Source organism: Pedobacter sp. MC2016-05 (genome assembly GCF_026239735.1).
GTDB lineage: Bacteria > Bacteroidota > Bacteroidia > Sphingobacteriales > Sphingobacteriaceae > Pedobacter.
The window spans coordinates 1-57,671 of the sequence record NZ_JAPIVT010000006.1; the positions used below are offsets into that span (position 1 = coordinate 1).

Sequence of the window (57,671 nt, forward strand, 5' to 3'; positions counted from 1 at the left end):
CTATTTCTGACAATCCTTCCAATTGATTTTTTTTACGCCAATTCACTGAGGCCGGATAGCGTGCTTCGCAATGGTAGTGCTTAGCTATTGCCCGTTACCCACAACCCTAAGCGAGCTACCACTGCCCTACACCTTCCCCGTCATTGCGAACCCGATCCTTCATCGGGCGTGGCAATCTCCTGTACAACTTGTCATTCCGACCTGTACCGGTTTTTATCGGTGGGCGAGAGATCTCTTGCCATAAATTCCAAACGCTCAAACCTTGCCACGCTTAGCCAGCGTATGGCTTTTACCTTTCCCTTGATGGAAAGGTAACCAAAAATCAAGGCTGCACTGAATTCGCTAAAAATCAAATCTTCGGATTGGAAATAAAAGAACTCGCTTCGCTCAAACAGCTTTTATTTCTGACAATCCTTCCAATTGATTTTTTTTACGCTAATTCACTGAGGCCGGATAGCGTGCTTCGCAATGGTAGTGCTTAGCTATTGGCCGTTACCCACAACCCTAACTCATCTACCAATGCCCTACACATTTCGCTTCATTGCGAACCCGATCGTTCATCGGGTGTGGCAATCTTTTTTAGTATAGTGTTTGTACATCCAACTCACACTGAATTGGTATATGTTGACTTCATTTTAAAGGTGCGGACCTTTGATTTAAAGCAACCCATTATCTGCCACCCTACCTACTAACGTATCACCAACGTAGCACCGACGGTAGACCGACGGCAAGCCAACAGCCCAAACTGCCAATTGCGACAAATACAGACAAATAGTGCATAATAGGTACAAATGCAACGGAACCCGCCAAACGCGGCGAGCCATATTTTTTTCTACTCCATCTTTACACTACGCAAGAATACCGGTAAAACAAGATTGCAAATTTTAATTAATCACATTTTAAAAACAGCAAAAAAATGGCAAAGTCAGAAAACAACGAAGTAATGTATGGTGCCCGCGGTAAAGTGGGCAACCTATTGGTATTTAAAAATTTTGGAAGCAACCAAACGGTAATTGCCAAAAGACCAAAAAAGACGGAGAACCCCGTATATTCCGCAAAACAGCTGGAGGCAAAGCTTAAATTTAGAGAAGCGGTGGTTTACGCCAGAGGCGTGATCAACAACCCAGCTTTGTTAGCCGTCTATCAGCTATTGGCTAAACCCGGTACCTCGGCCTACAATTTAGCCTTGGCAGATTATTGCAAAGCGCCAGAGATCAGCGTAATTGATGCCGACAACTACCAAGGGCAAATCGGTGAGCAAATTAGGGTAAGGGCTATAGACAACTTTGGACTTACCGAAGTAAAAGTGAGCATTTACGATGCCGCAGACCTCTTATTAGAGAGCGGCTTGGCCACCCAAAGTGCCAACAGTGTAGATTGGTTTTACGAAACCACTACCTTAAATAGCAGTTTGGCAGGCACCAAAATTACTGCCGAAGCTAAAGATACCCCTGGCAATACCACGCTAGAAACACTCGTTATTGTTTAGCTTAAAGCCCATTCCCGAACTAAGCATCGGGATGGGCTTTAAGTCTTACCTATTGATTGCTGCAACCTCCTTCATCCGCGTAATTGCGAACCATAATCCTTCATCGGTTGTGGCAATCTCCTTCTGGCTAGTAATTTAATACTCCTCAACCCTTGCACAAGTTACAAGAGTGCACTGGCATGGGTTTAACTCATCGGATTACAAATCCGCCTTTATCATTAGTTTGAGATGCCCTGCGGAACATCTAGAACAGCTGAGCAATGGCAGAGTTTGATGTTAAGTTGAAGGAAATTAATCTTGTATAAGAAGCTATTAATTATATACATATAAATGTAAAAAACAACTTAAGTAGGTTATTTAAGATTTTAATTATATTTTAGGACAACAGCATTAAGATAACCATTAAATTAAATATTAAGTTAGCGCAAACCATATAATGTCAGAAAGAGATTTTGACACCCAACTTACTGGACAAAAGGCCTTCATAGAGGCTCAAAAAATTATTCAAAATTCAGGTCATTTCGTTCAACCAGTTGATGGAAGCATTGATAATTCGATAGATGGTTATATCCGTCTTAGAAAGAAAACAAGAATCAAAAAGAATATTAAGGGAAAAATAGTTAGGGGAGTCACGAGAGTAGAAACAGGTAACTTAATTGGTTTTCAGGTTAAAGGAGTATCAAAAATTCCCACTAAAGGATCTAATTCATATTATATTAATGTTGCCGATAAGACTAAATTTGGGATTAATTTTCAGTCGAAAGAAAAACTTGATAAGCATAAAGTTGTTTGGCAAAATTTTATAGGCCCTGTAATAATAATATTTGTAGACTTGGAATCCAATAAATGTTGGTGGGGAGATACACAAATCAAAGAGTCGTATTCAGAAAATGGCTATTCAATGATTATCAAAAAGGAAAATCACCTAAATGATGAGGCTTTTAGGGAAATTAAGAGATTAGGAGGAGAAAAATTTATTTCAAGTATGGTTCAAAAGATCGACACAAAAGATCATAATTTTGAAACGCCATCGATAGTGGATTTAAAAAACTCTGCAAAAAAAATCTACACTAAAATTAGTTTCGGTGTCGGTAACTACCCACTAATAAATAACAACATCTTGGGAGACATAAGATATTCTCAAAGTGGATGGCAGCACATAACTAGAAAAAATAGAGGTAAAATGAGAATGATTAACTCATTAATTTTACTAAGTGTTTCTTATATGATCTGTAAGGAAGTAAAGAACTTCACAAAAGTAAAAAAGGGAACACCTAGGGAAAGTAAAAGATATATTAAAAAAATTGACTACTTAACTCTTCGGGCCGAAGTTAAATTCAATTATAGGCAATCATCCATTATACAGGTAGTATTAAGAAGAATTAAAACCTTTGATAAGCAAAACACACTACATTCAATTCCTGATAAAGTATATTTCCATTCGGTATATGAGCCTTTTAGGACAGAATAAGGGGCTCTTGATTTCGAACGGCGATTCATCTGCAAGCATTCTTCGACTTTTTGAAAAGTGAGCCCCTTATTTCAAATATATGTTTAATTCTGAAATTATAAATAACTTTAAACAATGTACTCTGATCAAATCGCAATACCGCAAGGTCTCCTAAGTGATAATAATTTAGATGAAGATATAAATATTCTTATAGGCGAAAATGGAAGCGGAAAGAGCACCTTACTGAATGCTATTGCACGGCATTATATTTTCAACACGAGAAGAAAAGTTATCGCATTGGCTAATACCATCCACGATAAATTCAATTTTAAAAACCCTCGTTTTGAAATCCTGCGAGCATCAACAGGTAAAACAATAGCTAAAAAAACTCTCAAATCGGCTTTGAAGCTCCTCGTTGAAAATGATAATAAAAGACAAAGCAGCATTGCAATCGCATTGCGTTATGTAAATTTCGATCCAGTTGTAGGGATAAGAGTAAAAGGTATCAAAAGGAATTTTGAACAAATAATTGACAACGATGCACAATTAACAGAAAAGGCGAAAAGTGATATTTCATACTGTCTTTCGAGGTTCTTAAGAGAAACACCATATAGTAACGACATCCATAGGATCAACCTACATCACTCTGATTTTTACGATTTAAGGGATTCTTTTCTGATTACTATCTTAATCTATGAAAAAGAAATTAAATCACTGAAATTGATTAGTGATATAGAGGTTTTTCTATTCAGAGATCGACAAATACTTCCATTAAATAGTGCTAGTTCAGGCGAACTTACGTTAATAACTTCATTATTATACATTGTGTCCAGTATTTCCAGTCACGCAGTGATCTTAATTGATGAACCTGAGAATAGCCTTCATCCAAAATGGCAAACTGAATATGTCAAATTGCTTATTGACCACTTCTATCGATATGAACCAAAAATAATTATCGCTACGCATTCACCCTTAATAATCAATGCGGCTGAAATCACATCCTCAGGGGTTACAGTTTACAAAGGAAGTAATGGACAATTTGCAAGTCAGTTTAGCGATTCCCAAAATGTTGAAGAAATATATCAGGATTTTTTTAATGTCACGACCCCTGAGAATAGATATTTATCGCAAGAAATTGTCAAACTCATGAATTTACTTGCAGCTGGGCAAATTGATATTGTCCGATTTGAACTTGAAATAAATGATTTTAGAAGATCTTCTTATAGTGACGACCAAAAAGAGGTTTTGGATGGGATTCTTGAAATGGGTCAGAAAATAATTGAAAGTAGAACCTAATGCCAATAACTGCTGAAGACTTGGTAACAATACAAGAAGCGATTGACCAAGGAGGGAAAATTTGGGAAAATGAGATATTGGTAGATATCAAACGCCGGATAAAAGTACATTATTTAACCATAACTGATGAGCAATGTTGTTATTGTAGGAGAGATATGACAGATGAGTTTAATATGGTTATTGATATAGAACATGTTTTGCCAAAATCACTTTATGGTAACTTCATGTTCCGGCTTTTCAACCTTAGTGTCTCCTGTAAGCGTTGTAATATGAGGATAAAGGGTAATAACATTGATTTTTTGTTAGATGCAGAGGGAGTTCAATTGAATGCACAGGATCGTTTACAATATCTGATTAGCCATCCGAATCTTGATGAGTATTTTGAGAATATAGAATACTTAGTAAATACCAGGAATAATAAAAAATCTGTCAAGTATATAAAACTTTCGGAAAAGGGAATTTACACATATAATTATTTTGAGCTTGAAAAACTTGAGGTTGACACGCTTAACAAAGCTCAAGGAATTGATATTTCAGGCACAGAGCTTTCAGAAGATATTTCTCCAGAGATAGCAGTTGAGAGCAAAGAACTATTAAAACGAATATAGAATTTTTATTAAACCTAGCAAGAACCGCTAAAATACGGACGAACATTCTATTTAGCCTGAAATGCAGTTCTGATTTTCTTATAACTTTCAAAATCTGATTTCAAACCAAAAATACTCGGTGTAACGTGCACCCCATCAGGGCTACTATGGCCATCTATAGACGTACAGCACTTTTCATATAATTCATTTAGATCACCTTTTAGAGAGTCGATCTTCGTACCGTCAATTCTCAGCAATGCTGGAAAAGCGACCCCTTTTCTATAACGTATAATTGTATTTTTCAAAACATCTTCTTCTACACATACCTCTATAGCTGCTCTTAGGTGACCGTATCCTTCAGATGCTAATTTTTCTTCGCTTAAAGATTTATCCAAACATTCTAATACCTTTTTGAGCTTGTTGATATAGAACGTATGTGAATTAATCCCTTCCACGTCATCTAATATACCCGTATCCCCAAAGTTATTTTTAACTGCATAAAATGTAAAATCAATTCCCTGCTGGGCATTTGTGGGTAACTTTGATTGCTGGAGTAAGCTGTTTAGCAATAAGATACTATGCGTGAAAATTACGACCTGTCTATTTTTAGAAAGCTTAATGAGCCTTATCGCAACATCATCAATAATGTTATGATCTAGGCTATTTACTGGATCATCAAAAACAACAGGAGCTTTAGTATTATCCAAATCAAGTTCAGTCAAAAATTCAGCTAGGGCAATCGCTTTTTGTTCTCCTTCGCTTAATATATCGGTTAGGGTATATTGATTGATCTTCTGACTAATTTTGGAATTTCCCTTATCGGTACCAAAGCTTAGATCAATTTTTAAGTGTGATTTCCCAAATGCTTTAAGTTCCTTCTGAAAGGTTTCACCAAAGTTCTGGCTAATCAATTCTTCCCTAGCTTCCGTTGTTTTTCTACTTATCGAAGCTGTATTAAATTCGCTTGCCTTAGAATTTAACAAGGCTAAGTTTTTTTTATTGAGTATAACTTTCTTGATTTCTACTTCATTGTCTGCAAGCATTTTTCTATCTTTCAGTTCATTTATCTCCGTTTGAATAGCAGAGACTTGTTCAGCTATAGTTAAAAGCGCCTCATTTTTAATTTTAAGCGTTTCCGATAGAATAGATTTTTGATCCTCAAGCACCTTGATGATTGCCGAATAACTTAAATCAAAATTAATCTCTTTAGATAAGGTATTATTAACAAAGGCGTCTTTAAGACTTTGTATTTTTTTGTTAAAAGAATACAATTCAATTGGCTGAATTACATTTGATTCTGTATCAATACCAAATGAAGCCTGATTTAGTATTATATTACTTTCAACTAAATTGATTTTATTGATTAATTCTGTTCTGCTTTTATTGGAATTCCTAAGATCAGTTTCTGTAGTATCGTTCAAAAGTTTTTTATAGGCCGATAGTAATTGTTTAGCTGGTTCTTCCAAGGGTTGCTTGCAGTAAATACACTCGTCGCCTATTTTTGGATAAGGTGGTTCGAGTAGATTGATGTAGTTTTCGGCTGAAATAATAAAGTTTTTGAATTGCTGTGTTTCATAAAATTGAATATCATTAGCTTCAGCAATCTCCTTCAATCCAACTTTACTTTTTCCTTGAAGTGAAACGATTGTTTCATTTAATATAATCAGACCATCCCATACAGTTTTGCTAAAAATTGCTTGAGTACCTTTAATTTTTGATACCACGTTTGTTAGTTCCGAAATTTGGGTAGTGAGGTTTCGTATTTGCGTAGTTATCAATTCTTGGTTTAATCCTTGTAGGCTTTTCTCTTTCTGAATAATAGCATCCAAGATATTCGTTGGGAATTCAGATAATTTGGCCAATTGCTCCTCGCTTGATTTATCAGTGAGACCATTGATAAAAGTATGTTGAGCAGTACCCTCATGTAAGGTAGCAGACCAAAGAAGTGTTACAGGATATGAGCTTTTTTTAACATTCAACAAGTTACTTAGTTCGACTAGTTCACTTGTTACAATATTGAATAAATGAAAACCAATTGGAGAAACAATTAATTTACGGTCAGTTAAAGATATTTGGACACAATTATTGTTAAATACTGAAATGTTAGACAGAGAAGATTCTACATTACTCCCATTCCAATTGAAAGTACTGCTCAATCCATTTACACTAAAATCGATTGTTGCTGATTTGGGTTCGTTTACACCATATATGTTATGGTGGATGGTATTATGCACATCATAGCTAAAACCCAGTGTCTTTAATATTCTACCATAGCCTGTTTTCCCAGTACCATTTTCTCCATAAACAACTGTTAAATTGTTAGCGAAATCCATTTTTTGGTTTTTGGCTAACCGGTTTACACCAGTAACGTTAGATAAAGTAGCTAGTTTTATTGTTTTATCGGTGGATTTAAAAATAGGTTTATGAACAGTAATCGCAGCCAATTTCCTCTTGGTTCGCAACGAATCAATAAAATGATCAAAAACCTGTTCCCTTTCAGAAATAGACAAGGCAGACTCTGTTTTCACAATATTATCAATCAGGAGCTTTGCCCAATCTCCTTTTGGTTCAGCCCATTCCCATAGGAAATCGATAATCTCTTTTTTTGCAGTTGTTGTTGATGCCATACTCGATTCTATTTGATTTTAACTATGCAATCCTTCGAATAAGATTAAAAATAATTTTCAGGATAAAGGAAACTAGGCAAGTGCCTACGAATAAGGCCTGCTTGGGCTTTATAACCTCTCTTTTCTAATTCAAGTAGAAAAACAGGCCAGGGCGGTATGTTACTTTTATAAATATTTTGTGCCGAAGTTGACATTCCTCCCCCAACAGAAGAGGACAATCCACCATAGAGTGATGTTGATAATCCACCATATAATGACGTAGATAGTCCACCATACAATGACGTAGATAATCCGCCATACAATGAAGTTGATAATCCACCATATAAGGAAGTTGACATACCTCCATATAAAGAAGTAGACATACCTCCATATAAAGATGTAGACATGCCTCCATATAAAGAAGTAGACATACCACCTCCTATTGATGTGGATAATCCACCACCAATTGCCGTACTTAAGTTTCGCGGCCATGTTTTCATTTCTTCTATGAATGGTCTACTCATAATTTTGTGTTTCAGTGACTTAATACATTTGCAATGTAAATCAAATTCGGCTGATCAGCTAATAAACTTTTTAACATGTAATTAGTTCAATTAGATATTTCAGACTAAACCACAATTATATTCATTGTAATTTGACTGCAAATAGAAAAATATAATTATGAAAAGATCAGTAACTCCAGAAATGGTTATGCAAAATTTCGCAAATTATGACCGCAAAGTAGATTTAGAAACGGCTGAGAAGGTTTTAGACCTTATGTATGACCAATCTGAACTTTCTTTAAAAACAGAAATTGAAGTGAGTGATTCGGTGACTCACTTTTAAAAATCATACCAGCTAGCTGAAAATTGAACGAAGTTCACGTGCCAGCGGGATCAAAACTATGTCTATAACTACCTTTAAATCCATAAAAAATAGGCGGTTAATCTGATATTTTTTCAATTCCTAAAAATCAAATAAATCCCTTGGATCAACCTTCAGAAATTTAGCATAAATCGAAACGTGACTGATACTCGTATTCACTTGCCCGAGTTCGGTTCTAGCAATCTGACTTTGAGACACCTCAGTAAGTAATGAAAACTGTTCTTGAGATAATCCCCTATCTTCTCGTACCTGTTTCAATTTACGGCCAAATTTTTTGATAAACTCTTCGTCCTTTAAATACTTCACCTAACAAATAGACTGCAATAAAACAAAATAATTAATAGCAAATTTGCTATTAAGAATAATCCTTCTTAAATTAGCTTTATGAAGAAATAACAGAATAAAAAATAAAATTGCAGTTCAATTATCAGTAAAGGAATTGCTAACATGCCTCGCAACTAAATCTGACAGTTTATTCCCGCGAAAGTAAGTTGAGCAACCAAAACCCTATATTTGCTATAGGGTTGGTGCTCACTTATGCCTTTTGTGGGAGCCCTTCTCAACGGAAGGGGGCTTTGTCAGAGCCAAGTTACATTAGACTAAGTGAGTTGCCAGCCCTATTTTTCAAATTGGCATCCACTTGTTGAGGCTTATTTAATATTAAATTAAATGAGAACATATGGAACCCTCAAAAACAAAAGTGCTGCCAAAGCACCAACACTATTTCAGTATGTTGCTGGCAGGCAATGAAAAGGGCTTGGCGTTTTTCTATCAGCTTTTCTACCCTTCATTATATTACAGCGGCCTCAGGTACATTAAAGACGATGTAAATGCAGGTTGCATTGTAAACGAGGCTTTTCTGCGGCTTTGGCTTACCAGAAAAAACATGAGCTGCCCCAGCCAAATAGAAATCTTTTTGAGGAAACTCACTTCCGATGGTTGCAAGGCTTATTTTAAAACCTCCAGCAACAGGTTTCAGCGAAACATGCTCCGGCTAGATGAGTTAGAGAACTACCAAGAATTTATGGCAGGTTATGACCCAACACTCGAAGAGGAGGAACAATCGCTTTACCAACAGGAACCCGAAGCCGATATTAAAGAGCAATGGCAAAAGGTGGAGGCGGTACTCCCCAACCTCTCGGCTGAGCAACAAATGTTCGTCCGCCTGTGTATCAAGTATGCTTTTGATTATGGGCGTATCGCATGGCACATAGGTGGCATCTCAGATTACCAAGTGGCCAGAAAAGTAGAGCAAACGCTGGCTTGCCTAAAAGCAATTATTACCGATACCCAAAAACTAGAAGCAGTGGGGCAAGTCAGTAAATTTAAGTTCGAGGGCGATCTGAGTGAGGAGAATACGGCCATTATGCACATGCGCTACCAGTTGCAATATAGTTTTAGAGAAATCGCAGCCGCACTAAAGTTAGATCAAGGTTATATCCAACAGGCATTTGTTACGGCATCACTAAAGATTAAAAAAATTAAACTGTAGCTAAATTATGTCAGTCTTGACGTGTGCCGATTTTACATCGGTAGCGTAGTCGAAGACCGTCGTTAATAGAAGTAAAATAAAAAACAGCTGTCCTTCGACAGGCTCAGGATGACACTTATTTAATAAAAATCAAAATAAATGACGGTTTTCCGCAGGTATAAAGATATGAATCATGCATGTCCCCCTTTGGAGAGTTTACTCCGATCTGTCGGAGGGGCAGGGGGAGGAATTAAATAATTGTACTGATTTTCAGCTAGTTAAAATAACGTCAATGGTAGCGTAGTTGAAGGAATTATTTTTTGTTTTTGACTGAAATAGAAAGTCTTCGACTACCAGCCACGGCAGGCAGGCGCTCAGACTGACACAAAAAGAACAGAGTGCCAATGCCCGGCATAGCTTGTGCCGATTAATCGACAAGGGCGGGAAAGACTGTGTAGTGGGCAAATAAATTGGCTTAATGACAACTAAAAAAATTAGACATGAAAAACACAAATATGAAAATATGAAATGTCAATACGGTTAGGTCGCTAGCTTCGAGCACCGCCCTTAAACTAGCTTAAATCGGCCTTGGCCTTTGCGGCTGAGAAAACATTAGCCAAAGCAGAAACTTTAAAAGCAAAGGGCGCAGCCGACGACTTTTCCTCCATTTTGGTCGTTCAAAATGGAGTGCCAATGCCCGGCATAAGGGCAGGAAAGACTGTGTGGTGGGTGAATTGATTTTTTTACTACTTGAATATCTAAAATTAACTTATGAAAAACACAATGGTAGTCACCCGTAAAATCCAGCTGTTGATCGATTCTAAAGATCAGGAATTCATCAAACAGACCAAAGCGCAGCTTTACAACTGGCAATGGATCTGTTTCCGTTCTGCCAACATGATTATGAGCCATCAATTTATTCAAGAACAAGTAAAAGATTTCTTTTACCTCACAGAAGAGATTAAATTTAAAATTGCCGACCAAAAGAAGGAGGAAAATGGGATTTTGAAATCATCAAGGCAGAATACCACCTACAGGTTGTTGTCTAACCATTTTAAAGGTCAGGTGCCTACCAATATCCTCAGCAATTTAAATAACTCACTGCTCAGTAATTTCAACAAAGAAAAAGACGCCTATTGGAAGGGAGAAAAATCACTCCGAAACTATAAGCGCAACATCCCCCTGCCTTTTGGCGCCGAGGTGTTATGTGGGCTGAGCCATACCGCAGATAACAGGGATTTTTCTTTTAAACTTTTCCAAATTCCTTTTAAAACTTATCTGGGTAGAGACCGGTCTGATAAGAAAATGATGTTAGAAAGGATTAAGAGCGGGGCCTTAAAATTACGTGCCAGCCATTTGCAGTTAGACGGGGGCAAGGTATACCTGCTTGCAGCGATAGAAATTGAAAAAGAACAGCATGCACTTGATGCCACAATTATTGCAGAGGCTTCCCTTTCCATAGAGCATCCGGTAATTGTAAAGGTGGGTAGTTTAGAACAGGCCATTGGTAGCAAGGAAGAGTTTTTACACCGCCGGCTGGCGATACAGGCAGCCATACAAAGGGTAAAAAAAGCCGTGCCCTATAACCGTGGGGGCCATGGTAAAAAGCGCAAAATGAAGAGCCTGGAAGATTACCAACACCTTGAAAAAAGATATGTGGAGCAGAAACTGCATGTATACAGCCGGTTGTTGATCGATTTCTGTGTTAAAAACCATGCAGCTACCCTCCTTCTGGTAAACCAACTGGAGAAAGAAGAAATAGCTAAAGACGATCAGTTTTTGTTGAAGAACTGGAGTTATTATAGCTTAAAGGAAAAGATTACCTACAAGGCAGCAAAAGCTGGGATACAACTTATTTTAGAATAATTTTTTAAAGTGGCTGCCTGCGCAGCCTTAGGGTGAGGTTTAAAAAAGATCCACTAAGCTGATCTTTGGATCGGAAAACGCAGTAGTTGGGGTTAAACCTTATCGAACAGATCGACGGGTAGCCAGAGCCAATTAACATATGACAAAGTATAAAACGGAAGCAAAGTTGATGATGGAATGATTTTTACAGCGGCTGCCTGCGCAGCCTTAGGGTGAGATTTCGGTACTTACCAATTCCGATAATGGGAAACGCAGCGGCGGGCTTCATCGAAAATGAGGAATTATAAATTGCCCGTATTTTGGCAAAATTGAAGGATTTTAACATCCCAATAAGTTTGACCCCTACCTCGCCAATTTATAAATATGCAGCCAATCAAAAACTTACAACAAATCTATTGCTGGTGAGACTTGGTCAATCTATTCAGGAGAAAATACTAGTTTCGGGCAGCCAGTCTCATATGTTACTCACAAAAAAAGAAGCATTTATATTTATTCAAGAAAATTCAGCACAGAAAACTACCATGAACAAATGTAGGAGCCATTTTCAATGCGTTTCGTTATCACCATATCAAACGGGAAACTCCATTAATTATTCTGTTTCTTTTTGAAATCAGACGGACTCATTCCATATTTACTTTTGAAAAGCGTTGAAAAATATGTAGGTGAAGATATTCCTATTTTGAAAGCGATTTCCGAAATTGAAAAATCGTCGTTGGCTAACATATAACTAGCCTTTTTTAACCTTCTATTTAAAATATAGTCGGTGATGCTACAATCCAGTAATGCTTTAACCTTTCTGTAAAGCTGGATTCGTGATATACCAATCATCGCCGCAAGTTTCTCCACATTAAGTGTTTCATCACCAAGGTGATGTTCTACAAATCCAGCAAAATCATTAAGAAACTTTTTATCAAGATGGCTTAGTATTGATTTTCGCTCTGTGTCTGAACTAATATCGCTGACGTAATGCTCTTTCAATAACATTCGGTTTGAGAGCAGGTTCTTCACATTTGCCAGAAGGTAGTCAAAATGAAAAGGTTTGGTCATGTAGAGATCAGCCATGCTATTGATTCCATCTATCTGCTGTTCAGGGCTTCCTTGAGCGGTTAACAAAATAAGCGGGATGTGAGAAGTTCGGAGATCTGTTTTGACCTTTTTTGCGATTTCCTTTCCTGACATACCAGGTATGATCACATCAGAAATTATAATATCCGGGATTTTTTCAAAGGCTTCATGAAGTCCCTGGTTCCCGGTAGTTGCTGTATATACCTCATAATGATTTGAAAATTTATCCACGAGGTATTTTAATAAATCTGAATTATCTTCAATAATCAATATGGAATATTCCCTGATATATTCAGCTATGGGATCAACCACTCTTTCCTCTACTACCAAATCTTCTGTCACGAAAACTTTTACCTGTTCGGTTAATGAAGTCATGCGGTCTGCCTCTTTTAACACGGAAACTTCAGAAGGTACCTGATTACCATACGGCATTGTTATTGTAAATGTACTTCCTTGCCATTTGCTACTCTGAACATCAATAATACCACCGTGCAAATGCACCAGCTCCCGAGTGAGGGAAAGCCCAAGGCCAGAGCCTCGTGATTCGCTTGTGTTCGATTGATAAAACTGATCCCAGACTTGCAGCAATTCCTCCTGGGTCATTCCAGTTCCATTGTCAGCAACTGAAATGATGAAATGATCATCGTCAGTAATCAACTTCACGCTAATCCTTCCATGAGCGGGCGTAAATTTTAACGCATTACTTAGGAGATTAAGGATGATCTTGTCGAATATATTTAGATCAAAGTTGGCGATAACATCCGCTTTTGGGGCAGAAAACTTCAGGGCAATATCTTTTTTCTGCGCTCCATACCTGAAGCTTTCTACGATTTCATTTAAGAAAGACTGAACATTATTTGAGGTTGGATGAACATGGAATTTTTGGTGCTCTAGCTTTCGGTAATCAATGAGTTCGTTAATTAGTTTTAGCAACCGATATGCATTTTTTTGAATCCTGTTCAATTCCCGTTTTTGCTCACTATGTATTTTTTCACTTTTCAGTAAATCTTCCAGAGGCGACAAAATCAAAGTGAGCGGAGTTCTGAATTCATGGGATATATTGGTAAAAAAATTTAGTTTTGCTTCCGTTGCAGCCTCAATCTTGGCAGATGCATCGATCAGTTTATTACGTTGATCCAATATCTGTGTATTTTTCTGCTCAAGACTTTTATTAATTTTTCGGTTCTCCACTAACGAAAAAAAAGCTAAACCTCCGAATATTACCGCCAATACGAGGGTGATCACAATGACATTGAGTACCAGTTTTTGATTATCATAAATTCGGAGCTGATCCGCTAGAATTGTTTGCTGACGTTCGATATCTCGCTGTTGACTGGAGACCTTTGCCCATTGTAATTTCATGAGTTGCACTAAAGAACTATCAATGACTAAGCTTTGCAGAATATTTTCTTTTGAAAATGTTTCTTTATTTAAAATTTTAAAAGCAATACCAATGGCCTCCTTCCCTCCTGTTGGATAAAGCACGCTAGCGGCAATTTTCCCATCACTAATAAGTTGCAGCCCGCCTCCTGATCCTGGAAGTGCATCTACCCCAATTACCTTAATGTCCTTTGAATCCTTATGATGGCGAAGAAAATCTTCTGCACTGGCGGCCATTACGTCGTTATGTGCAAAGATCGCATCAGCTCGTAGTATTGCATCTTTATTCTTTTCCAATTCGTGAAAGGTACTATTGGCAATCCAATTTCCATAAACCTGAGATACCAGTTTTATTCCCGGTGATTTGCGTAATTCAGCAGCAAAACCTTTGTCACGCTCCATTGCGGGTGAAGATCCCGGCAGGCCCAAAATCTCCACCACTTTGCCATTTCCTTTGAGCAGCTTAGAAATATACTGGCCCGCCATTCTGCCAACCTGAAAATTTTCAGCGCCAACATATGCCGTGTATTGAGAAGAAGATGTTTTCCTGTCGAGCACAATGACAGGAATACCCATATTATATACTTTTTCCACGACATCTGTCAATGGTGACGCTTCATTGGGAGATATGATTAAAATGTCGACATGGTTATCGATTAATTCTTTAACCTGCTCGATCTGTTTTTTGCTGCTGTTGTTCGCATCCCTATAAATGAAATTGGTGCCTGAGCGAAGGGAAAGTTCCATTTTCATCTCTTCCAGCATTGTCTTCCTCCACAAATCCGAGCCTACACATTGAGAAAACCCTATCGTAAATTTTTTCTCTTCATGATTTTTGGTACAGCCAGAGAAAAACAGGATAATGGTCAACATCAGAAACCAAAGTTTTGATGCCTGAATAAAAAATAGTTTCAAAGATATTTGGTTATTCATTTACTAAAGCTATATATATCTTTTGGATAATGGAAATGAACCTCAAGCAGGCTCTTGATACCATGTAACCAGATTTAATATTCTATGTTACAATATTTAAAGTATACAGCATAAGCGACCAAATTAAAAATACAATTAACTAATAATCAGCAACTTAATTAAATGTATTTTTTTTAACGTTTTTGAAAGATTTTTAATAGTCGGCTTTAGCCATTTGGCCTAATTTGCAATCATTAACCAATAATAAACTTTTTATGAAAAAACATTCTGTCCTCGCCTGGTCGATGGTTGTGGCCTTAGGTGGCTTTCTGTTCGGCTTTGATACAGCTGTAATATCGGGTGCTGAAAAATCAATTCAGCAGTTCTGGAACCTTTCGGCTTTTGCACACGGCCTTACAATTTCCATTGCCCTTATCGGAACGGTGATTGGCTCTCTTGTAGGCTCTCGTCCTTCAGACCATTTCGGTCGGAAAAACACGCTGTACTTTGTGGCATTAGCTTATCTACTGTCTTCGATTGGAACAGCATTAGCCGATAATTGGTATATATTTTTAGTATTCCGCCTACTTGGGGGTCTTGGGGTGGGCATCTCATCCGTAACTGCTCCAATTTATATTTCCGAAGTATCACCTGCGCACAGAAGAGGTTCGTTAGTTGGTCTTTTCCAGTTCAATGTAGTTCTGGGAATCTTAATTTCTTATTTATCGAATTACCTGTTGAGTCAGGGAGGAGATACCTCCTGGAGATGGATGCTTGGTGTACAGGCGTTTCCATCGATCGTCTTTTTAGTATTGATTTTCTTTATACCTGAAAGTCCGAGATGGCTTATTTTAAAAAAGGGTGCTACTGAAAAGGCTTTGGAAATTTTAAGGATCATTAACCCATTGAACTGCAATGAAGAACTGGCATCCATTAAACAATCCAGCCTTGGTTCAGTTGCTGGCAGCAAACAGGAAGGGTTATTTTCAGGCAAATACAATAAACAGGTTATTTTAGCTGTTTTATTCGCTTTCTTCAACCAGGTCTCAGGCATAAATGCGATAATTTATTATGCACCAAGAATATTTGAGATGGCTGGTCTGGGTGCGCATTCTTCCCTTCTTTCTACTGTAGGTATTGGAATGGTGAATTTTGTTTTCACGTTACTGGCTATAAATATTATCGATAAGGTAGGAAGAAAAACACTGATGCTGATCGGTTCAATCGGACTAATTATATCCCTGGGACTTGTGGCTGTAGCTTTTTTGAAAACGGATGCAACAGGATTTGAAATTCCATTTTATGTGATGCTTTTCATTGCCTTTTTTGCTTTTTCTCAAGGTGCAGTTATCTGGGTATTTATATCAGAAATCTTTCCGAATAAAGTAAGGGCAAAGGGCCAAACACTTGGAAGTTCTACACACTGGGTGATGGCGGCTCTAATTGCGTTTTGCTTTCCATACCTGGCAGAATCTCTTGGTGGCTCTACTATTTTCTTCTTCTTTTGCGCCATGATGGTTTTACAACTGATTTTTGTATGGAGAATGATGCCGGAAACGAAGGGAAGATCACTTGAACAGATTGGAGAAAATGTTGTTTTGATGCACTAAATAATATGAATAATATGATAAATAAGTCAAACTATAGCCCTACTCCGGCCACCTGTTATGGAGAAATTCTTTGGGATGTATTGCCAGACGGGCCACAGCCTGGAGGAGCACCATTAAATGTTGCCTACCACCTCAATAAGCTGGGCATGGGCACAAGCCTGATCTCCAAGATTGGCAGAGATGAAAACGGACAGAAACTATTCGATTTGATGGAAAAATGGGGAATAAATACTGGGCTTCTGCAGATTGATGAGCAATATGAAACCAGCCAGGTTATTGCAAAAATGAACAATGGAAATGAAGTGAGTTATGAGATCGTTTTTCCGGTGGCCTGGGATTTTATAGATCAAAGCGAACACTTTGCCAGGAACGCAAAGCCATCTAATTACCTTATATATGGGAGTTTAGCTTCGAGAAATGAAACCTCACGTAATACCCTTTATAATTTATTGGAAACAGATGCGATTAAAGTCTTTGACATTAATCTTCGCCCGCCATTTATCAATCAGGTTCAGTTAAGTCATCTGTTATCCAAAACAGATATTGTAAAGTTTAATGAGGCGGAACTTGGCATGGTGCAAATCATGTTTGGCGGATCACTTAAAGGAGAAACCGAGAAGGTAAAATTTATCCAGGACCGGTTCAAAATTCCAGAAGTTATTGTAACCAAAGGGGAGTTTGGTGCTTCGTACTATAAATATGATAAATCCTACAATGTTTGGGGAAATGAGGTAAAGGTTAACGATACCATTGGAAGTGGTGATTCCTTTTTGGCTGCCTTTATTGCCAGTCATCAAATCGGTCTGCCACCAAAAACCATCATAAAGAATGCAATTGGGATGGGTGCTTTCATCGCAACCAAAAAGGGAGGCTGCCCGGAATACGAGATTGACGAATACAAAAAATTTACTGAACAAATATTTTAACCCACCATAATACTAACCAAATTTTAATTTTATGAGACAAATTTTCCTTACCTGGCTTTTGGCCTGTATGGCAACAGGCCTGGCTTTTGGCCAGACCAGGCTAATCAGCGGCGTTGTCACCGACAATGAATCCGTTCCCCTGGAGGCTGTAACGATTGTAATCGTAGGTACTCAGAAAACAGTGACGACGGATGCCAATGGCAGTTTTAGAATCGAAGCTTCTACCGGGCAGTCGCTCAGGTTTATTTATATCGGAGCAGAACCGTTAACCATTCCAATTACCGCAGAATCTACCAATCTTAAAGTTAAGCTTGACATCGCGATCAATAAACTAAACGAGGTTGTAGTTACGGGTTATCAAAAGGAACGCAAGAAAGACATTACTGGGGCAGTAAATGTTGTCGATGTATCTAAGATCAGGGACATCCCGTCTGGTAATGCGGTAAAATCCTTACAGGGAAGGGTTCCTGGAGTACTCATTACCACAGATGGTTCTCCAACCGGCCAGGCCACTGTCAGAATTCGCGGCATTGGTACCCTTGGTAATAACGATCCACTATACGTCATCGACGGTGTACCTACTAAGAACGGACTTGAACAGCTTAACCAAAATGATATCGAATCCATTCAGGTACTAAAAGATGCATCTTCTGCAACCATTTATGGGTCTCGGGCTGCCAATGGTGTAATCATCATCACTACAAAAAAGGCTAAGAAAGGTTATTCAAAAATCGACTTCAATGCATCGACATCCATTCAAAATTATGCAACGAAGCTTAAAACACTTAATGCTGAGGAACGGGGTCGTGCCTATTGGCAAGCAGCCGTAAACGACAAGGCGAACCCAAATAATAACCAGATTTATCAGTATGACTGGAACAATAATTTCAACAACCCGGTACTCAACAGTGTAATCTTTCCTGAATATATTGATGCGGCAAAGACTATGAAAGCTGCAGATACGTATTGGTTTGATGAGATTGCGCAAAATTCAATCATTCAATCCTATGACGCAGCGCTATCAAATGGCGTGGAAAAGGGCAACAGTCTCTTTTCGTTAGGCTATTATGACAACAAAGGTATCGTAAAGGGATCGCAAAGCCAAAAATATACGGCAAGATTCAATTCCGATTATAATTACCTCGATAATAAACTAAAAATTGGTGAGAATTTTTCGGCAAGCTATATCAGAAATGCCCAGATTCCGGCAAGCGATATTCTTTTCGCATCGCTCGTACAGCAACCTGTTGTTCCTGTATATACAGTGAACGGAGGTTGGGGAGGTCCTGCGGCAGGAATGACAGACAGACAAAACCCAGTTAGACTTATAGAAGACAATAAGCAGAATACCTACAATTTCTACAGGTTTTTTGGGAATGCATACGCAGACTACCAGATCATTCCAGGTCTGAACTTTAGGACAAATTTTGGTGTAGACTATAACGGGAGTTATCAGCGCCTGTTAAAGAAGTCATATGTTTCTGGCTTCTTGGCTGATCCTGCAAACCAGGTAAGCAACTCACAAACTTATCAGGGCAATATCATCTGGCAAAATACCCTGAACTATAAAATCACAAGGGATAAACATAACCTGGAGGTACTCGCTGGCCAGGAATACATCAAAAACATCAGCCAGGAGTTTTCAGCAAGCAGACAGGGGCTCGCGCTCGAAAATATCGATTATGCCTATCTTAATGCAGGAACTACAAATACCCTCAATGGAGGAAGTGGCGCCGGGAACAGACTGTTATCTTATTTTGGAAAGGTCAACTACAGTTACAACGATCGTTATATCGCCTCTGTAACCTTGAGGAGAGATGGATCGTCGCGTTTTGGTAAAGAAAACCGTTACGGTACCTTCCCTGCTTTCTCGCTGGGCTGGAGGATGAGTGAAGAAAAGTTTATAAAGGATTTAGGTTTATTTTCTGATCTAAAACTGAGATATGGCTGGGGCCGATCTGGAAATCAGGAAATCCCCAATAATGCCACACGCTCCCTGTATTCCGCTATTTACGGTACGGATCCAACATGGGACTTTGACAAAGGTACTGCATACGATATCACCGGCGCGGGTACAGGCCAGCTGCCGTCTGGTTTTGCCCTTATCCAGCAAGGGAACGATAACCTGAAATGGGAATCGCTTAGAGAGTCGAATTTTGGTCTGGACTTTGGTTTGTGGAACAATAAGCTTACCGGATCTGTTGATTATTTTATTAAGAAAACATCAGATATTTTAATCAGTCCGGCTTACCTGGCTGTACTTGGAGACGGTGGAAATAGCTACAGTAATGGTGCTTCGCTACAGAACAAGGGGCTTGATGCGATTCTTACTTATGAGGACAAAATTGGCCAGGATTTTAACTTCAGCCTGACCGGTAACTTTTCGCTTTACAGGAACAAGGTGACCTATTTACCCAAAGATGTATTGGCATCCTATCCTGGTAATGGCACCGATAAAAACGTATTAGGAAGACCCATAAACTCCTACTTTGGATATGTTGCCGATGGCCTATTTACCTCTCAGGCAGAAGTAGATGCCTATGCAAACCAACCTGGGAAGGGATTAGGGAGGATTAAATACAAGGATCTTAACAATGATGGGGTGATCAACGATCTGGACCGCGATTTTATAGGTGACAACAGCCCTAAATTCACTTATGGATTGAATGTTTCGCTAAGCTATAAAAACTTCGATATGAGTTTTTTCCTTCAGGCCATCAACGTGGACGTAACGAATGATTTCAAGACTTATACTGATTTTTCTTCGCTGTGGACAGGTACGAACTGGGGCAGCAGGACACTTGATGCCTGGAGTCCTTCAAATCCTAATTCAACTATTCCGGCGCTCACACTGGTTGACCGCAATAACGAGGGCAGGTACTCAACCTATTTTATAGAGAACGGATCTTACCTCAAGCTACGCAACCTGCAGATTGGTTATAACCTGAAAAAGGCACTGAACATGAAAATACAAAACTTCAGAATATTCGCACAAGGAAGTAACCTGTTTACCATCAAGAGCAAAGCCTTTACCGGTACCGATCCGGAAATCCCTAATTATGGTTTTCCTGTTCCTGTTGTCGGAACTATTGGTGTTAATATCACATTGTAAAATCAGCTATAGAAAAAATGAAAAAATTAATATATACACTTGCATTCTTTGCTACGCTTTTCCTGTCATGCGAAAAAGCCCTTGACGAACCAGCACAGGGCGTGGTTTCAGGAGATGATTTGAACACTCCGGAGAATATTGATAAAATGGTAATTGCGGCTTACTCAGCCCTTGGAAATGATCATTACACCTCGCCCTACTCCAGTATGTGGCCTTATGGAAGTGTCCGTGGAGGAGATACCTATAAAGGAGGTGATGGTCCCGGTGATCTTTCGGAATTCCATCTTTTTGAGACATTTTCGTTGAACAGACCTGATAATGGGCTTATCGACCAGGTGTGGTTCAGGTTGTATGTTGGTGTCGGACGTGCTAATGATGCGCTGAGAAGAGTCGATGCCATGTCTGCTACTGATTATCCCAACAAGGTTCAGCGCCAGGGCGAACTCCGGTTTTTAAGGGGACACTTTTACTTCCTGCTCAAAATCCTTTTCAAATATGTACCCTTCATCGATCAGAATACACCGAAGGCAGATTACCCTACAATTTCCAACAGGGCGTTGAGCAATGATGTACTCTGGACAAAGATTGCAGATGATTTCAGGGCGGCTGTAGCGGCACTGCCGGTAGATCAGGCTGACAAAGGCAGGGTGAATAAAAATGCTGCGAAAGCTTATCTGGCCAAAGTACTGTTGTACCAGGCTTACACCCAAAGCGAAAATAATGCGGTAACCGGTATTGATGCTTCTAAATTAAATGAAGTAAACGCTTTATGTGATGAGATCATCGCATCGGGTAAATTCAGCCTAAGTACCGATTTTGCCAATAACTTTTTAGCTGCTTTTGATAACAGTCCGGAATCTGTTTTCGCCATCCAGTATTCAAAAGATGATGGTACGACAAAGGGTAGACTGGATTACGGGCATGCGCTAAACTATCCGATGAACCAGGAATACGGCTGCTGCGGTTTCAATGTACCCAGCCACGATCTGATTAATGCCTTTAAAACAGGAAACAACGGCTTGCCGCTTTTCTCTACTTACAACAATAATGATGCTGCGGCTTCCTTAGATTTTCAAAGCAGTTCATTTGATCCACGCCTTGACCATACCGTAGCCAGGCCAGGTGCGCCCTTTAAATACAAATCAACCTTTCTTTTCCAGCGTTCATGGTCAAGGGCGCCTGCCATATATGATGCATTTGCCAGTATGAAAGAGGCTGTGCTTCCTGACGACCCTTCTTTTCAGAAAGTTCCGCCATTCATCGGAAGTTCCAAAAATTGGGAAATTATCCGTTATTCTGATGTTCTGCTCTGGAAGGCGGAAGCGCTTATAGAGCTTGGACGGCCATTAGAGGCGGTTCCATTGATCAACCAGGTTAGAAACCGCGCAAACCTGAGCCGAAACCTTTTGAAAACTGCTGCAGGTAGTCCAACCTCAAACTATAATGTGCAAACGTATCAGCCTGGGGTAAACTGCGACTGGACAGCCGATTTTGCAAAGCAGGCATTAAGGTTTGAAAGGAGGCTGGAGTTTGCCACAGAAGGTTATCACTTTTTTGATCTAGTGCGGTGGGGTATTGCCTCCCAAACTATGAATGCGTATTTTACGCTTGAAAAATCAAGAGTAAGCCACCTTTCAGATGCTAGGTTCACTTTAGGAAGAGATGAATATTTCCCAATTCCTTTGAACCAGATCAACTTTAGCGGCGGCGTATACAAGCAGAATAATGGATGGTAGCATTTAAAATGCCCGGCAATTTTTTTACCGGGCATTGCTAAAAAATTAAAATAATAAATTATGAAGTATAAATTTATAAAACCCGCGATCTTTATACTGTGCAGTCTTTTCGCTGTTAGCGCCAATGCACAGAATACCGAAATCGAAAAATACAGGCCAGCTTTTCATTTCTCTCCTAAGGCGCATTGGATGAACGATCCGAATGGAATGGTCTATTTGAATGGAAAATACCATCTATTTTTTCAGTACAACCCTGACTCCACGGTTTGGGGGCCTATGCACTGGGCCCATGCAATAAGCAAGGATATGATCCATTGGGAAGAGCAGCCCATCGCATTGTATCCGGATAGCCTGGGGACTATATTTTCAGGTAGTGCGGTAATAGATAAGGATAATACGGCGGGATTTGGTAAAAATGCGATGGCCGCAATCTTTACTCATCACAACAAAAAAATTGAAGATCAGAAGACAGGACTTCATCAATATCAAAGTCTCGCTTACAGTCTTGATGAGGGTAAAAACTGGAAGAAGTATAAAGGCAATCCTGTACTCCCAAATCCGGGCATCTGGGATTTCAGAGATCCGAAGGTAATGTGGCATACCGCTACCGGAAAATGGATCATGACCTTAGCTACGAAAGACCGGATCACATTTTATTCCTCTCCTGATTTAAAGAAATGGACCAAGGAAAGCGAGTTTGGCGAAAAGCTGGGTGCTCATGGTGGCGTTTGGGAATGTCCTGACTTATTCCCACTCGAACTTGAAGGTAAAACACATTGGGTGCTGCTGGTAAGCATCAATCCGGGCGGGCCTAACGGTGGTTCAGCCACGCAGTATTTTACCGGAGATTTTGACGGAAAAACGTTTAAGCCAGATTCTGAAAAGCAAAAATGGATGGATTATGGTACAGACAATTACGCGGGTGTTACTTTTTCTAATACGGGCACAAGAAAAGTGCTGATCGGTTGGATGAACAATTGGAACTATGCCAATGTAGTACCTACCGGAACCTGGCGTGGTGCTACTACCCTCCCCCGCGATTTATCACTTAAAAAAGTTGGTGAAGAGACTTACCTTGCTTCTACTCCTGTTGATGCATTGTCGAAACTGGAAAAAGTGGTATTTGAACGTAATGGATTGAATGGAATCAATTCGTTAGATCTTTCAGCAGGTTTAGTAGAAGGAAAAGGTACTAAGATTGAGATGTGGGTTAATGGTACGGATGACTGCAGCATTGAGCTTGGAGATGGAAAAAACCAGAAGCTAATTATCGGTTTTGAACAGAACAAAGACTATTTTATCGACCGTAGTAATGCAGGTGATGGTGAATTTGAGAAAAATTTCGCTAAAAAGCATTTTTCACCGCGGATTTCAAATGCAGATTACAAAAAAATAGTCATTTTTATTGACGCAGCATCTGTAGAACTATTTGCAGACGATGGACTTACAGCGATGACTGAGGTATTTTTTCCAGTTCAGAAAAACACCACATTGAAGCTGAAAAGTTCAAAGATGATGAATTTGAAAAGCATTAAAGTGTCTACAGTTTCCCCGGCGAACTGAGTTAAATAAACGATAAAAATCTAAGAATCTATCACTAGATTAATGATACTTATTTTAGTCAGGAAACAAATTTATACGTCTGTTTCTGATTAAAAATTCATTCAGCCATTTTTGCATGATTGCCCTGGATCGCAAATCGCGATGACCAAAAATATTTAAGTTGGCTAATACATCTAAAAAGAGAAAGTTTTAAAGTGGTATCAAAAGATACTCTAATGATTTCTGAACCTACAATTTATCTAATGTTTACACGAACATCTCACGGACAAATCCTGATGTTTACGTTAATATGCCAGAAAATATCTCGCCTCTTATTTGCAGTAGTAAGCCTCAAAGTGCCCTTTAAAATCAATATTCTGTTCCGGCCATTTCACATCAACTTGGCCGCTCACCTTATCTCCTGTGATGGAACTGATGGTGATAATGGTTTGTTCAGAAGAGAATAATGAACCATTCTGACCACTTGGGTCGCCCGGATCATTAACCAGGATATAAGTATCATTGCCCGAAAAAGTGCCTGTCTTTTTGGGCACTGTCAGGCGTATTGAAAAATCACCCAATGGTGAACTACAGGTTCTAGATCCATCTCCTGCCAGGAATATACTGAACAGATCTTCGGGGCGGTAGTTGTTCATACTAAATTTTGTATAACGCTCCAGTGTCACTTTTGCCGTAAAAGGCGATCCGTACAGCTTTCCTGTAACTACTCTTGGCATATCTACTTCGGGTTGGGGTTCATCTTCCTTTTTCTTACAGCAGGTGAATATACTGATCAGTAAGATTAGACAAAAGAATCGTTTCAGGAGCTGGTATAAAGTCATTGTTATTGGTGTTAGGTAAAGGTATAGGAAATTGAGAGGTTGATTAATGCTTTAGTAAAAGACCGGAGGCCTATGATTTCATTCTGACCGAGCCCAGGCAAACTTCACCTTCTTCAATTCCGGTAACCCATACCTTTAAAAATTTAATCCGGTCTCTGGTCAGCGTTTCCAGGTATATCGATTCGCACATGGGTGCCACCGAACCATAGGTTCCGGTGTTGGGGTATTTTGCGGCCAGTTCTGCGTCACGAAGCTGGATCCAGAGCCGCTGTGCATTCCTGAATTTTTTAATAAAAGCAGTTTCCCTCACATAGCTTTTCAGGATCTTTTGGTACACGACATTTAGTTCCGCATCTGCCTTTTTATAGTCCGAATAGGCCTTCATATTCATGGCGGTTTGTGACTGTGCAAAAGTCGGAGCGTTAAAGAAAACAGTCATGACGGCAAAAGCCAACAGGAAATTTGTGGATTGGTACAGTTTTTTCACGGGTTTGATTATGAATATTCCTAATCTAAACCATAGAAAGATCCTTTTGTTTGCGCAAATTGTTTATCATGTTTGGCCATATCAATACAATTCATCCCTTCTCGCCAATTTATAAGTGCGCAGCCAATCAAAAACTTAGGACAGATCTATTGCAGGTGAGGCGGGGTCGATTTTATCCTGGTTTATCCAATAGGGGCGTGTAGATTAGATAAAAATACCAATCAGTAATAGAAAACAAAAAAAGCCCCTGAAGGGGCTTTAATTAATGGTGGAGAATATCGGATTCGAACCGATCACCTCTTCACTGCCAGCGAAGCGCTCTAGCCAAATGAGCTAATCCCCCATGTTTTTATTACTCATCGATCAAATTCCCAATGATCAGTGTTTTGCCAGCGAAATGATTAATACATCTCCTTGCGCCAGCAAAAATAGCAAATACTTTCTCTAAACCAAATGAAATTAAAATTTCAGTTTAACGGTAAACAAACTCATGAAACAAACAATGCTCATTGCGGAGGGTAGCGGGTATTGAATAAATAAAAAAAGCAAAAATGTTGCGGTAATTAATAACATGCAAAACATAAATGCTTTGAATAAAGAACCCATACAACACATGGCTATGGTGGCTACAATATAAATGGGGATTATAACTGCGGTTAGAAACATTAACCGAAAATAACCTGCAGATATTAAGTGGTAATTACCTAAATATTAACTTCTTGATCTTTGATTCAACAGCGACTGATATTCATCCACAAATTGAGATACGTGAAAACCATCCATCAAAGCATGATTGACATGAATTGAAATTCCCATCACCTTGCGCCCATTTTCATCTCTTACCATTCCAAATGAAATTTTAGGGCAACTATCGTGATAAGAAAATTTTCTTGCATGAGACATCGAGGTAAAATTTAACCAGGGCAATGCTGAATAGTGGATTACGTTTTCGCCAGATGATGAAGGAATTAATCCAATGCTTTGTTGAACATTCTCAATTTCCTTAAGCGCTTCGTTTTTGAATTTATCAAAATCAGGGTCGAAATCCATGTAGCCAAAGCCGAAGGTTCCGTTGGGGCGATTGATGGTTGTAGCAGCGTTCACCGAATCGTATTTCCACACTTCACCATTAATAATTCTGTAGCGAAATTCCTCAACTTTGTTAGCTGCCGCTAGCGATTTGTGTAAATAAAGCAAGAAGAATGAAACGCCGGTTTCCTTTGCTTCCTGATAAGTTGATGTACAATCTACATCTACCGTAACACCGAAGAATGGCTCCTCAAAAGCGTTAAAAAATTCAAAATGATCTTTTCTGATCCAGGTATTTATATCTATTTTTTCTTTCATTCAATTAATTTTGGTAAAATATCAGCCAAACGCTCCATTTGGTAAAAGTTAGGATGTTCGATGGTATGATCAATCCGCTCGTGCACCCAGGTAGTGTGGAAGGGAATATGAACTGCATGGCCACCAACTGCCAGTACCGGTAAAACATCCGATTTTAACGAGTTGCCGAGCATTAAAAATTCTTCTGGCTTGCAATCGAGGTGTTTCATCAATTTTTGATAATCTCGCTCCTGCTTATCACTCATAATTTCGATGTGATGGAAATAATGATCTAATCCAGATTTTGTAAGCTTGCGTTGTTGATCTAACAAATCGCCTTTGGTGGCCACAACTAATCGATATTTGCCATGTAGTGCTTTCAAAACTTCTTCTACACCATCCAATAACTCAATCGGTTTATTTAACATTTCCTGCCCCAACTGTATGGCTTTGTTGATTACTTCTGGATTTACCTTCCCTTCGGTGATTCTCAAAACGGTTTCAATCATGCTCAACATAAACCCTTTTATCCCGTAGCCATAGAGCGGCAAATTGTCTATTTCGGTTTTCAGCAATTCTGCAACAACACTGTGATGGGGCATAAAATCTTCCAGCAAGCCTGCAAACTTTTCTTCCGTTTCCCGGAAATAAGGTTCGTTTACCCAAAGGGTATCATCAGCATCAAATGCGATTACCGTAATTTGATTGTTCATGGTTATAACAGTAATTTAGTGCTGCAAATGTAAATCAACCTTTCGCGATCAGAAAGGACATTTGTCCCTTATTGTAAATTATGTTACGTACTAACCTTATCTTTTTGTCTTTCATCGAACGTTATGTCGAGGAAAATACGGCGTCGAATATAACTTTAAAGACCTTCCCTCCGGATTCAGATTTATTACGCAGGGAGAAAAAATCAAAAATATATACATCATTAAAGAAGGCATTACAAAATGCTTTATCTCCGAAGAAAATGGGAAAGACTTTATTATAGAATTTTTGGGAAAAGGAGAAGTTGCCGGAGAATTGGAAGCGATAAAAAAGATCGACTGCCTTTGCAATGTGGAGGCCATTAGCGAAATAATGGTATTTGCCATCCCTGATCATGTATTTATTTCCTTGATAGAAAACAACATCGAGTTTAACAAAATTCTGTTACAAGAGTTATCAACAAGGATTATACAAACCAGTTCCAGGGCCTCTTTTCAGCAGCTTTATACATTGGAATATGGTTTATTAAAACTTTTAAAGCTGCAAACCGAAGAGCAAATTTTGATTTCGAAAGAAGATATGGCCGCTTACCTGGGGATCTCTGTGAGGAGCTTTAACCGAACGCTACAACAAGTTAAGGCTAAAAATGAAGATCTAAGCTTGAAAAAAGTGCTGGAAAGCTTAGGCTAAAAATGAGCAGGATGACACGCTTAGCTTTAATTTTACTCAATAAGTTGAGGTTGATAAACAGACCCTCGTTTGCGCTCTAAATAAATTCAACTGAACATTTGAATAGGATATTTGTTTATCAGGTATGTCTGAAATCCTAATCATAAACGGAAGTGCCCGATTAAATGGAGACACTCAGAAATATATCAGTAGGTTAATGGAAGGGCTTGATTACCAACAGATCAATTTATTGGAGCATTATTTTCTGCCTTATCATTACGATAATCGCTATCCACCCGAAGATCAGTTTGAAGGATTTGCAAAGGAGATGCTGTACCATAAACATATTGTATTTGCAACACCTGTTTATTGGTATGCGATGAGTGGGAGAATGAAAAATTTCTTCGATCGTTTAACGGATTGGGTAACCACAAAAAAAGAAGTCGGTAGAAATTTAAAAGGCAAAACGGTACAATTAATAGCTGTAGGAATAGATGGAGATTTACCTGATGGATTTATTACCCCCTTTATGCGTACCGCTACTTATTTGGAGATGGATTTTAAAAGATATCAATATTTTAATAGTGGCAACCTGATTACAGAGGATGAACTCACTGAAATCCGAAAATCTTTTTTTAGTTTTATGCAGGATTAATTTCTATTTCTAACCTTTAATATATTATAAATTTAAAAATAAAACACATGAAATTAGAAGACGTTTTTAAAAATAACGAAGAATGGATCGGAAGAAAATTGGCAAATAACCCTGATTATTTTACAGAGTTGGCCAAAGGACAGACTCCAGAGTTTTTATATATAGGATGCTCTGATAGTCGCGTAACTGCTGAAGATTTAATGGGCATTCAACCGGGTCAGGCTTTTATCCATAGAAACATCGCCAACTTGGTAAACAACGTTGACTTAAGCGTTATGACTGTTTTAAACTACGCAGTGCGACATCTAAAAGTTAAACATATCATTGTTTGCGGTCATTACAATTGCGGGGGCGTAAAAGCAGCCATGCAACCAGCAGATATGGGGATTTTAAACCCATGGTTACGTAATATTCGTGATGTTTATCGTACTCATAAAGATGAGTTAAATGCTATCGAAGATGAAGGTGTTCGTTACAACCGATTAGTCGAATTAAACGTTCAAGAACAATGCGTTAACTTACTTAAAACCGCAGCTGTTCAGGAAGCCATTACTTTACGCGGACTGACCGTACAGGGATGGGTTTTTGATATCCATACCGGACGTTTAATAGACTTGAAAATCGATTTCGAAAATATTCTGAAGGACATTAAAGAAATCTATAACCTTTTTTAGTCTGCGAAAAGCTTCTGAGGCCTTCAGGCGAATATGAAGCAACACAAAGCCTACTTAAGCCAATCATAGAATTTAAACAGTTAAAAACCGATGTATGAGGCTTGGAAAATTTAACCTTCCAATTTCATGCATCGGTCTTTTCTTACTTAGGACTCCAGACCCCGGACTAAAGACTTTTGACTCCAGACTCCTTAACGTCCCATCCAACCGCCATCAACGGTTAAAATTGTACCGTGTACGTAATCGCTAGCGCTAGAAGCTAAGAATAAGGTTGGGCCTTTAAAATCTTCAGGCGTTCCCCATCTTCCGGCAGGAATACGGGAAAGAATTGAAGTGCTCCTATCCTGATCTTCTCTCAACGCCGTAGTATTATCAGTTGCAATATAACCCGGTGCAATCGCATTCACATTTACACCTTTCGATGCCCACTCGTTAGCAAAAGCTTTGGTTAATGAACCAATTGCTCCTTTACTTGCAGCATAGCCCGGAACGGTAATTCCACCCTGGAAAGTAAGCAAAGATGCGGTGAATATCACTTTTCCACTGCCTCTGGCAATCATATCGCGACCAATTTCTCTGGTTAGAATAAAAGGAGCAGTTTGATTAACCGCAATTACCTCATCCCACATATCATCAGGATGTTCTGCAATTGGCTTGCGTAAAATGGTCCCGGCATTGTTGACTAAAATATCAATCACCGGATGGTCTGCTTTAACTTTCGCTGTAAACTCCAACGTGCTTTCGCGGTTACCAAAATCGCATTGATAGGCATAAAATTTTCTGCCTAAAGCGGTTACTTCTTTTTCTACGGCGCTTCCTTCAAGTTCAAGACTTGCAGAAACGCCAATAATATCTGCACCAGCTTCTGCCAGAGCTAAAGCCATGGCTTTACCAATTCCTCTTTTGCAACCGGTTACTAATGCAGTTTTACCTGATAAATCAAATATGTTTGACATTTTTTCTTTTCTTATTGATATTACTTTTTTTGATCAAAGAGTCGTCATTTCGACAGAAGTGGAGAAATCTTTCAAATTTCTTTCGCCCAGTTAGCGAGTAAAAATAAATCTACTTCAACTCTGTAATGGCACAGTGATCCATATCGCTATAATCTAAATTTTCACCGGCCATGCCCCAAATGAAAGTATAATTGCTTGTACCTGCACCAGAGTGTATAGACCAGTTTGGAGAAATCACGGCCTGATCATTTTGCATCCAGATATGGCGGGTTTCTTGTGGCTGCCCCATGAAATGGCAAACACTTTGCCCCTGCGGAACTTCAAAATAAAAATAAGCTTCCATTCTCCTATCGTGGGTGTGTGCTGGCATGGTATTCCAAACACTACCAGATTTCAGCTCCGTCATTCCCATTTGCAATTGGCAAGTAGGCAATACGCTATTGACCAAAAGTTTGTTAATTACCCTATGATTGGCCGTTTCAGGTGTACCCAACTCCACAATTTCCGCATCAGCTTTGCTTACTTTTTTTGTTGGATATTTGTGGTGCGCTGGAGCAGAATTTAAATATAATTTTGCGGGTTGAGCGGCATCAGCCGATTCGAAAGTTACCTCTTTAGTTTCCTTACCAATATATAAAGCCTCTTTATATTCTAGTGCGAAAGTTTCACCATCTGCAGTAACAATGGCTTTTCCACCAACATTTATCATCCCTAACTCTCTCCTCTCCAGAAAATAATTTGCTTTTAAATCATCGGGATTTGGGAGCGCCAATTTTCCATTTACCGGCATTGCACCGCCAACTATATACCTGTCAAAATGAGATAAAGTTAAATTAACTTGGTTAGCCTCAAAAACGTTTTCGATTAAAAAATTTTCACGCAAAGATGCGGTATCCATTTGTTTAACTTCCTTTGGACTTTGAGCGTAACGGCTTTCGAATTTATTCATTGGTTAAAATTTGAGATAAGATTTAGAATCGAAAATCAATTCCTTTTTCGCAAATATATTTATACGATGTTTAAAAATGTAACGAAAGCTAAACTTTATTAAGCATGAGAGGAATACAAAAGCTAATTATGGGAGCCAAACCTACTAGTGTTTTATAAATACCACTTTTTATATCTCGCCAAAGCCTCTAGATAATAGTAATCAGCATAAACTAATGGCACATCTATTTCGCTGTTTAAAGGATAAGCGCCAGTACTGTGCATCAGCAAAAAGCCTCCATTTTCGCCAAGTTTGGCTCTGTAAGCATTACTTGCCAACGAATAAATCATGGTTTCTGCAGCAGATTTAAATTCAGTCTTTTCTTTATCGGCTGAAAATTGTGCAAGTTCCAACAATGCCGAAGCCATAATCGCACCAGCAGAAGCATCACGTTTTGCAAAAGGAACCCCTTGAGCATCAAAATCCCAAAAAGGAATTTTATCTGCTGGCAAATTAGGATGATTTAAAATAAAATGGGCAATTCCCTTGGCTTGTTTTAAATAGTTTTCATCCTTTGTAAATCGGTACATCATGGTGTAACCGTATAAAGCCCATGCTTGTCCGCGGCTCCATGCAGAACAATCTGCCGCCCCTTGCCAGGTTGCTTTTCTTTTTACCGCACCGGTTTCCGGATTATAGTCAATTACATGAAACGAACTAAAATCGGGGCGAAAGTGATTTTTTAAAGTTGTATTCGAATGGATGACCGCAATTTCCTTAAATTTTTTATTTCCGCCGTTATCTGTTGCCCAATTTAACATCTCGAGGTTCATCATGTTATCAATAATTACCGGATAATTCCAATATTTACCTTTGTTCCACGATTGGATTGCCTTTACATTATCATGATAACGGGTAGAAAGCGATTCTGCAGATCGTTGAATAATGGCTTTATATTCAGGCTTCCCCGTCAGGCGATAAGCATTTCCAAAGCTACAATACATCATAAAACCCAAATCATGATTACCCGTAAAGGTTTGATTCGCCTCGATAACTTTTAAAGCATCTTCAGCTTCTTTTTTGATACTTTCGTTTTTGGTCTGCTCATAAATATACCACAGGCTACCCGAGTAAAACCCACTGCACCACCATTGAATATCATAGTTAACATGTTTTCCATTTTGATAGGTTTGCGGCGTTTTACCGGTAGGAATGCCTTTTGCTAAAAATTTGTATTGATCGGCAGCAAACTTAAATTCGTCACTAATAAGCTGCGCCATTGGCTTTCGCACATTGTTTTGTGCAAAGGAAACTGAATTCAAAAGAACCAGTAATGCGATTATTAAACTATTTTTATTCATGAGTTTGGTTGTGTTTTTTTAATTTGAAATGTTGTATTTAAGGGTTGATCCTGCCAGTGCACCAACCGGAAGATTACAGGTGATTATTTTACTGCTTTTTAACTTAGGGGTTTTTATTTCGATCCGAACTTTCGAGTTTTCTTGTGTAGGGTCTGCAATAAAAATAAGCGGATTGATGGCGTTCAAATCTTTGACCTGAATAATGCATGGCTTATCTACCTTTACTATTATATCATCATCACTAAGCTCTCCTGCTTGATAAAAAACGACTTGCATTATGCTCAACCTGTTGTGCATTACCGCTTGGATAGCCTTTGTATTTTGGATGACTTTAATCGCATCAAGCGGATACTTTTGCATAGCAGCAGCTCCAATATCAGGAACCACAACGTAGGCATAACTCGCATCATGTGGTTGTACACCATGGTTAAACCAACTTTTAAAAACCTTGCCCGAGACTTCCTTTTTTTCCTGAAATTGATTAATGCGATACCAATTTCCGACCTGGTTTTGTTGGGTAACTTTTACATCTCCACCAGCAGGAAAAAAATAGCCAATACTATCATGAAGCAAGAAACTTTTATCTTCAATAACCTTTCCCCGCAACCAGGATTGATTAATAGTTGTTGTAATGACTTGTGAAGAAGCACTGTTAATCCCGGCGCCCAGGCAAATAACTTCTTTATCGAAAAAAAACCAGGCCTTTTTTGCCTGAACACTATCGAAATCTAGGTCGTAAGCAGAAGCGCCATAAACACCATCGCTTACCCCGCCTACAAATTTGGTTGTTCCAGGAATCCCCCATTCTTTTTTGATGGTTGCTCCTTTATCGTCAGTATAATCTCTGGTTGTGGTTCCAGGAATTTTATCCCATTCCCATAGCGGCATAATGTTGGCATATTCTGATCCGCTTCGCTGAATATTGGTTGCACCATCTGACAAAAATTTACCAAGCACATTTTCATTGTTTCCTCTTTCGGTACGTAAGGTTCTTACAGAAGCCGTTTGTACGCTAAAAGTATATTGAGGTCTTACCTGCCGTGTGTAACCACTTTTCCAATAAACCGTATTAGAAGGCTCGATTTGATAATTTGCGGGTTTTTGATGTGATGTTCTCCATGTAGAAGCTTCCCAATAAGCGGAATTTTCCCGATTGAACATTTTTATTTTATTCACCATTCCAGATACATGGGCATTTAACGAATCCTGCCGACTAATACCTCTTCCTCTCACATTAAAATCGTAAAAGGAGCCTCGAATGGTTTTCAAAAAAGTGTCTTTCAAGTAACTGACTAAAATATGGAGTTGTGCTTTTGGTAAAGCATATTCCGTATCTCTCAAATAATAGGCTGCGTTTACTGAATTACCGGCAAATACCCGTCCGTAACTCGCGATGGCCTGCTGCTTACCATGCTGATAATAACTTCCATCTACCTGAACACCTTCTTTACCATCTTCAACTGCAATGGGTTCAAAAAGATATTTTGCAGCCGAATCCAAAGTGTTTTTATTTTGTGTTAAACAAGCACGGTACAAATAATGCAAAGCTTCATCTGATGTATTGGCTCCATCGCCGACTTTTAGTCTGCGAACCATCCTTTGAATTAAAAGTTTCTCCAGCTCAACTGGCAGTTGAGTTTTACCATTCCGCATTAAAATTAAAGTTTGACCGATAGCCTGCGGATAAAAAATATCATTGTACCACCAGTTTTTATTTTTCGGATTTCTATCCAGCCAATTTTGAAGCGATGTGGTTATTGCACCATAAATCTCCTGGTTTCCATAAAATTTATTGGCCGGACGGATATAAGCCGTAGCCATTTCTTTAATTCTTTTCAAAGGATCATACTGTGCATCGGCATAATTGATATCTGTCCAGCTTCCATCGGCTTTTAATTTTATCAAATCCTTTGTAATCTTTTTTGCTAAAAAGACGTCATTAATACCAGTCTGTAAATCTGCGCTGATGCGCTTTTCTATAGTTGAAAAGGGGTCTTTCTGCGCAAAAGCTGATACACTAATCATCAATAAAAAAATGAGGAAAAGCTTTCGCTTTAGCCAAAGCAAATTAACAGGTAATAAGCAAGGGATCATTTTGTTCATAAGTGTGGGATATGGCTCTTTCGGTTACAAAATAACTTTAACATTAAATTCTTTCAGCACCATTTGGCTGTCGTTTGGTGTGGTATTATAACTTGCAAACGTAATTTTGTACCTGCCAGCAGCCGCGTATTTATAAGCGTAGGTAGACAATGCCGAAGCGGTAATATTTTTTACAGTTGCCGTTGGAATATCTGGAGCAATTCTTCCAACAAAAATTGGCTTACTGATGATCCAGCTGGTATTGGATGGAGCGGTAGCCGCACCACCAACAATAGTTAATGCCGTAGTTGTAGCCACCCACCTCGAGCTGGCAGGCGACCAAACATTTCCGAATCGAGTCCAAAAAGCATTATCTCCAGGCAATGAACTTAAATTGTAAGTATAATCGCTAAGCACATTATTAACCAGAAAATTGGTTATTGTCCAGGTTCTCTGTGTTGATCCGGTAAGGCCTGTATATTTAAAGGCGATGAATAAACTATCATTGGCATCGCTAACTATATCGGCCAGATTTACCTGCCCGGTGTTAACTGCTGTAGCACTCGTTGCAATGGGTGTTCTTGCTGTGATATTTGTCCAGGCTGCATTTACCACACTTGCCGAATCTTTGGCTGGAAGTTTATTGGTGGCCAAAACCTGGAGCGTATTATTTTGAGCACCAAATTGCGCTGTACTGGTAAAAGATAAGGTTGGTGTTCCAAATGCGGATGAACGGGTTTTAAATTCGTATTTATTCCCTGGCGTTCCTGCCCAGAAAACAACATTATCTGCATAACCACCAAAGTTGAATTTACAGGTATCACCCAGTTTAAAAACCAGCGTATCGCTAATTGTGGAACGGGCATTTGTTAAAGCAATATCAACCGTTGGTACATCAGTGGTCAGATCTTTTTTGCAAGCTAAAAGACAAGTGCAGGCAATTAAGATAATATAGAATGAATTTTTCATTTCTTAATAATTTAGTGATTAATAACCTGGGTTTTGTTTCAGTGCTTTATTCAGATTTAGCTCATATGTTGGTTTTGGCATCAGGCTATACCGAGGCGTTACTGTAATCAAACCTTGGTATCCGTTGATATTTCCATTGCCTGCAGTTACTCCATTGGCGGCCGCATAATTCCCGAAAGCCTGTAAATCGCCGGCAAAATTGCCCCATCTTACCAGGTCATACTTTCTAGAGGCTTCAAAGCACATTTCACGCATGCGTTCATCACGAAGTGCTAACTGGAAATCTGCTTTATTTAAACCCGGAGTTAGCAAATGTTCGGATCCGTTAGTAATGGTTGCGGTAGCAGTTGCCGTAACCCCTGTAGTTGGTGCTGCGATAGTAACGGTAGGTACTGAGGTAAAATAAGGTCCGGCAGTTGTTAAGTTTCCGCGACTCGTTAATTTAATTCCTGTAATCACACCAGCGGTTGAAACCACTGCAGTAGCCGATGCTCCTGCCCCGCCACCGCCACTAATGGTAACCACCGGTGGATTTGCTACTGAATAACCAGAACCACCATTAACTACCGTGAGATTTTTAACAATATTGCCGTACATGGTTCCATAACCGCGTTTGCGCACTTGATTGATAGCATCGTAAGCAGCGGCGTTTGGTCCGTTAACCTGGTTTTCAGCTTCTGCTTTGATTAGCAGCACATCTGCATATCTAATTACCGGCCAATTGGCATTGTAAGTTCCGGTATTACGCATTTCTGCTGGTGCATATTCTCTTCTAAATTTGCCTGTATTCATTTGCCAGGGCGCTGAGCGATCTGTTTTTATCCTCGTTCCAGCTGATGCGTTGGTTGTCCAGATATAATCCGGGCAATTCCAGTCTCTCCTGGTATCAAGCGAAGCTTTATTAACCAATGTGCTGCTAGGTTCAACTTCATAGCTATCAAATAATTTCTTGGTTATTCTTACCCAACCAGCTGCTGAATATGAATTTTGTTCAAAAGTTCCATTTATCAACAAAATAGCTGAAATGATACCGTTGAAATTACCTATATCGTTACCTGTTTTATTGGTCACTCCGGCAGCGGCTCCTGCAGAACCCCACTCTAATATATCTTCTTTTAAATCGTATTTATCCTGAAAAAGATTGATAAAAACTTGTTTATAATCTGGATTCAAAGCGTGCTGACCAGAAGCAATAACCTTATCGGCATAAGTAATGGCATCTGCATACTTACTGGTATCGTTAACCGGATAACCTGCCCAATACAAGTAAACTCTAGCCAACATGGCTTGTACTGCCGTAATGGTAACCTGATCATTGTAACCTAAACTAGCTGCGGTGCGACCCTTTAATAAAGTTTCTGCTTCTTTTAAATCGGCAACAATCTGGGTGTAAATGGCCGGTTGAGACGCCGCCGGAATGTTAACTTCAGAGATACCTGGCTGATGCAACACCAACGGAACTTCGCCGAATTGAATGGTTAGCAAAAAGTAGTTGTAAGCTCTCAAAAACAGTGCTTGTCCCTTGATATAACCACGCTGCCTTTCATCCATGCTGGGTTTAGTAATGTTATCAATTAAAACATTCGCATTATTGATGGCGATATAAGGATATTGCCAGCAATCCTGAACGTAAGAGTGCCCGGCGTCATAAGTGTAATACAATCCACGGGTTTCATTACTGGTCGCCCGATCGGGCAACATTTCGTCAGTTGTACTTACAAAGTTAAAGTGATGTACCTGGCCGTACATTCGCTCCAACATCATGGTGCTATAAACTCCATTTAAAGCGACCTGAAGCTGATCGGCAGTGCTGTAGAAATTTACGGGCGAATAGAAATCCGTTGGTTCGGTATCAAGAAATTTTTTGCATGATGACGATAATCCCATCACGAATAAAAAAGCCAAAATATATTTATGTTTCATTGTCTTATTTTTAATGATGATTAAAATGATGCGTTTAAACCAAATGTTACGGTAAATGATTGCGGGTAAGTACCATAATCAAAACCTGGTGTTAAGTTACCCGGACGGGCAGAAGCTTCGGGATCGAGACCTGAATAATTGGTAAAAGTGAGTAGATTCTGCGCTGAAGCATTTAATCGTAATCTAGACATGCCAATGCTTTTTACCAGTTTATTGCTGAAGTTATACCCAAGCTGAACGGTTTTTAATCTCAAATACGAACCATCCTCCACAACTCTTGACGAATAGTTTGGGTTAACAAAGCGCCCTGCTTTATAAAGTTCGTTACTTGGGTTGGTGGGCGTCCAACGGTTCTCGTAAGTTGCGTATTGGTTAAGGGTGAAATTTCTTACAATTCCGCCTTCAAAAACATAACGGTTGGCGTTGATGATATTATTGCCATAACTCCACTGCAGGAAAACACCCAGATCCCAGTTTTTATAGCTGAAGTTATTGCTAAAACCACCTGTATGGATTGGTAATCCCCTACCGATGATGGTATAATCATTTGCGTTAATGGTTAAATCGCCATTTAAATCTTTGTACTTAATATCTCCAGGTTGAACTGCTGCACCATTATTCGGGATATTTGGTTTGAGTGAATAAGTGCCGTTTGGCATCCTATCAAAATCGCTGTACTGGTAAATGCCATCGAAAATTAAACCATACATCTCTCCTACCGAGCGACCTTTTACCGAAATGTATGGTGATAAACCTCTAAAACTGGTATCGAAGAAAGTTCCTGAACCAGAAAGCAATGAGTTCTGCCCTTCGGTTAATTCGAGGATTTTATTTTTGTTGAAACTGATGTTGAAACTGCTGCTCCAACGGAAGTCCTTGGTCACGATATTTGTACTGTTTAACGTAATTTCCAATCCCCTGTTCTCTAAACTTCCAATATTTTTGAAACCCGTTCCACTTTGCACGCCATTTGCGAAAGGCAGATTTGCATTTAACAATAAATCGTTGGTGGTGCGTTTGTAAACATCAAGCGTTAAACCCAAACGATTTTTAAGAAAGCTAAGGTCTAAACCGATATTCGTTTGCACATTGGTTTCCCATTTTAGATCATAGTTTCCGGCAGCGGTGATTACCGAACCTATGGCTACAGGCTTGCCGTTAAAAGAGTACCAATATTGGGTATTGGCTAAATTTAATTGAGGCAAATAGGCAAAGTCGCTTACTCTGTTATTTCCTGATTCGCCATAACCAATACGGAGCTTAGCATCCGACAGCCATTTCTGATCTTTTAAAAAGTTCTCCTGACTAAATCTCCAGCCTATACTTGCTGATGGAAAATAACCCCAACGGTTAGCTGGCGAAAATTTCGAAGATCCATCAGCCCTGAAACTTGCTGTAAACAGGTATTTACCTTTAAAATCATAATTTAACCGACCTAAAAAAGACATTAGTGTCCAACGAGAACTGTTTACAGAAATCACCGTATTTGCTGCCGGAACAAGATCAAGGGCATCGAGTCCTAAACTTTCGTTGGCTACCTGCGTAGCATAAATAGATCGAAATGAACTTTTATTTCTCTGTGCGGAATAACCCGCCAATACCGTTAAGTTATGATCTTTTTTGAAGGTATTTTTATAAGTTAAGGTATTATCACTTAACCAATTAAATACCGGACTACTGGCAATAGTACCATTTGGCCCAGATGAATTCCATTTACTGCCCGATTGCGTTTGGGAATTATTGAAAATATTGGTCTCATTCACGTTATTGTTTATCCCTCCGGCTACTCTTAATTTTAATTTTGGCGTAAAAGCATATTCTGCATAACCATTGGCTGCAAGGTTGGTTGTTTTGTATTTTGTTTGTTGGTTTGATAAACTGATCAATGGATTTACCCGGTAATCCTGCGCCGAATTACCTTCATTTGCCGGATCGTACAAACCGCCTAACAAATCAGAGTTGGCATCCTTTCCAGATAAAGCATTGGTTGGGCGATATCCCCAAACCGAATATAATAACACGGATGAAGCATAAAAATTGGTGGCAGAAATTGGCGTACCGAAGCTTTCGCTGTAAGCGTAATTGACATTGATACCTGCTTTAAGCTTGTCGTTTACCTGCTGATCCAATACAAATCTTCCCTGATAACGCTTGAATCCGCTATAGATAATAATTCCCTTCTGGTCGTTAAAATTCCCGGAAATAGAGTAAGTGGTTTTATCGTTTCCGCCACGTAAAGCAATATCGTGATTTTGGTTTTGCCCGGTTTGATAAATATAATCCTGCATATCCAAACCCTGCACATTTCTGTAATCGTTTAGTGTTGTTCCACCTTTAAGGTAAGTAGAATCTGCTACAGCCTGATCAAGATCGCGAAGGTATTTCACATATTCATAAGGCCCCATTACCGGGATTTTTTCTGGTGCCTTTTGCAAACCATAATAAGCATTATAGCTAAGTTGAGGTTTGCCAGCTTTTCCTTTTTTAGTAGTAATCAGTATCACACCATTCGATCCACGGGCACCATAAATAGCTGTTGCGGAAGCATCTTTCAAAACATCAATGCTTTCAATATCTGATGGATTGATGGAATTTGAGTTCGCGTTTTCAGATGGAAAACCATCGATTACATAGAGCGGAGAATTATCCTGAGAAATTGATCCCGCACCGCGAATCACAATATTTGCGGTAGCGCCAGGCTGACCATCACTGGTGGAAACCTGAACCCCAGCAACACGACCTGCTAACGCCTGATCGAATGATTTCACTGGCGCCTGTTCCAAATCCTTCATGTTTACCGAACCAATTGCCCCAGTTAAATCGGCACGTTTGGTAGTTCCATAACCTACTACCACCACATCGCTTAAACCCGTGACTGCTGATTTCAAGGAAACATTAAGGGTGGTTCTGTTGCCAACCGTGATGGTTTGCAAGGCATAACCCACATAGTTAAACACCAGCTGATCAGTACTTAAAACCTGAATTTTGAACCTTCCGTTTCCGTCAGTTTGCGTGCTGGTTTTAGTGCCCTTCACCGAAATGGAAACACCCGGAACAGTTTGATGGGTTTCATCTGTAACCACACCGACAATGCTTTTGCTTTGCGCAAAAACGGTTGAAGTGCCCGTTAAAAAAATCGCAATGACTAACAATAGTGTTGAATAATGAGGCAAACGCTTCCGCATGATCTCCTTACCCTGATTGTAGAGTTTATTCATAATTAATAGTTTATATTGGTTATTTCTTGCTTTCGCACAAGCCAGTTAAGATTGCGCTTCTTGCTTGAACAAACATAAGCGGAAAGCCATTTTGAGGAGGGATAAATTTCTAAATAAATAGGGTGAATTTTCTAAAAATTTGGCAGAAATGCTTTTAAACCATACTTTTAAGGGATCACAACCAAATTCACCAATTATTCCTTATGTTTTCGAATTCCTTTAAAAACTTGCTATTGGCAATCTTATTTTTTGGAATTACTTTTTCTGCAAAAACACAACAACCTATTTTATTTGATCATCTGGGAGTAGAGAAAGGATTATCGCAAACTTCAGTACTCTCTATTAGCCAGGATAAGAATGGCTTTATGTGGTTTGGTACACGTTACGGCCTAAACCGCTACGATGGTCATCATATTAAAATTTATCAATATGCTGAAAGCGATAGCAATTCGCTATCCAACAATTATGTAACCTCTATATTCTCCGATTCAAAAAAAAGCCTTTGGATTGGAACCAGCGTAGGCTTAAATCTTTACGATGAAAGAAATGATGCCTTTAAAAGAATTGCAAGCCAACCTAAAACCGCAAAAGGTTTAAGCAGTCATGTTATTAATTGCCTTACTGAAGATAGCAAAGGGAATATTTGGATCGGAACATTGAATGGGTTGAACCTGTTAAAAAACGGTAAATTATCTGTTATCACAAAGTTCTTCAACACTAATAATGGCGATGGTCTTTTCCATAATGTACGGTCAGTGAAGGAAGATCATCAAGGAAATATTTGGGTAGGCACTTCGAATGGTCTGCTTAAAATGGTGCTGATAAACGGCGAATATCAAACTACTGTTTTCAGAAACAATGGAAACCCCGGAGATATCAGTGCGAATTACATTTCAAACATCACCGAAGATAAAAACCATAGAATTTGGGTCAGCACACAAAGCAACGGACTAAATTTATTTGATCCTGTAAGCCAAAAATTTAAACGTTTCGAATTTTCAGCTACCAATAAAAATACAATCGTAAGCAATACCATTCGGAATATGGTAGTTGACGATGCAGGCAAGTTGTGGATTGGAACACTGAATGGGATTAGCATTATGGACACCCAAAACTTCAGCTTCCAAAATTTGCAATTCGATCCTGACAATAAAAAAAGTTTAAATCAGAACTCTGTCCACAAATTATATAAAGACAATAATGGATCGATCTGGGTGGGTACTTATTTTGGTGGAATCAACATTAATTATCCTTACAGCACAGCGTTTACCGTTCACGATAGAAGCCGAAGTAAATCAAGCATCAACAACAATGTAATTAGCGGGTTTGCGGAAGACCAAAACAAAAATTTATGGATTGGTACTGAGGGCGGTGGGATAAGTTTATATAACAAATCGACTCAAACATTTAAAGCCTATCAAAATACTGGCGGTTCAAATGCCCTAAAATCAAATTTGGTTAAAACAGTTTTGTTCGCCAGCGATGGAAAATTATGCGTTGGTACGCATTCTGGAGGCCTAAATGTTTACGACCCCAAAACTGACCGTTTTAAAAGCTTCAATTTCAGCAATCAAAATGAAGACGTACCCGATGAAATCAGTGCCATTGTTGAAACCAAGTCTCATCGTTTAATTGTGGCTACACAACGCAATGGCATCAAAATCTCCAATCCAGATAAAACCGAATTCAAGGACCTGAGGCTACCTGCTTCTGTTCCTTCCTCGGCGAAAGTAAAAGCTTTAATGGTTAACGATTCTAAAATCTATTTTGGTACAACAAATGGTTTTTTCATTTATGATGAAAATACGAACAGATTTTACACCGCTCTTGATCATCAGTTAAATAAACCGCTCAATTATTATGTAAACTGCATATCAAAAACCAAAGCGAATGAAATTTTTCTTGGCACTTACAACAGTGGATTATTGTTGTACGATCAGAACAAAAATTCTATCAAGGCTTATACCACCAGAAATGGTTTGCCTCACGATAACGTTTTGGGCATGATAGAGGATGACAAGGGAAAACTTTGGATTAGCACAGCCAATGGACTTTCCATGTTCGACCGCTTGAAAAAGACTTTTAAAAATTATACGGTGGCCGATGGTTTACCAGGCAATGAATTCAATGCAAATGCTTTTTTTAAAAGCAGCAGTGGCGAACTGTTTTTTGGAGGATACAACGGTTTTATCAGCTTCTTTCCTGATCATATTCAGAGCAATGATAAAGCATCCAAAGTGATTATCACCGAATTGAAACTTCAGAATAAAACGGTTAAAATTAATGGTAACGATGGCTTGCTTGATGAAAACATCAGTTTGAAAGATAAACTGATTTTTGAAAGTGATCAGAATACATTTAGCTTAAGCTTTGCGCTTTTGAATTTCATTAAACCAGAAAAAAACAGATATGCCTATAAGTTAGATGGCTTTGAAAAAAGCTGGAACGAGGTAAGTATGCCAACAGCAACCTACACCAATCTGCCTGCTGGAAGCTATACTTTTCTGGTTAAAGGCATTAATAACGATGGTGTTTTAAGCGCCAACACCGGAAAAATAAAAATCATCGTAAATCCTCCGTTTTACCGCACCTGGTGGGCATATTTATTTTATTTCTGCATAATTGCGGCCGTGCTGTTTGTGATTGCCCGTTATGTTTTGATCAGGGCACTGCTCAAAAAAGAGAAGGAAGTAAACGAACACAAGCTGGAATTTTTCACCAATATTTCACACGAAATCCGAACTCCATTAACGTTAATTGTTGGGCCATTGGAGCAATTGATTGAGAACGCAAAAGATAACCCCACATTGAACCGCGATTTACAACCGATTAAAAATAATGCCGATCGTTTGATGAATCTGGTAACCGAACTGCTCGATTTTAGAAAGGCCGAAAGTGGTAAAATGGCACTTCATGTGAGTCCCGGAGATTTCGTAAAGTTTTGTAAGGAGATTTTTATGGCCTTTCAAAACATGGCTTTATCAAAAGGAATCAACTACACTTTTCAATCGGCAAGCCCTCAGATAGAACTTTATTTTGATAAAGTACAACTGGAAAAGGTATTGTTCAACTTACTTTCAAATGCTTTTAAGTTTACGCCAGACGGTGGAAAGATCAGTTTGGAAATCTCTGAGGAAAATGAGCTGGTTACCCTTAAAATTTGTGATAATGGAAAGGGAATTCCTTTGGAAAGTCAAGCCAATTTATTCAACAATTTTTACCAGGCAAATGCCAATACCACCATTGGCACTGGTTTAGGTTTATCTTTTTCGAAAAGCATTGTAGAACTGCACCACGGTAAAATTTCATTTCAAAGTTTGCCGGCAAACGGTAGTCAAAACGGCCAAACCTGTTTTAGCGTAAAACTGAAAACGGGAAAAGCGCATTTTAATTCTTCGGATTTTATTACAGATTATGTGTATTACGATGACGCCATAAATTACAATTTACAAGAAAGGTTTGAACCTCAACCCGAAGAAACGACACCCGCCCTTCAGGATAAAAAAAGATATACTCTTTTGCTGGTGGAAGATAATGCAGAGGTACGGAGCTTTATTAAAAATGCTCTTTCTACTGAGTATAACATTAAGGAAAGTGATAATGGAATGGAAGGATTGGAAAGCGCTATTGACCTTATTCCCGACCTGATTATTAGTGACGTGATGATGCCCGTTATGGACGGGTTGGAGCTGTGTCGCAAAATCAAAACCGACGAGAGAACCAGCCATATCCCTGTTATTTTATTAACCGCCAGATCAGCTTATGTTCATCAAATTAATGGTTTTGAAAATGGTGCAGATGCCTATATCATGAAACCTTTTAATTTAAAAATGCTGGAACTGAATATCAAAAACACATTAATAGCAAGGGAAACCATCAAGCATAAGTTCGCACAGGTAATTACGCTTGAACCCAGTAATCTGGTCATCAATAAAACTGAAGAAGGTTTCTTAACGAAGATTATGCATATCATCGAAAATCATATCTCCGACCCCCAGTTTGATGTACCCACCTTATCCGCAGAGATTGGCATGAGCCAGCCCATATTGTACAAAAAAATCAGGGCACTTACCGACCTTTCGGTAAACGACTTCATTAAATCTTTAAGGATAAAAAGAGCCGCACAATTATTGAAACAAAACGCTGGTAATATCGCTGAGGTTGCTTACGCTGTAGGTTTTAATGATCGAAAATACTTTAGTTTGGAGTTTAAGAAACATTTTGGTAAAACGCCAAGCGAATTTATACAGGAAGAAAAAGCCATTTAAGTTGAAACCACCTGTTAAGCAATATTTTCTAGATACCTTAAAACCTCTTCTTTCTTCCTGCTTGAAACCAGGATATTTTCCTTGTTTTCCATTTGCAAATAACCTTCCCGATAGTATTTTTTAACGTATTTAAAATTAACCAGATACGATTGATGACATCTTAAGAAACCGAATGGCGTAAGTAAACCTTCATATTCTTTCAGGCCTTTTGATACTACAATTTCACGCCCGTCATTTAGAAAAAAACTGGTATAACCTTTATCGCTTTTGCAAAACATGATGTTTTCTATCGCTACCACTTCAATATATTCGACACTTTTTAAAGCAATACGCTTGCTTGCCCCTACACCTTGTGCCAAATAATGGTCTTTAGCAATGGCCAATTGTTGCTGACCGAAACTTTCATGCTCCCGGTGGTGATAACATTTGTTTAAAGTGGTGGTCAGTGATACCTCATCAATAGGCTTAAGCAAATAACCAAAAGCGCCCAAATTTAGGGCCTGAATAGCATATTGATCGTAAGCGGTGAGAAAAACTACCTGAAAATCGTTGATTCCAATGGTGTGAAAAAGGTTGAAACTGTCACCATCCTTTAAGCGGATATCAGCTAAAATAATATCTGGCTTTAATTCAGGGATTTCCTTTTCGGACACTGCTATTTCAGCAGCAAAGCCAACTACCTCTAAATAATCTATCTTTTTAACAATTTGCAAAATATGTTGCAAAATGCGGATTTCATCTTCCAAAATATAAAGTTTCATATCAATCTTTTTAATCGTTAATAACTGGTATTGTAATTTCGACGCTAACCCCCCTCCAACCATGTGCTTTTTTGTCTTTTACTTCAAATTCTGCATGCTGGTTATTTGATTTAAACAGTAATTCAAACCGTTCTTTTAATATAATTTGGGCCAAGGATTGTTTTTTCGGCGTATTTGCTGGCTTTTCTACCAATCCACTACCGTTATCATCCACCTCAATCAACAACAAATCACCCTTTAATTTAAAAGAAATCATGAGCAAACCTTTGTAGGCAATATTTCGGAAACCATGCTCAATTGCATTTTCTACGAAAGGTTGGATCAGCATGGGTGGAATGAGTGTTTCGTTTACATTGAGTTGCTGATCTACATCAATTTGATAATCGAACACGCCTGCATAGCGCATTTGCTGCAGCTGGATGTAATTGTTTAATGAAGTTACCTCCTCGGCTATTTCAATAAAATCTTTTCTGTTTTGTTCTAAAATGCCGCGGAGCAGGCCCGAGAATGATTTAAGATAGCGTACCGATTCATCAATATGTCCTGATGCTACAATACTTTGCAAATTGGCAATGGCATTGAAAATAAAGTGCGGATTTAACTGGGCTTGAAGCATTTTTTGCTCCATGTTAAGGCGTTGATTTTCTGATTTCAATAAATTATTTTTCGATTTCAAACGCTGCTGGCGATAGATGATAACGAAGAAAGAAATTACCCCGATAAAAATAAGTACGAGTAAAAACATCGATGAACGTTGTTGCTTAATAATCGTTTCATTCAGTTTATTTCGCCCTTTTAATTCTGCAATATTCCGATCTTTTTTTTCCGTTTCGTACTGCTCATGCATTTCTGCAACCTTAACCGATTCGATGGCTTCATTATTTTTAAGTTCAATTCTGTGCGATGCTTGCGCCGCTTCCAATGCTTTGGCATATTCCCCCTTTGATTTATACGCATCAATCAGCCCATTGTAATAAACGCTTTTTTGCTTTCCAGATAAATCATTTTTTTCGAATGCAATACCTTCTTTATAATACTTGATAGCAGAATCGGGTTGATTGTTCCTGGTAAAACTCGTGGCCAAATTGTTAAAAGCAATATCGTTGAGGTTATCGGTTCTCTTCAGATAGTTAAAATATCGTTTACTAGAAGCCACAGCTTTTGCCGAAAGGCCTTGCTGACTATAAATCTGCGCCTCGTTATCATAAGTGCGGGCCAAAGCTAAGCTATCGCCAATTTGCCTGGCCAATATTCGAGCCTGGTTGTTGTAAAACTCCATTTTTTTGAAGTTCGCCAACCGGGAAGCCAATAGAAAAGAGATATCAAAATAGCGCTGTTTAACTGCTGGATGAGATTTAAACGGATGATTATTAAAGTAAACAGCTGCATATTCCAACGATTTTTTTGCGTTCTGATTTTGGAAGTAAGCCTGTGCCAGCAAATCGTAAAAACGATAAGTTAGTCGGCTATTTGCACCTTCTGCTAATTTCATGGCAGCAAATATCTTGCTTGTCAACGCAGACTCAACCATGGAGCCATTACCCATGTTTTGTGCCAGAATTCCATAGGTTTTTAAAAGCGCTAATTCATCATTCGGTTTGTTAGATTTTATCTTTTGATATTCGTTTATCGCACTATCGCGTTTTTTTTCCATGCCATATTTTCTGGCTTTGAAATAGTGATAATATGGATTAGCCCCTTTATTTGCAGAATTACTTAATAGACTATCCTCTTTAAAAACTATTTTTTTAACCTTAAACGCCGGGAGTGTATCTAGAGCAATGATGAACGATAAATAATCTTTTTTACCAATTACAACCTGATTGGCCTTTTGCTTGCCGTTGCTTTTACCATCCCTATTTCTGCAAGAGGAAATAAAAAGGAAACTTAAGATAGCGCAAATGGCTAATGCAGTTCTTGCAGTGATATTCATTAATGCGGAGGTTGACTTCTTTAAAATTTGTAAATATTCTCTAAATATAGAAATAGAAATTTCCCTAAAAGAATCAGTTGAACATTCGTAGTTTTTCATTCCATATCCGTATTACTTCAATACTTATTTGATTTTTCAGGAACCTTATTCAACTCGAACAGCAGAAATTGAAAGAAACCAAACGAATATCAGTTGCGCACCAGCAGCTGTAGGTTAGTCTTTTTTTTGAAATACATTTCTCTACAACTTCAAATCGGAAACAAGAAACCATCCTCTGATTTCTCAAAACTATTAACCATTTACTTAAAACAAAAAAATCATGAAAAAATTATTCTTTGCATTGATTTGCACCGCAATTGGCTTTAGCGCTTCAGCCAGTAATTTAACTTCAAAAAGAGAGGCAACTACAGAAACTAAAATTGAAGTTGCACCTACATTTAAAATGAATAACAGCATTGAAACTGGAAAGCTAAGCGCAGAAAAACTGGGTTTCTTCCGCAGGCAAATGAATTTCACCTTTACTGATGCCTGTGGCAAGTCATACGTTGTATACGTTTCTGGTCCTAGTAGCGCATCTAACTACTCATTATGGGAAACCGCAAACATTCATTTTAGGGGAAATGTAATGGCTGACTACTGGGGTTGCTACAGAATGTAATCGTTTGTAAGGCACCTACCAACAATACATTATTCAATCAAAAATTAAATAAACAATCATGAAAAAACTATTAATCGCACTGGCCTTTGCCATGCTAGGAACTGCATCATTCGCCAGTGATTCTAAACCCGTGAAAACAACATCTATCATCAATAGTACCGTTGAAACAAGTTCATTATCTACAAAAATAGTGAAGGTAAATATTGGAAGTGAAACCAGCGCTCTATTGCGCAGAGAGAAAATTTTCCTATATACAGATCCTTGTGGTGTTAAATGGCAAATTCACGTATTTGCTCCCGATGGCACTGATAACCTGAGCATGTTCCTGGTTGGCAACAACTTTTTTTGGCAAGGCGTTAATTCAAGTTCTGACGGTTGCTACCATAACCAACCATAAATTTAAAAAAATAAAATAGAGTAAAAGGATGGTTTCTTTAATAAAAGTTAAGATGAAAAAATACTTCAAATTTATATTACCAGCATTACTATTAGGTGCTTTATATTCCTTTAAATATAAAAGCAGCGGGCAAGAAGATCAACCTACCGCAATGGCTTACTATCATTTTTACCACATTAAAGACAGTACCCAAACGGGTAGATTATATAGTGAAGATTTTATCCTCGCTTTTAATACCAAAAAAAGTTTCTACAGTAGTCAAACCCGAGTTAAGCAAGATTCTACCGTTCAGGCCATTTTAGCTGCAGCAGAAGCAAAAAACAGCGACGTAGTTGATATGGGCACCTATTTACCCGTTACCGAAGATGACATTTACATCAACAATGGTAAGATTTCAATTGTAAAAAATACTCCTCAACAACATTATTTAATTACTGAAATTCCCGATAAAATCAATTGGAAGATTGACAAGGAAACCAAAGATTTGCTGGGTTACACTTGCCAAAAGGCTACTGGCATTTGCAAAGGCAGAAAATATACAGCCTGGTTTACAACAGATATTCCGGCGAGCTTTGGCCCATGGAAACTACAGGGTTTACCCGGTTTAATTTTAGAGGCTTATGATGACCGTCATTTCATCAAATTTACCTGTACAAAATTGGTCACTCAAGAGAATCTACAAAACGTTAAACCAATCAATATTCCAGCAGATGCAATTTCAACAAACATGAAAGAGTATGAGCAAATGAAGAAAGCTCAGGCTGATGGTTTTAATATGTTCGGCAATGATAGCGGAATTACCGTTGATAAGATCACTTCAAGCGGAGGAAATAGTAACACTGCCCCAAGAAAAAAATTTGCCATTAATTATCCCTTGGAATTAACCGATTAAGCTCAAAGATTTGTTAAAGAAAGGCTTCCTTTTATGTTTACCACTATTATTTTGTGCGGCATTTTTATCCGCACAAAATACCGTATCTGTAAGTGGTTCGGTAAAAGATAGTATCGGCAATCCGGTTGCTTCGGCATCAATAGCTATCGTAAACCAAACTGGAGCAGGCATTATCTTTGGTACCACGAATGATAAAGGTATGTTTAAATGTGATTTCCAAAGCGGTAATGAAAGCTACGCTATAAAGGTAACCGCAATGGGTTTCCAGCAGTTTAACCAGGTCATTGAACAAAAAAACAACGAGCAGGTAAACGTGGTGCTTAAGCAAAAAAGTTATAAGCTTGCAGAGGTTACCATCAAATCAAACGCTAAAATCAGCCTATCGAGCGATACCTTGAAATACAACGTTAAAGGTTTTCAGGAGTCTAATGATCGGGTAATCGGCGATGTGATCAACCGCTTACCAGGAATTAAAATCGATGAAAATGGCGCTATAAGTTACAACGGTAAGCGCATTACCAATGTTTATATAGATGGTGATAATTTATTAGATGGCCGCTACAAAATGGCCACCAACAATGTTCCTGTTGGTGCTGTAGAGCAGGTGCAGGTGATAGAACGCGATCAACCCGTAAAGGCACTGAATGGGTTTATAAACAGCAATAATGTTTCGCTAAACATTAAACTTACCGATAGTGCCAAAACGATGATGGTGAATTCGGCTTATCTGGGTGCAGGCAATAAGGCTTACGTGGCCGAGCTAAATAACCTAATCTTCAATAAAAAAATTAAAGTCATTAATACCTTTAAAACCAACAACATCGGCGAAAACCTTGAAGCCGAACAAGCGGTGTTAGGGCAGTCTTTTAATAATGAAGTGGCATTAAAACTCCCCAAAACCTTCCTATCAATGGAAAGTGAAACCCTGCCAAACCTGAAAGAAAAGTATTATTTGTTAAATAATGACTACTCGGGCAGCATAAATGCTTTGATAAAAATGAAAGCAGACTGGGGCTTGCGCTTAAATTTATCTACACTCCAATTGAAACGAAAATTTCAGTACAATAACACCGTAAATTATTTTTTAGGCAATACCGATACCATCCGGTTTAATGAGTTTCAAGACAACGTTTACAAATTAAATCAATGGCACGCCGAAGCGCAACTTGAAAAAAACAGCAAATCCGTTTATTTCAAATCAATTACAAAATTTGAAATTCCAAAATGGAAAAGAAATGGCAATACCATACAAAATGAGCAAGATTTCGGGCAGAGCCAACCCACCAATCAGTTATCCATCAGTAATGAAACCAATTTGGTAAAGGCTTTAGGTGTGAATAACATTTTGCAATACAATGGTCTGGTACAATATTATAAAATAGATGAAAACCTGAAAATTGCGCCAGGCATTCAGCAAAATATTGTAAATGGTGGTGCTGACTACTTAGCGTTAAATCAGCAATCGAGCACTAAAAACATATTCATCAATCAATCTTCCACTTTTAAAACCAAGTTTAATCGCTTTGTTTTATCGGCTGCAGCTGGTGCTTCTTACGAACATAATCGATTAAACAGCCAACTCTACAAAACCGATAGCACCAATAATATCACATCGGTTGGGAACCAATTTAAAAACGATATCGGGTTTGATAATTTAGGCTTATATGGACGAATGTCGGTACTTTATCTCTTGAAAAAAGGATCGATCAATCTGGAGGCAAGTCCAACTCTTAACAACATCAATTATTCCGAGGCAGAGAAAAGCACTGCTAAAAAGAACACATACTTTGTGTTAAATCCGATTATAGAATTTAGAAAAACCCTGGGAAAGTACAGTGAGCTGAATGCAAGATTTGCCCAACAAACGCAATTTGGACAAGTTAACGACATTTACAGTGGCACCATCTTAGTTAACTACCGGCAATTTAATTTTAACGACACACCTTTACCGAAAACAGATCTGACTAACTTTAATTTGAGGTATTCTTACCGAAAGCCACTAAAAATGCTTTTTTACAACCTTATGTTCGGCTTCGACAGAACAAATCAAAACTTTATCAATTCTTATACTTTGGATAGCGGACTGACAAAATCGGTAGCCATCGATTTCAGGAACACTATCGAACAGTATTCCTTAAATGGCAACATTTCTAAATATATTTTTCCACTCGAAATAAATATTGCTGCAAACGGAAGCTTAAGCATGCAAAAAGGAAACAATTTTTATAACGGTGAGATTACGCCCTTTAAAAGCTATCAGCTTAACACGGGATTAAGCTTAAGAAAAAAGCTGTTTTCGAAAGTTACACTATCGGTGGCCGGAGACTTAAGCAGATCGTTAAACAAACAAGAAAGTCTGAGCGGACCGATTGAAAATGAATCGGCAAACGAAAAAATAAAGGGCGAATGGTTACACAATTTGAGTTCAGCGCTATCTTATGCCCTAACCTATAACTTCGTTTCTTACCGTCAGTTTTCGCAAGAACCCATCCGTAATCAGTTTTTAGATTTCAACTTAAAATATGCCCCCACTAACTGGAAAAGTTTCTTCGAATTTCAATGTGTCAATTTGATTAACCAGCGAGCCTACCAACAAATCACTTCTTCTGCAAACCAATTATCAACTTACCAAATGCCATTGCGACCAAGAACTTTTCTAATCAAGTATTCATTTACTTTTTAATTAAAAATTTGCAAATAATCGTACAGAACGATTAGATTATAATGTAGGAGGATCAAATACAAACCTTTGCCTTTCGTAGCGATGATCAGTACTCTATTTAATTTTAGATCAAAAAAATATGAAAACCTATAATTACCTGGAAGTAAATCAAGGCAAGGGAGTTGGCTTTGCACTGGCATACATTGCCCTAATAGTTGTAATCTTATCTGTTATTTTCGGAGGTTTTGGAGGTCTTGCAGATGCTGTAAATAATTTTGGCAGTGGTAAAGTCTTGGGGTTTTTGGCAGGTATAGTGCTCATTCTACCCATTTTCTTTCTGATCAGGTTGATTTATCCAAAAGTAAGCATTAACACCAATACGACTATGCTAACCATCGTAAAGAAAACCCAGCCAGATTTACTCATTCATTACAATGAAATTTATGCAGTTGCACTTAATGCACAACGTTTAAATACACTTACGCTTTATGGGAAATCGAACGAAGTGCTATTCCATATCCAGCCATTTAACAATCATCAATTGATGCCGGAATTGGTAAATGAGATTTTGAAAAGCAATACGTTCAGGAAATCAGTTACGCAAAAGAAATTGCTAAACACCACTTACGATATGATCGTTTATCAACGCAGTTATTGATTGTAAAGATGTTTGCTACACGCTAAAATCGACAAGTATACTCTGAAAATTTTGCCAGAAAGATGGGTTAACATCGAAACCAATAAACGACACACCAAAACCCATTAGAATAAGCCCAACGCTAGACAAATATTTAATTTTTTGACGAATGATTTGATAAATTTCCTTCTTTTGAGAATGGGTTAAAGCATCTAAAGTGACCAGTCGCTTTTTCTCCAGTTTAGTTTCAATTTCCAAATGAATACCAGTCCATTTGTTTTCTAACAAATAGATATTTAACAATTGGGAATAAGGCAAAAACGTTAATGGATTTAAATCAAAAGCTGTTTTTTCCATCTTACTTTTCCCTGTAATTTCTTTAAAGTAAAACCCTTTATTATCTATTTTGGCCCGAATAATTCCATTTCTACTTTTCAAAGTAAAATAACCGAAGATGATGAACATCAGCTTCAAAAAGAGCATTAACAAAGAAGCAAATAAGTTCGCCACACCTCTAAAATCGATCACCATACTTTGAAAATTTTGCCAGAAAGATTGGTTAACATCGAAACCAATAAACGACAGACCAAAACCCATTAGCATTAAAATAAGTCCAATTAAAGTAGCCCTAACACTAGATAGATAATAAATTTTTTCAGGCATATTTTTCATGCTATTGCCTTACTTTAATCAGATACAACAATTTGGCACTTGGCGAGTAAAAGGAAAACCCATTTGGGGAGTGGTAAAATGCCGGATTAAAAAGATCAGTGGCAGAACCAGCTTCCTCAACAGTAAACAAACTTGGTTTAAAGCCATTGTGCCGCTCTTTTTCTACAACCAGCTTTGGAACCATAAATTCAAACTTTTTCCCGGCAATCTCAGTTTCAAAAAAACCTTTCCCTCGCCAATTATACACGCTAAAACCGCCATCGCCACCACCAATAACATGATAATATTTCATCTTCTCCTCCTGATAAAAGTATAAAAGATTTACATCTTTAGGGATCTGGAAATCGACATCTCCACTCCTGAATACATCTTTTCGATACCTAAATGGGCTCTCTTCATCTGGCACATTAAAATATCCCGGAAGTTGTTGCCACAACAACTGCCACTTTTTATCCTCATAAAAATACGTCTGCAAATACCATACACTCTGATTTACCAGTGAACGCGAAAAATGATACTTTCCAGTTGCCTTGATTCCTTTGATTTTAGCTGTTACTCTTTCGTTCGTCCAGCTATTATCTCTATTCCATTCAATCACTTCATGTCTTGTGGTATCGCCATCTAATGGCCAGGAATTATAATAGCCACCTTTATCGCTGGTGTACACAATAAATTCCCCTATAAAGTTACCCCAATGGCTACTATAATCAACATAAATGGAATCCAGAACTTTGCCGGTCTTATCTATTTTATAATATCGGTTATCATGTTTGGTATCCTCATCAACCTTGGCGTCACAATCTATAATTAACTGATCATCTACCGATTCAAAAATCCGAATCGGATTGGGTGAAGCGGCACTCGATACCACTACCCGAGCCAAAAATTTTACATCAAAAACAGCAGAGTGATAATGTTCATTAATCTCTTGAAATGAAGTGTATCTCCCTTCCAGAGGAACATCGTTGCGGTCGATAATTAGCCTGTTGTTATAATAATATAGCGATACCGCCAAACCAATTACCAGTGTAATACCAATCCCCAGCCAAATCTTTTTCATTTCAAAACTGAAAATTATTTAAAAAACGTATAAAGAACCTAAATTTCATTTGGGGTGGAATAACTATCATCGCCTCGTTTTTGAACACTTTGAAAAGCTTTAATGATCTCGTTTTCGAGTTGATAAACCATTTTAGAAGATTTATATTTATTTATATTTTGAACCATTAATTCTCCTTCGTTGTTCATGGTAAAGGTCTTCGTTTGAGAATCTCCACCATAGCTTTCGGTCATGGTTAATGGTAAAGTCCATTGGTTGTTGCTGTAACAAACACTGGAATTTCGGTCTCCATCGCTATAATCTAAACAAGTCTGGCTATTTCTCGCTGCAATTTTATAGGTTTGACCACTATTAATTTTCATTTCTTCGTAATCTGCCTTTTCAATTGAGTACCTATCAGATTCAAGAAACAACCTGCCAACCATCTTGAAAGTCTCCAACCTGTAATCATCCTTCGTAATGATCACATCATCCTGATAAAATAAGCGGGTTTTAATCTTTCCATCTCGGGAAATAGTTTGAGGCAAATTACTACTGTATTTTATGATTAGATGCTCATCACCTTCATCAATATATTCTGTCAACTGTCCCATCTGGTTAAACTTAAAAGTAAGTTTTTCCTTTCCGTTAGGCAACAAGGAAATGCTGCTCACATTTTTTAGATTGATAAACTGAAAAGGTATAATGTACTCTCCTAATATTTCCTGTTGCAAAAAGGCATTGATATTGGGCTCAACATCTTTGGCCGCACGGGTAGTTTGCATCAGTTTTTCAACCGTTAAGCTGTCTTTTTTAAAGCTGGCATAATAAGATGATGTTTTATCTACGTTCGCAGCTTTCCCAATCTGCTCTGTTAACTTAACCATTTTGTTGCCCTGCAAAATTTCGGCTTCAGGCTTTCCGCTCCAATAAATAAAGCCTTCATGGCGCAACTGCCTGTCAAGGAGATTTAAATTTTGCTTATGATTGTTAGCTACTTTGATAAAAGTGTTTCGGTAGACATGGTGATAATTAACATCGCTTTCGGGAAAATTTTGATGCAATTCATCCCATTCCCTCTTCACCAAACCACGCATGCTGTAATAATCCGTACTTAAATCGGCGGCCTTTGGCTGACTGCGATAAGTTCTGCTTTCGCGATCTGCCATCCATTTCACATCATAAATAACAACCTGAGGTTTTCGTGCTTCCAACACCAAGGTATCACAGTCGGTACAAATCTTTTCTTTTTCAAATTTAGCTTCTTGCGGAGAAACCATAATCATTGGAGGTGCAGCATATCCTGGTTGTTTACTGTCAGAAAGTGAAGGCGGAGGTGGAGGTGCTTCAACAACGTCTTTAACAATGGGTGGCGGCGGTCCAAAATATTTCCTAACCGTTTTTACAGCTTTTTTCTTTACTGTTTTCTTTTGAGTAGCAGCTGTTCCTACTACTAATAAAGCAGTAATCATAAACGGCATTCTTCTTAAATATTTATTGAGCATAGCTTCTATCTTTAGGTTTATTTACTTAGATCTTTTGAGCGAACCCACACGAGCTTATTATTCGGTGCGAAACGATATACATCCTGCCACCACCTGGCTCCTCCGCGACAAGCCGTAAACAACAATTTCTTTTTTGGATCTAAAGTCACATCGCAAAGGCAATTGCATTTGGCATTGGAGTTGTCGGGTTCCAATAATTTTTCGAACCGCTTAGAATTTTGGTTGTATAGAAAAATGCTAAACTCCTGGTATACGCCCATTCCGGCATCAGGTATAGAGAAAGCGATATCATCATATCCATCAAAGTTATAATCGGCAATGTAGCTTCTACGGACTGGATTAGGTGAATCCAATGATGGAAGGAGTGTATTGAACAGCTTACCATCAGCATATTGGATACTTAATTTATGATGATCAAAATGATTGAAACTGATTAGCGCACCATGCAAAAGATATTGGTCGTTCCCTACTTCCACTTTGCTTTCTAACTGTAAGAGATTAAACTTCTTAACATCTTTTTTTCTCCAATACGAAGCCTTTTCTACAGCATTTATATTGTGCATCAGCGTGTAAGTTCCATTCACTTTACCATCAATCATTTCCTCCCAGATAAAGGTTTCATCATCTGGCTGCCCATCACTCCTGCCGCTGGTGTCTCTTTTATAGCTTTTGATTCGCAGGGCGATATTTCCTGTTTGTCCCACATATCTAACAAAAGCTCCTTTACCTTGATCGCCGAAGTATAGATTTAATTGAAATGGCTTTGCTAAACCCACAGATTGCAGGATGTAAGGCTGAGCATTGCTTTTACAAAAAGCAAAAATGACTAAACAGATTAATATTGTAGAACATTTGTTGATCATGAATTCGGATTTTTAAACGCTTTTAAAAGGAAGTATATTCTACCTGTTCACCATACTCATTGTAGCTGGTTCTATCTTTAAATTTGATTCGCGTTTTTCTGTCAGCGCTTTCCCTGTCTAAATCGTATAATTCGCTATCAAAGCGTTTTACTACACTACCCTTTTTATTTATAAGCGCATATGAATTATCTTTCATTTGTACCAGCGCAAGTTTTGAAGTGGTGAAGAAGCTTTGTGCATATTGAAATTTAAAAGGAATAGCCAGCTGCCCGGCCGGGTTGATATATCCTTTTTCATTATTGCTATTTTCAACCAAAGCAAGGCTTTCGCTAAAGGGTTTTGCATCATCCCATCCCTTTGCCTCTAAATTAATACGGATATTGTTCTGTTTATCTACAAAATAATATTTACTATTGGTATTGCCGTTTGGTTCTTTTGTGGCTTTTCGCACAAGTAGTAAACCGCTGTTATAACCACCGTAAATATCGTCGTACTTGTTCTGCGTTAAATTCGTTCCGTTTAGATCAAAAACATTGATTTTGTTATTGCTCTTGGCCAGGAAAGAAGTTCCATCTATCTCAACATCGTCATACCTAAAAGGCAGTACTACTTTGAAATTCCTGTCCAACACACCCTCCTTTCCATCCTCT

43 protein-coding genes and 1 tRNA gene (1 of these 44 running past the window's edge) are annotated in these 57,671 nt (G+C 38.5%); 21 read left to right on the plus strand and 23 right to left on the minus strand.

Annotated elements, in window-relative coordinates:
* Positions 1-916: 916 nt before the first annotated feature.
* The 4 genes from OQZ33_RS09900 (at position 917) to OQZ33_RS09915 (ending at position 4,843) form a co-directional block, all read left to right on the plus strand.
* A complete protein-coding gene (locus tag OQZ33_RS09900) occupies positions 917-1,489 on the plus strand; it encodes a hypothetical protein (RefSeq protein WP_265798881.1) in 573 nt (190 codons plus the stop codon).
* 436 nt (positions 1,490-1,925) lie between these two features.
* Positions 1,926-2,960, plus strand: coding sequence for a DUF4365 domain-containing protein (locus OQZ33_RS09905; RefSeq protein WP_265798882.1), 1,035 nt, complete (start codon positions 1,926-1,928; stop codon positions 2,958-2,960).
* A 114-nt stretch (positions 2,961-3,074) separates the two neighbouring features.
* Positions 3,075-4,235, plus strand: coding sequence for an AAA family ATPase (locus OQZ33_RS09910; protein ID WP_265798883.1), 1,161 nt, complete (start codon positions 3,075-3,077; stop codon positions 4,233-4,235).
* Positions 4,235-4,843 carry an HNH endonuclease gene (locus OQZ33_RS09915; protein ID WP_265798884.1) on the plus strand — a complete coding sequence of 203 codons (609 nt, stop codon included), beginning with the start codon at positions 4,235-4,237 and terminating at the stop codon, positions 4,841-4,843. The genes OQZ33_RS09910 and OQZ33_RS09915 overlap by 1 nt, the downstream gene beginning before the upstream one ends.
* A gap of 47 nt (positions 4,844-4,890) precedes the next feature.
* Here the strand turns inward: OQZ33_RS09915 and OQZ33_RS09920 are convergent, their stop codons facing one another.
* Entirely contained in the window at positions 4,891-7,449 is a 2,559-nt protein-coding gene (locus OQZ33_RS09920; RefSeq protein WP_265798885.1) for an AAA family ATPase, read from the minus strand.
* 44 nt (positions 7,450-7,493) lie between these two features.
* Positions 7,494-7,952, minus strand: a complete 459-nt coding sequence (locus tag OQZ33_RS09925) for a hypothetical protein (RefSeq protein ID WP_265798886.1) — start codon at positions 7,950-7,952, stop codon at positions 7,494-7,496.
* Positions 7,953-8,109: 157 nt separating this feature from the next.
* Between OQZ33_RS09925 and OQZ33_RS09930 the strand changes: the two genes are divergently transcribed.
* Entirely contained in the window at positions 8,110-8,274 is a 165-nt protein-coding gene (locus OQZ33_RS09930) for a hypothetical protein (RefSeq protein ID WP_265798887.1), read from the plus strand.
* A 120-nt stretch (positions 8,275-8,394) separates the two neighbouring features.
* On the opposite strand, the gene OQZ33_RS24480 is transcribed toward OQZ33_RS09930, so the two are convergent.
* Entirely contained in the window at positions 8,395-8,619 is a 225-nt protein-coding gene (locus OQZ33_RS24480) for a helix-turn-helix domain-containing protein (protein WP_416338748.1), read from the minus strand.
* 373 nt (positions 8,620-8,992) lie between these two features.
* On the opposite strand from OQZ33_RS24480, the gene OQZ33_RS09935 reads away from it, so the two are divergent.
* The gene (locus OQZ33_RS09935) at positions 8,993-9,805 is read left to right on the plus strand and encodes an RNA polymerase sigma factor (protein ID WP_265798888.1); all 813 of its coding nucleotides are present in this window, start codon (positions 8,993-8,995) and stop codon (positions 9,803-9,805) included.
* Between the two features lie 750 nt (positions 9,806-10,555).
* Positions 10,556-11,650 carry a hypothetical protein gene (locus OQZ33_RS09940; protein WP_265798889.1) on the plus strand — a complete coding sequence of 365 codons (1,095 nt, stop codon included), beginning with the start codon at positions 10,556-10,558 and terminating at the stop codon, positions 11,648-11,650.
* A 585-nt stretch (positions 11,651-12,235) separates the two neighbouring features.
* On the opposite strand, the gene OQZ33_RS09945 is transcribed toward OQZ33_RS09940, so the two are convergent.
* Positions 12,236-15,028, minus strand: coding sequence for a substrate-binding domain-containing protein (locus OQZ33_RS09945; protein WP_265798890.1), 2,793 nt, complete (start codon positions 15,026-15,028; stop codon positions 12,236-12,238).
* A 254-nt stretch (positions 15,029-15,282) separates the two neighbouring features.
* Between OQZ33_RS09945 and OQZ33_RS09950 the strand changes: the two genes are divergently transcribed.
* The 5 genes from OQZ33_RS09950 to OQZ33_RS09970 are packed head-to-tail and all read left to right on the plus strand — an operon-like array spanning position 15,283 to position 23,954.
* Positions 15,283-16,617: a sugar porter family MFS transporter gene (locus tag OQZ33_RS09950; RefSeq protein WP_265798891.1), complete on the plus strand. Its 1,335-nt coding sequence runs from the start codon at positions 15,283-15,285 to the stop codon at positions 16,615-16,617.
* Positions 16,618-16,631: 14 nt separating this feature from the next.
* Positions 16,632-17,543: a PfkB family carbohydrate kinase gene (locus tag OQZ33_RS09955; protein ID WP_265798892.1), complete on the plus strand. Its 912-nt coding sequence runs from the start codon at positions 16,632-16,634 to the stop codon at positions 17,541-17,543.
* 31 nt (positions 17,544-17,574) lie between these two features.
* Positions 17,575-20,655 (plus strand): SusC/RagA family TonB-linked outer membrane protein, encoded by a 3,081-nt coding sequence (locus OQZ33_RS09960; RefSeq protein WP_265798893.1) that lies wholly within the window; start codon positions 17,575-17,577, stop codon positions 20,653-20,655.
* A gap of 17 nt (positions 20,656-20,672) precedes the next feature.
* Positions 20,673-22,391: a RagB/SusD family nutrient uptake outer membrane protein gene (locus OQZ33_RS09965; RefSeq protein ID WP_055903852.1), complete on the plus strand. Its 1,719-nt coding sequence runs from the start codon at positions 20,673-20,675 to the stop codon at positions 22,389-22,391.
* A 60-nt stretch (positions 22,392-22,451) separates the two neighbouring features.
* Positions 22,452-23,954, plus strand: a complete 1,503-nt coding sequence (locus OQZ33_RS09970) for a glycoside hydrolase family 32 protein (RefSeq protein ID WP_265798895.1) — start codon at positions 22,452-22,454, stop codon at positions 23,952-23,954.
* 311 nt (positions 23,955-24,265) lie between these two features.
* On the opposite strand, the gene OQZ33_RS09975 is transcribed toward OQZ33_RS09970, so the two are convergent.
* The 5 genes from OQZ33_RS09975 to OQZ33_RS09995 all read right to left on the minus strand — a co-directional run bounded on the left by OQZ33_RS09975 (position 24,266) and on the right by OQZ33_RS09995 (position 27,301).
* Positions 24,266-24,775 (minus strand): hypothetical protein, encoded by a 510-nt coding sequence (locus OQZ33_RS09975; protein ID WP_265798896.1) that lies wholly within the window; start codon positions 24,773-24,775, stop codon positions 24,266-24,268.
* A gap of 70 nt (positions 24,776-24,845) precedes the next feature.
* The gene (locus tag OQZ33_RS09980) at positions 24,846-25,262 is read right to left on the minus strand and encodes a lysozyme inhibitor LprI family protein (protein ID WP_265798897.1); all 417 of its coding nucleotides are present in this window, start codon (positions 25,260-25,262) and stop codon (positions 24,846-24,848) included.
* Between the two features lie 266 nt (positions 25,263-25,528).
* Positions 25,529-25,605 (minus strand) — tRNA-Ala (locus OQZ33_RS09985).
* 368 nt (positions 25,606-25,973) lie between these two features.
* Positions 25,974-26,609 (minus strand): chloramphenicol acetyltransferase, encoded by a 636-nt coding sequence (locus tag OQZ33_RS09990; RefSeq protein WP_265798898.1) that lies wholly within the window; start codon positions 26,607-26,609, stop codon positions 25,974-25,976.
* Positions 26,606-27,301, minus strand: a complete 696-nt coding sequence (locus tag OQZ33_RS09995; protein ID WP_265798899.1) for an HAD family hydrolase — start codon at positions 27,299-27,301, stop codon at positions 26,606-26,608. The genes OQZ33_RS09990 and OQZ33_RS09995 overlap by 4 nt, the downstream gene beginning before the upstream one ends.
* A 220-nt stretch (positions 27,302-27,521) precedes the next feature.
* Between OQZ33_RS09995 and OQZ33_RS10000 the strand changes: the two genes are divergently transcribed.
* The 3 genes from OQZ33_RS10000 to OQZ33_RS10010 all read left to right on the plus strand — a co-directional run bounded on the left by OQZ33_RS10000 (position 27,522) and on the right by OQZ33_RS10010 (position 29,297).
* Complete coding sequence (locus OQZ33_RS10000; protein WP_265799088.1) at positions 27,522-27,989, plus strand: Crp/Fnr family transcriptional regulator; 468 nt, start codon at positions 27,522-27,524, stop codon at positions 27,987-27,989.
* A 124-nt stretch (positions 27,990-28,113) separates the two neighbouring features.
* Entirely contained in the window at positions 28,114-28,623 is a 510-nt protein-coding gene (locus OQZ33_RS10005) for a flavodoxin family protein (RefSeq protein WP_265798900.1), read from the plus strand.
* Between the two features lie 47 nt (positions 28,624-28,670).
* On the plus strand, positions 28,671-29,297 hold the full coding sequence (locus OQZ33_RS10010) for a carbonic anhydrase (RefSeq protein WP_056848656.1): 627 nt from the start codon (positions 28,671-28,673) through the stop codon (positions 29,295-29,297).
* A 191-nt stretch (positions 29,298-29,488) separates the two neighbouring features.
* Here OQZ33_RS10010 and OQZ33_RS10015 read toward each other — a convergent pair whose 3' ends face one another.
* The 7 genes from OQZ33_RS10015 to OQZ33_RS10045 all read right to left on the minus strand — a co-directional run bounded on the left by OQZ33_RS10015 (position 29,489) and on the right by OQZ33_RS10045 (position 40,734).
* Positions 29,489-30,253: an SDR family NAD(P)-dependent oxidoreductase gene (locus OQZ33_RS10015; protein ID WP_265798901.1), complete on the minus strand. Its 765-nt coding sequence runs from the start codon at positions 30,251-30,253 to the stop codon at positions 29,489-29,491.
* 109 nt (positions 30,254-30,362) lie between these two features.
* Entirely contained in the window at positions 30,363-31,202 is an 840-nt protein-coding gene (gene kduI, locus OQZ33_RS10020) for a 5-dehydro-4-deoxy-D-glucuronate isomerase (protein WP_265798902.1), read from the minus strand.
* A gap of 152 nt (positions 31,203-31,354) precedes the next feature.
* Entirely contained in the window at positions 31,355-32,542 is a 1,188-nt protein-coding gene (locus OQZ33_RS10025; protein WP_265798903.1) for a glycoside hydrolase family 88 protein, read from the minus strand.
* Between the two features lie 18 nt (positions 32,543-32,560).
* Positions 32,561-34,567: a polysaccharide lyase family 8 super-sandwich domain-containing protein gene (locus OQZ33_RS10030; RefSeq protein WP_265798904.1), complete on the minus strand. Its 2,007-nt coding sequence runs from the start codon at positions 34,565-34,567 to the stop codon at positions 32,561-32,563.
* 102 nt (positions 34,568-34,669) lie between these two features.
* Positions 34,670-35,593, minus strand: coding sequence for a DUF5017 domain-containing protein (locus OQZ33_RS10035; protein ID WP_265798905.1), 924 nt, complete (start codon positions 35,591-35,593; stop codon positions 34,670-34,672).
* Positions 35,594-35,611: 18 nt separating this feature from the next.
* Positions 35,612-37,516 carry a RagB/SusD family nutrient uptake outer membrane protein gene (locus OQZ33_RS10040; protein ID WP_265798906.1) on the minus strand — a complete coding sequence of 635 codons (1,905 nt, stop codon included), beginning with the start codon at positions 37,514-37,516 and terminating at the stop codon, positions 35,612-35,614.
* A 20-nt stretch (positions 37,517-37,536) separates the two neighbouring features.
* The gene (locus tag OQZ33_RS10045) at positions 37,537-40,734 is read right to left on the minus strand and encodes a SusC/RagA family TonB-linked outer membrane protein (protein WP_265798908.1); all 3,198 of its coding nucleotides are present in this window, start codon (positions 40,732-40,734) and stop codon (positions 37,537-37,539) included.
* A 233-nt stretch (positions 40,735-40,967) separates the two neighbouring features.
* Here OQZ33_RS10045 and OQZ33_RS10050 point away from each other — a divergent pair, with 233 nt between their 5' ends.
* Positions 40,968-45,002: a two-component regulator propeller domain-containing protein gene (locus tag OQZ33_RS10050; protein ID WP_265798909.1), complete on the plus strand. Its 4,035-nt coding sequence runs from the start codon at positions 40,968-40,970 to the stop codon at positions 45,000-45,002.
* A 14-nt stretch (positions 45,003-45,016) separates the two neighbouring features.
* Here OQZ33_RS10050 and OQZ33_RS10055 read toward each other — a convergent pair whose 3' ends face one another.
* Entirely contained in the window at positions 45,017-45,763 is a 747-nt protein-coding gene (locus OQZ33_RS10055) for a LytR/AlgR family response regulator transcription factor (RefSeq protein ID WP_265798910.1), read from the minus strand.
* A gap of 10 nt (positions 45,764-45,773) precedes the next feature.
* On the minus strand, positions 45,774-47,795 hold the full coding sequence (locus OQZ33_RS10060; protein WP_265798911.1) for a histidine kinase: 2,022 nt from the start codon (positions 47,793-47,795) through the stop codon (positions 45,774-45,776).
* 220 nt (positions 47,796-48,015) lie between these two features.
* Between OQZ33_RS10060 and OQZ33_RS10065 the strand changes: the two genes are divergently transcribed.
* The 5 genes from OQZ33_RS10065 (at position 48,016) to OQZ33_RS10085 (ending at position 52,963) form a co-directional block, all read left to right on the plus strand.
* On the plus strand, positions 48,016-48,354 hold the full coding sequence (locus tag OQZ33_RS10065) for a hypothetical protein (protein ID WP_265798912.1): 339 nt from the start codon (positions 48,016-48,018) through the stop codon (positions 48,352-48,354).
* Positions 48,355-48,412: 58 nt separating this feature from the next.
* Positions 48,413-48,751: a hypothetical protein gene (locus OQZ33_RS10070; protein ID WP_265798913.1), complete on the plus strand. Its 339-nt coding sequence runs from the start codon at positions 48,413-48,415 to the stop codon at positions 48,749-48,751.
* Between the two features lie 52 nt (positions 48,752-48,803).
* Entirely contained in the window at positions 48,804-49,643 is an 840-nt protein-coding gene (locus OQZ33_RS10075) for a GLPGLI family protein (protein WP_265798914.1), read from the plus strand.
* 10 nt (positions 49,644-49,653) lie between these two features.
* Positions 49,654-52,326, plus strand: a complete 2,673-nt coding sequence (locus tag OQZ33_RS10080) for a carboxypeptidase-like regulatory domain-containing protein (RefSeq protein ID WP_265798916.1) — start codon at positions 49,654-49,656, stop codon at positions 52,324-52,326.
* 118 nt (positions 52,327-52,444) lie between these two features.
* Entirely contained in the window at positions 52,445-52,963 is a 519-nt protein-coding gene (locus tag OQZ33_RS10085; protein ID WP_265798917.1) for a hypothetical protein, read from the plus strand.
* Positions 52,964-52,978: 15 nt separating this feature from the next.
* Here the strand turns inward: OQZ33_RS10085 and OQZ33_RS10090 are convergent, their stop codons facing one another.
* The 5 genes in view from OQZ33_RS10090 to OQZ33_RS10110 are tightly spaced (at most 38 nt apart) and all read right to left on the minus strand, a layout consistent with a single transcriptional unit that may run on beyond the window.
* Positions 52,979-53,605, minus strand: coding sequence for a hypothetical protein (locus tag OQZ33_RS10090; protein ID WP_265798918.1), 627 nt, complete (start codon positions 53,603-53,605; stop codon positions 52,979-52,981).
* 10 nt (positions 53,606-53,615) lie between these two features.
* Positions 53,616-54,674 carry a hypothetical protein gene (locus OQZ33_RS10095; protein WP_265798919.1) on the minus strand — a complete coding sequence of 353 codons (1,059 nt, stop codon included), beginning with the start codon at positions 54,672-54,674 and terminating at the stop codon, positions 53,616-53,618.
* A 38-nt stretch (positions 54,675-54,712) separates the two neighbouring features.
* Positions 54,713-56,158 (minus strand): hypothetical protein, encoded by a 1,446-nt coding sequence (locus OQZ33_RS10100; protein WP_265798920.1) that lies wholly within the window; start codon positions 56,156-56,158, stop codon positions 54,713-54,715.
* Positions 56,159-56,175: 17 nt separating this feature from the next.
* On the minus strand, positions 56,176-57,021 hold the full coding sequence (locus OQZ33_RS10105) for an XAC2610-related protein (RefSeq protein ID WP_265798921.1): 846 nt from the start codon (positions 57,019-57,021) through the stop codon (positions 56,176-56,178).
* 22 nt (positions 57,022-57,043) lie between these two features.
* Positions 57,044-57,671 carry the 3' portion of a WG repeat-containing protein gene (locus OQZ33_RS10110; RefSeq protein ID WP_265798922.1) on the minus strand. The gene runs 1,475 nt beyond the window's last position, so 628 of the gene's 2,103 nt are visible here — the last part of the coding sequence; its start codon lies beyond the right edge, outside the window — the gene reads right to left on this strand; it ends in the stop codon at positions 57,044-57,046.

What these genes read in the sequence shown, in the direction of transcription:
- OQZ33_RS09900 (WP_265798881.1), top strand. Translation starts at nt 917, where the DNA reads ATGGCAAAGTCAGAAAACAACGAAGTAATGTATGGTGCCCGCGGTAAA.
- OQZ33_RS09905 (WP_265798882.1), top strand. Translation starts at nt 1,926, where the DNA reads ATGTCAGAAAGAGATTTTGACACCCAACTTACTGGACAAAAGGCCTTC.
- OQZ33_RS09910 (WP_265798883.1), top strand. Translation starts at nt 3,075, where the DNA reads ATGTACTCTGATCAAATCGCAATACCGCAAGGTCTCCTAAGTGATAAT.
- OQZ33_RS09915 (WP_265798884.1), top strand. Translation starts at nt 4,235, where the DNA reads ATGCCAATAACTGCTGAAGACTTGGTAACAATACAAGAAGCGATTGAC.
- OQZ33_RS09920 (WP_265798885.1), bottom strand. Translation starts at nt 7,449, where the DNA reads ATGGCATCAACAACAACTGCAAAAAAAGAGATTATCGATTTCCTATGG.
- OQZ33_RS09925 (WP_265798886.1), bottom strand. Translation starts at nt 7,952, where the DNA reads ATGAGTAGACCATTCATAGAAGAAATGAAAACATGGCCGCGAAACTTA.
- OQZ33_RS09930 (WP_265798887.1), top strand. Translation starts at nt 8,110, where the DNA reads ATGAAAAGATCAGTAACTCCAGAAATGGTTATGCAAAATTTCGCAAAT.
- OQZ33_RS09935 (WP_265798888.1), top strand. Translation starts at nt 8,993, where the DNA reads ATGGAACCCTCAAAAACAAAAGTGCTGCCAAAGCACCAACACTATTTC.
- OQZ33_RS09940 (WP_265798889.1), top strand. Translation starts at nt 10,556, where the DNA reads ATGAAAAACACAATGGTAGTCACCCGTAAAATCCAGCTGTTGATCGAT.
- OQZ33_RS09945 (WP_265798890.1), bottom strand. Translation starts at nt 15,028, where the DNA reads ATGAATAACCAAATATCTTTGAAACTATTTTTTATTCAGGCATCAAAA.
- OQZ33_RS09950 (WP_265798891.1), top strand. Translation starts at nt 15,283, where the DNA reads ATGAAAAAACATTCTGTCCTCGCCTGGTCGATGGTTGTGGCCTTAGGT.
- OQZ33_RS09955 (WP_265798892.1), top strand. Translation starts at nt 16,632, where the DNA reads ATGATAAATAAGTCAAACTATAGCCCTACTCCGGCCACCTGTTATGGA.
- OQZ33_RS09960 (WP_265798893.1), top strand. Translation starts at nt 17,575, where the DNA reads ATGAGACAAATTTTCCTTACCTGGCTTTTGGCCTGTATGGCAACAGGC.
- OQZ33_RS09965 (WP_055903852.1), top strand. Translation starts at nt 20,673, where the DNA reads ATGAAAAAATTAATATATACACTTGCATTCTTTGCTACGCTTTTCCTG.
- OQZ33_RS09970 (WP_265798895.1), top strand. Translation starts at nt 22,452, where the DNA reads ATGAAGTATAAATTTATAAAACCCGCGATCTTTATACTGTGCAGTCTT.
- OQZ33_RS09975 (WP_265798896.1), bottom strand. Translation starts at nt 24,775, where the DNA reads ATGACTTTATACCAGCTCCTGAAACGATTCTTTTGTCTAATCTTACTG.
- OQZ33_RS09990 (WP_265798898.1), bottom strand. Translation starts at nt 26,609, where the DNA reads ATGAAAGAAAAAATAGATATAAATACCTGGATCAGAAAAGATCATTTT.
- OQZ33_RS09995 (WP_265798899.1), bottom strand. Translation starts at nt 27,301, where the DNA reads ATGAACAATCAAATTACGGTAATCGCATTTGATGCTGATGATACCCTT.
- OQZ33_RS10005 (WP_265798900.1), top strand. Translation starts at nt 28,114, where the DNA reads ATGTCTGAAATCCTAATCATAAACGGAAGTGCCCGATTAAATGGAGAC.
- OQZ33_RS10010 (WP_056848656.1), top strand. Translation starts at nt 28,671, where the DNA reads ATGAAATTAGAAGACGTTTTTAAAAATAACGAAGAATGGATCGGAAGA.
- OQZ33_RS10015 (WP_265798901.1), bottom strand. Translation starts at nt 30,253, where the DNA reads ATGTCAAACATATTTGATTTATCAGGTAAAACTGCATTAGTAACCGGT.
- kduI (WP_265798902.1), bottom strand. Translation starts at nt 31,202, where the DNA reads ATGAATAAATTCGAAAGCCGTTACGCTCAAAGTCCAAAGGAAGTTAAA.
- OQZ33_RS10025 (WP_265798903.1), bottom strand. Translation starts at nt 32,542, where the DNA reads ATGAATAAAAATAGTTTAATAATCGCATTACTGGTTCTTTTGAATTCA.
- OQZ33_RS10030 (WP_265798904.1), bottom strand. Translation starts at nt 34,567, where the DNA reads ATGATTAGTGTATCAGCTTTTGCGCAGAAAGACCCCTTTTCAACTATA.
- OQZ33_RS10035 (WP_265798905.1), bottom strand. Translation starts at nt 35,593, where the DNA reads ATGAAAAATTCATTCTATATTATCTTAATTGCCTGCACTTGTCTTTTA.
- OQZ33_RS10040 (WP_265798906.1), bottom strand. Translation starts at nt 37,516, where the DNA reads ATGAAACATAAATATATTTTGGCTTTTTTATTCGTGATGGGATTATCG.
- OQZ33_RS10045 (WP_265798908.1), bottom strand. Translation starts at nt 40,734, where the DNA reads ATGAATAAACTCTACAATCAGGGTAAGGAGATCATGCGGAAGCGTTTG.
- OQZ33_RS10055 (WP_265798910.1), bottom strand. Translation starts at nt 45,763, where the DNA reads ATGAAACTTTATATTTTGGAAGATGAAATCCGCATTTTGCAACATATT.
- OQZ33_RS10060 (WP_265798911.1), bottom strand. Translation starts at nt 47,795, where the DNA reads ATGAAAAACTACGAATGTTCAACTGATTCTTTTAGGGAAATTTCTATT.
- OQZ33_RS10065 (WP_265798912.1), top strand. Translation starts at nt 48,016, where the DNA reads ATGAAAAAATTATTCTTTGCATTGATTTGCACCGCAATTGGCTTTAGC.
- OQZ33_RS10070 (WP_265798913.1), top strand. Translation starts at nt 48,413, where the DNA reads ATGAAAAAACTATTAATCGCACTGGCCTTTGCCATGCTAGGAACTGCA.
- OQZ33_RS10075 (WP_265798914.1), top strand. Translation starts at nt 48,804, where the DNA reads ATGAAAAAATACTTCAAATTTATATTACCAGCATTACTATTAGGTGCT.
- OQZ33_RS10085 (WP_265798917.1), top strand. Translation starts at nt 52,445, where the DNA reads ATGAAAACCTATAATTACCTGGAAGTAAATCAAGGCAAGGGAGTTGGC.
- OQZ33_RS10090 (WP_265798918.1), bottom strand. Translation starts at nt 53,605, where the DNA reads ATGCCTGAAAAAATTTATTATCTATCTAGTGTTAGGGCTACTTTAATT.
- OQZ33_RS10095 (WP_265798919.1), bottom strand. Translation starts at nt 54,674, where the DNA reads ATGAAAAAGATTTGGCTGGGGATTGGTATTACACTGGTAATTGGTTTG.
- OQZ33_RS10100 (WP_265798920.1), bottom strand. Translation starts at nt 56,158, where the DNA reads ATGCTCAATAAATATTTAAGAAGAATGCCGTTTATGATTACTGCTTTA.
- OQZ33_RS10105 (WP_265798921.1), bottom strand. Translation starts at nt 57,021, where the DNA reads ATGATCAACAAATGTTCTACAATATTAATCTGTTTAGTCATTTTTGCT.